Here is a 57,671-nt window from a genome sequence, read left to right on the forward strand (position 1 = left end):
GTTCGGGGTGGACGCGCAGTAATGTGTGGAGCTGACGAATACTAATCGGTCGAGGGCTTATCCTATTCACTCTTACCCGGAGTGACCAGTACACAAATGCGGCTCGTTACCGCTTTCGCATCTAGTTTTCAGGGAATAACAATAAAAACCAAGTCTCCTCTCGGAGTTCTTGGTTTTTTTGCTTTGTATAGTCCGTGTTGTGTTTAGCTCGGTTACTCCACATAGTAAGAAGTATCCTTCGGGTTAATCTTCAACAGTCCATAGCGATTAGCGGTACGGAAGCGGAGCAGCATCCAGAAGGTGGGCAGCAGAATCCAGATGTGGGTAACAAGCAGCTGGAGCAGCGCGTTAGAAGAAATCCAGGGGTAACTACCGATGATGCAAGCCGCACCGATTACTAACTGCATGGCCTGCAAGCGGCGAATGATACGAAGCGGTACAGGTTGATCAGGAAGCAGGCCCAGCCAAGGGAAGCGAATGAGCAGCTTCCAGCTGCGTGAGAGACGATCAGGACTGAACCTAAGATCGATCCAGGAGACGACACCGTGGAGCCACATCATCCCAATGAAGCCAGCAGGTGTCCAGAGTGCGTCAGTGAGCCCATACCGGATCGCTACGATTGAGAAGCTTAGGATGGGCAACAGGCTGTATAGCGCCATCCAATTCTGATTGTGTCGAATGCGCATAACAAGTTTATAATTATATATAGTTAGTTCCCGCTCTTGCTGGTTCACTTGAGGGCCGCCTCCGGTTCTATGCAATGGTTTTCAAAGATTCCGAGTCTCGAAGAAGCTCTCCTCATTATACATATCCCACATCATCTAGGGAAGGTGGTCCCAGTACAGACACCACATTCGCGATTTCGGCATACCCTGACTGTAGATCAAGAAAATAGTGAAAGTCTAGTTTACAAGACTAGAAGTTGTGGCATACTGATAGAAAAGGGCAGGTGAAGCCGCCATGGAAGAAGAAATCAAACTCCACAAATGTATCATTTGCGAGCAGGAGAAATCGCTTGGCATCATGATTTGCTCGGAATTTTTGTGTGAAGATTGTGAGACGGAAATGGTTCGCACAGACGTAGTGGATGCAAAATATCCTTTTTTCATTCATCAGATGAACAAAATATGGTACAAACAAGACGCTTAATAACCCCACAAGGTGAAGTGAGCCTTCGTAGCTTATTCCTAATACTTTGCGGGGACCCCAGGACGTTCAATAATTATAGGCATCATAGTGGAATCGTAATGGCCATCCGGAATTGGGAACAGGCCTTTTTTGCTTTTTAGTCTGAGGATGCGGTATTGTGGGTATAGCACCTTAACTAAGATGGTGTTGAAGGACGAGGCTATATGAACATCGAACGAGCCCCCCTATATGACAAGCTCGCAGAAACCGCGCGCAGGCAGTTTGCCCGTCTTCATGTCCCTGGGCATAAGTCGGGGAAAGCGCTGACGTCATATAGCAACAAGCATTTTCAATCCATAATGGACATAGATATGACTGAAATCTCCGGACTTGACGATTTGCATCATCCGGCGGGCGTTATCATGGAGGCCCAGATACTGGCGGCGTTGTGCTTCGGTGCAGAGGAAACGTTCTTTCTAGTCGGAGGCAGCACGGTGGGCAACATGGCTATGATTCTTGCTACTTGTGATCGTGGGGACCTCATCCTGATGCAGCGCAATGTGCATAAGTCAGCGATCCATGCCTGCATGCTGGCAGGTTGTCGTATAGCATTTGTGAATCCCCGCTGGTATGCGCACTCGCAACTGGCAACAGGAGTATCGGTGGCAAGTGTACGAGAAGCGTTGAAGCAATATCCGGAGGCGAAGGCGCTGTTCCTCACGAACCCGAATTACTACGGGATGGGTAGCGATCTAAGCAGCATTGCGGATGAGGTTCATGCAAGGGGAATTCCGCTGCTGGTTGATGAAGCACATGGTGCGCATTACGGGTTTCATCCCGGAGTGCCAGCTTCGGCGATGTCTTGTGGGGCGGATGCATCCGTGCAGTCGACCCATAAGATGCTGACGTCACTTACGATGGGTGCCATGCTTCATATACAAGGGAGCCGGATCAATCGGGACATTGTGCGTCAGCGATTGGCAATGCTTCAGAGCTCGAGTCCTTCTTATCCGATCATGGCTTCGCTCGATCTAAGTCGGCAACTGATTCACACCCAGGGTCATGATCTTATCGATCGTGCCTTAATACGCATTTCCAGCTTTCGTGAGAAGCTGATGAGCTCCTCGCCTGACTACGAGCTGCTGCACGATGCCCCGACGAGTGCCTATGAAACGCTCGACCCTTTTAAGATCGCTATACGTTCGTCCTCGCGGGCCTTGTCGGGATTCCAGTTACAAGAGCAGCTGGAGCTGAATGGGTGTGTAGCGGAGATGGCCGATCCGCTGTACGTGCTGCTTGCTCTGAGTTCACTCACGTCGGACGATGAGCTTGATCGGCTGTTTGAAGCGCTTCAAGCGATCAGCATGACTTCGTCATTGCGTGCAGGGGAAGACGGAGCAGCCCATGCGCAGCACATAAATGAAGACGAAGTAAATTCAGTAAGCGTAGGCCGCGGCTGGAACCTGGCTGACATGGCCATGGCTGTTTCCACACCTGTGACCATTGAACTTCCTGCAGCAATCAGAGTCGGCCGTGATGCTGTAGCCGTACGACTGGCAGAATCGATAGGTCGCACAGCAGCGGAGATGATCATTCCTTATCCGCCTGGAATTCCATTGCTGTACCCGGGGGAGCCCATTACGGAACAAACAGTTGCGTATTTGACTCAACTCGTACGGCTTGGGGCAAGATTTCAAGGGGCGCATGATAGTAAGCTGGAGACGGTGCTAGTCCGATAGGCAAACCGGATACACTTGCCTAAGCAGGAAAAGCGCATACGCGTCTAGAATGAAGTAAATAGCATAATATAATTCATATTGATTACAGATAACAGGTGGTAGTGAAGGCAGGAGAAGAGAACGTTGTATAATGGATACTTTATTAGTATAGAAGGCGGCGAAGGTTCAGGTAAAACGTCTGCGATCAACATGATGGTGCAGTATTTGCAGGAGAAGGGCTTTACCGTTCTTTCAACGCGGGAGCCGGGTGGGATTCCGATAGCCGAGCAAATTCGCGATATCGTACTAGATAAGCTGAATACGGCGATGGATGCTCGAACGGAAGCCTTGCTGTATGCGGCCGCTCGTAGGCAGCATCTGGTGGAGAAAGTGCTGCCCGCGCTTCAGGCAGGAGTCGTTGTCGTATGTGATCGGTATGTGGATAGCAGTCTGGCCTACCAGGGCTATGCGCGAGGGCTTGGAATGGATGAAGTGTGGAGTATCAATGAATTTGCCGTGGAAGGAACACTCCCGAATCTGACCTTGTGGCTGGATGTGCCACCGGATGTTGGGCTCTCCCGCATTCACGCGGATGCCAGTCGCGAAGTGAACCGATTGGACCTGGAGAAGAAGGAGTTCCATCAGAAGGTGAGAGAAGGTTATCTTCAAGTGCTTCATCGGTTTCCAGACCGAATCGTAACGATTCAGGCCGACCGTGATATACCGTCCATTCACAGCGAAATCAGGCGAGTCTTGGACGATAAAATGGAAGGTTTGTCCACCACGAAGGAACGAAACTTGTAGTATAATGGAATTAAGGTTCCAAAAAAAGATGTAAACGTTTTCGCCCGTTGTGCTATAGTAAAGTACACGACATCTTCTCACTGTGTTGAGAACAGCGGATGTTGATTATGATGAGGGAGGGAATCGAGATGAAATTAGTCATTGCTGTCGTGCAAGATAAAGATAGTAACCGGTTATCTAATGCGCTTGTTAAAGAAGGGTTTCGTGCTACGAAACTGGCCAGTACTGGTGGGTTTCTTAAAGCGGGCAACACTACGTTTATGATTGGGATCGAGAATGAACGTATCCAGGAAGTGCTGCAAGTTATTAAATCCAATTGTAAAGTCCGCGAGCAGCTTGTAACTCCCGTTTCCCCGATGGGTGGTACGACGGATTCCTACATTCCTTTCCCGGTGGAAGTTCAAGTTGGCGGAGCCGCGGTGTTTGTACTTCCAGTAGAGCGTTTCGAGCATTTTTGAGCTAAAGGTAGGGACCTGTAGTGAAAATTAACCCGGGCTGGCGCCCATCTGGCAAGATCATTCAACCGACAGACAACACCGTCCCCTCGCCGGCTCCTCCCAAGAACTTCTCGGATACCCTCCTGCACCAGGATGAGAAAGCGAACCTGGAGCAATTGAACCGCATGCTGAAGCAAATCCAAGTACAGGGAGAGCGCTTGTCCAAATCGATGACGGTTCGGGAGCTCTATCTATATAAGCATCTGGTAAAACAGTTCCTGGAAGAGACCGTGCGGCGTGGGGTGTCGATTAAGGATACGAAGGGCTGGGACCGCAGGGGCCGAGGTAAGCGATACAAGTTGTTGGATGAGATTGACCGTCACTTACTGGAGATGGCAGACGATATGCTCGACAACGAGCAGGGCAAGATCGACCTTCTTATTAAAGTAGGCGAAATTCGAGGGCTGCTCATCAATTTGTTTTTTTGAATAAAAATGGAGTAGACGATATGACTTTCGATAAAATTGCAGGGCAAGCAAGAGCAAAGCAGCTGCTTCAGAATGGCTTGCGGCACTCCAAGGTGTCGCATGCCTATATATTCGCTGGTCCTTCCGGAACCGGGCGCCGACAGATGGCCCGTACGTTCGCGCAAGCGTTATTCTGCGAGACGTTACAAGACGACGCCTGCGGGACGTGCCTAGCTTGTCGCAAGGTGGAGCATGGCAATCATCCGGAGCTGTTCTGGATTGAACCGGACGGAGCCAGCATTAAGATCGACCAAATTCGTGAGCTTCAGCAGCAGTTTGCTTACCGTTCAGCTGGGGCGGGCACTAAAATATATGTCATTCAAGAAGCGGACCGGATGACCGTTCAAGCTTCGAACAGCTTGCTGAAATTTCTGGAGGAGCCGCAGTCACCTGCGGTTGCTATCCTCATTACGGAGAATGGACAAGCCTTGCTGCCTACGATTCAGTCGAGGGCACAGTGGGTCACATTCACCCCGATGGCCCCATCGGATATGGAGAAAGTGCTAATGGACGAAGGGCTTTCCAGGGAGTTGGTCCGTTGCGCGGTACAGCTTACATCGGGTCTGGATTCAGCTCGGACCCTGTCCCAGTTAAATGAATTTGCAGAAACCAGAAATGCGGTGTTACAATTGATGAAGGATGCGGTTTCCAAGCTTCCTATCATTGGCGCGATTCAGCAGAAAGTGATCAAAACGGACGTCAGCGATCGTATGGATCTGCTGTTCGATATGATTATATTGTGGTTGAAGGACATGATTCATGTATGCAGTGGCCGCAAAGATAGGGTCGTCTATATCGATCAGGTCGATTGGATGGCGAGCCAGGCCTTTGCCCGAAGCGCCGGAACGTGGGTTGCTTACATGGAGAAGGCGATTGAATCGCGCAAGCGTGTTCGTTTTAATGCCAACGCCCAGTTGGTGCTGGAGCAATTTTTTCTTGCTGTCCAGCAGGCTTAATTAAGAGTAGTAGTAGAATGCTCAGATAGTTTTCAGGATGGGGCATTCTTAGGAGGGAAGACATGTACAATGTAGTTGGAGTCCGCTTCAAGAAAGCGGGGAAAATCTATTACTTCGATCCACTCGAGCTTCCCATAGAGAAAGACGATGCTGTAATTGTAGAGACTGCCCGAGGCGTTGAATACGGGAAAGTCGTTATCGGCAGACGTATCGTGAAGGATTCAGATGTAGTGCTTCCGCTCAAGCGAGTCATTCGGGTAGCTAATTCCTCCGATGCCCGACTGGTAGAAGAGAACAAGCAGGCCGCCCAAAACGCGCTGCATGTATGCCAGGACAAGATCCGGGAGCATCAGCTGAAGATGAAGCTGGTGGACGTTGAATATACGTTTGATCGCAACAAAATTATATTTTACTTTACAGCCGAGGGGCGGATCGATTTCCGCGAGCTTGTCAAAGATTTGGCCAGTGTATTCCGAACACGAATCGAGCTCAGGCAAATCGGGGTACGTGACGAAGCGAAGATGCTCGGCGGTATTGGACCGTGTGGACGAATCTTATGCTGTTCATCATTTCTAGGCGATTTCGAACCGGTTTCGATCAAGATGGCCAAGGATCAGAACTTGTCACTCAACCCGACCAAGATATCGGGCTTGTGCGGCAGATTGATGTGCTGCCTGAAGTACGAGCACGACCAGTACGAGAGTGTAAGAGAAGAGCTGCCGAAGATCGGAACCTATGTGGTTACCTCCCTTGGCAACGGGAAAGTAATTGGGTTGAAGGTAGATGAACGTGTAATTCGAGTACAATTGTCGGATAATGGGAAAGTAGAGACGTTTCCTTTCGAGGACGTCGTGGCACAAGGCTAGCGGATTTCGGCGCTGAGGTGGGACCGTGGAGAAAAAAGACGTTTTTATACAGATGAATGAGATGGAAGACCAACTGGGAAGTATGCATCAGCGAGCAGGCTTGCTGAAGAAAGAAGTGATGCGGCTGCTTGAGGAGAACAAGCGGCTTAGTATCGAGAACCAGCAGCTGCGCAAGCTGCTTCGTAAGGAAATCCCGGCTCCAGTGGTAGCAGATAACAATGGTGTTGCTGCCAATCCGCCCCTAGCAACAGGAGTTCCGGATGAAGTATCACCTGTCGGGGAAGGCTATGACAACCTGGCTCGGCTGTATCAGGAAGGGTTCCATATATGTAATGTGCATTATGGGCATTTGCGGACGGAGAAGGATTGCTTGTTCTGCTTATCCTTTTTGAATAAATAATCAAAGTGCCGTAGAGAGCCTGAGGGTCTCTACGGTTTTTTGAACTTGTAGAAAGTATAAGTCCCGGGGGCCCCGCAAAGTAATACCAATAGCTTTTATCGAAGAAATTCGAGGAAGTACATTCGTGTGTTAGAGGTTGCAATTGGTGCGAGCAGCAAGCTGCTCTAATGGAATAAGCTTCGAAGGCCCCACGTCACTTTGTGGGGTTATGGAGAAAATGTGAGGGTGGAAATGGTTAGAAAAGAGACGCAGTTATATCCAGACGAACGGATCGACGACTTATTGACCCAAGACATCGGGATTATTCAAAGTGATCAGGTATTTGCTTTCTCACTGGATGCGGTATTGTTGGCAAGGTTCTGCTCGGTACCGTTCCGGGGGAGCATAGCCGATCTGTGCACGGGCAATGGTGTGATTCCATTGCTGCTCAGCACCCGTACGAAATCTTCGATTGTGGGTGTCGAGATTCAGCCCCGATTGGCCGATATGGCGATGAGAAATGTACAATTGAATGCATTGGAGTCCCGTATTCGCATTGTAGAAGGCGATTTGAAGGAAGCGCACCTTACGTTAGGAAGAGGCGGATTCGACTTGGTAACCGTCAATCCTCCCTATATGCCGGTAACGGCAGGTGAACAGAACGACAATATACATATCGCGGCGGCTCGACATGAGCTATATTGCACGTTGGACGATGTGTTAGCGGCCTGCGCACGGCTCGTGAGAACCGGAGGTCGTGTCGCTATGGTACACCGTCCTTCTCGCCTTGTGGAGATCATAATGAGCATGCGGAAGTATAAGCTGGAACCGAAGCGTATACGGTTCGTCCATCCTCGTATAGGAGAAGAAGCGAATATGGTGCTCATTGAAGCACTTAGAGATGGCAAGCCGGAAGTGCGGTTGCTGCCGCCGCTAATCGTACACGAGGGTGAGGAGTACTGTCAGGAGCTCAAGGACATCTATTACGGACAAGTAGGCCAGTTAAGGTAGGAAAGGAGGGCAAGTATCTTGCATATACAGAAAAGTTTTGCGAATTCGACGGGAGCAGGCACATTGTATTTGGTTGCGACGCCAATCGGCAACCTCGAGGACATTACCTTTCGCGCGGTACGGATCTTGAAGGAAGTGGACTGGATAGCTGCTGAAGATACGAGGCAGACGCGCAAGCTGTTGACTCATTTCGAGATCGCGACCCGGCTCGTCAGCTACCATGAGCATAACAAACGGGCTAGCGGGCCTGAGCTCGTTCGGCACATGCTGGAAGGCAACTCCATCGCACTCGTAAGCGATGCGGGGATGCCAGCCATCTCAGACCCCGGCTACGATCTGGTTCAACTCGCTATCGAGCAGGGGATCGCAGTTGTACCTGTTCCCGGGGCCAATGCAGCCCTGTCGGCATTAATCGTCTCCGGCTTGCCGACGGATCGGTTCTTGTTCGTAGGATTCTTGCCGCGGGAGAAGAAGGCGGTCAGAAGCGAGCTTGAGCGATTGGCCTACGTAGAGGCGACGATTCTGATGTATGAGTCTCCGCATCGGGTTGTCAAAACGTTGGAGGCCATCTCAGAAGTATGGGGGGATCGTCCTGCAGCACTGATGCGGGAAATAAGTAAACGGTACGAAGAAGTCGTCCGCGGTTCCGTAGCGGAATGTTTGCAGCACGTGAAGGAGAATGAACCGGTCGGGGAATATGTGATCGTTGTGGGAGGGGCCGAAGGGTCACAGGAGGAGCTTGCGGAACGAGCAGGCACCAGCTGGTGGCAGCTATTGACCTTGGAAGCGCATGTCGCTCATTATGAGCAGCAGGGGGCGGACCGCAAGGAAGCGATGAAGCGGGCAGCTGCAGACCGAGGAGTATCCAAGCGGGATGTATATAACGAGTTATTGCCCCGGAAAGAAACGTAATTACCTTGTTCAACTCAATGGTTATGATGAGGAGGGTTCATATGAACGTCATATTACTTGGACTACCTGGGGCGGGAAAAGGTACTCAGGCCAAGCTGATCACCGAAAGTCAGCATATTCCGCATATTTCGACTGGGGATTTATTCAGGAAGGCTGTGCAAGATCAGACAGAGCTTGGTCTTCTGGCTAAGCAGTATATGAGCAAGGGAGAGTTAGTGCCTGACGAGGTGACGATTGGCTTAGCATTGGAGCGCTTAGAGCACGAAGACTGTACTAGTGGTTTTCTCATGGATGGATTTCCACGTAACATAGCGCAAGCGGATGCCTTAGAACAATATTTGAGTTCGCAAGCCAAATCTATCGACCACGTGATCTTTATAGATGTGGATGAGCGTATCTTGCTAGAACGATTGACGGGGAGAAGGGTGTGTTCGGGATGCGGGGCGTCGTTCCATATTACGAATAATCCCCCTAGGGTCACAGATCGATGTGATCATTGTAATGAACCCTTGATTCATCGTGAGGATGATCAAGAAGCTACAGTTCAAGAACGTCTGAGAATCAACAAGGAACTCACCAACACGTTGGTCGACTATTATAGAAGGAACGGAGTTTTACGCGTCATAGAGGGTACACAACATATAGCGACTGTTTCTAATGAAATACTTAGTATTTTTGCAAATTGAACATAAGAAAAACCGTCCGGAAGCACACCGGACGGTCCTTGGTCGTTGCGTTCAGTTTGGCGCGTGGGGAGGGAGTGAACAGGAGGTTCCACCCGCTGTTGAAATCGATTCCTTTGATTGAAATGTTGTGGTGGTAAGGAATCGATTTCAAAGGCGGACGCTTCGCTTCTCCACTCTCCTGCTCACTCCCTTTTTGTTCTGCTTTCCTTCAAGGAGTTTCCTTTGTCCGTACGCTCCGCGTCTGGGTTTTCCGAGTGGAATCTTCTGATACCAGTCCCAAGATGATCCCACGTAATCACAGGACATCCAATATGTTGTAATCAGAATCAATAATTTGAAATTGACATACACCTTCCCAGCCAAGATAATCGAACTCCCTGCTCCCAGGCCATATCAGTTGAAAAAGGATAACCCCCAAAAACTTATAAATTCTTATAAGTAAAAAAAAGTATCCCTAAGCATGATAGCAATGGCCACCATGACTTAGGGATATAGAGGAGATATATAAAAGGTTAGAATTAACAAATGATTATATTCCTATTATAACCTATTTTTTTGATTTTGTCTTTTAATTTTGACTATTAATTTGTCATAGATTTATAAATTTCTGATAGCTCGGCCAAACATTCTTTGCTGATCATTTTTCCTTTGAAATAAACGAGGTTGTCAGCATTTCCGGTAAAGATGCATGCTGGCTCGTATTTCTTAAGCATGATGCGTTCTCCATCCACATAGATCTCTAATGCATCTTTCTCGCCAATTCCTAGCGTACGCCGAAGTTCGATTGGAATAACTACGCGCCCCAATTCATCGACTTTTCTTACAATCCCTGTGGATTTCATCATAATCTATTTCCTCCTTCGTGGTTTCGTCATCATTCGACATAGTTCTCACTATTTATGATACCAACCATTCCCATAATAGTCAACCCTACTAACTTCCTTTTTACGGAATAAATCTACAAATTAATTTTTATAATCATAACATGAAAAATCAGGAAAAGCACGTCTGACAAGGTTTTCAATTCGTACAGACGCATGATGTCAATATTAGTCGAAGGTTGTGACAATTGGTTGAACGGAGAAAAATTCCGATTCTTGTAAACGAAAATGGAAGTGTTTTTCTAAGAGATTCGACATTAAATGTCGAATAATATGCTGAAAAAGAGCTAAAATGTCGAAAGAGTGTCGTGCAACTTTTTCATGCGGTTGTTTTGCAGCCTTTCGTATATACTTAGGGTATAGAGGAAGGGAGTGAGGTCCTGATGGGCGCTCCGTTGCAAGAAGAGAAAGTGTTCAAGGATCCGGTTCATAAATACATTTATGTGCAGGATCAGACGATATGGGATTTAATCAATACTCGGGAATTTCAGCGGCTTCGACGAATTCGACAATTGGGCACTTCCTTCATGACGTTTCATGGGGCGGAGCACAGTCGGTTCTCTCATTCGCTAGGCGTCTACGAGGTTGCCCGTAAAATTATATCACAGTTCGAACGCAATGATTATTCCGAGTGGCCGCGGGAAGAACGCTTGCTGGCCTTGAGTTCTGCCCTGCTTCATGATATCGGACACGGGCCGTTCTCCCATTCGATCGAGCAGGTATTCGGAACGAATCACGAAGAGTGGACGTGTCAGTTGGTGTTGGGTGATACTGAGGTGAACCGGGTGTTACGGGAAGCCGATTCCACATTGCCGCAGAGCGTATCGGATGTTATTTGCAAGTCGTACGGGAAATCGATTGTCGTCAGCTTAATATCGAGTCAGTTGGACGCAGATCGGATGGATTATTTGCTCCGGGATGCGTACTTCACGGGTGTCAACTATGGCACATTTGACTTGGAACGTATCCTTAGGGTCATTCGTCCGCACAAAGGGCATATCGTGGTCAAGGAAAGCGGCATGCATGCGGTCGAAGATTATTTGATGGCTCGCTACCAGATGTATTGGCAAGTTTACTTTCATCCGGTCACCCGAAGTTCTGAGATTGTGCTGCGCAAAATATTCGAGCGCGCGAAAAAATTGCATGGAGACGGCTATTCGTTTCAGTTCATGCCTCCTGCATTCCGCAGCTTGCTCCAAGGTACGTTGACACTGGATCATTATTTGGAATTGGACGAGTCTTATGTGCAGATGACGTTGACCCAATGGACACGCGAAGATGATCGAATCTTGGCGGATTTGAGCGACCGGTTCCTGAATAGACGGTTATTCAAGTATGCTGCACTCAACGAAACATCGGAGCCTTGGGAGGAAGATTTCAGGGACTGGATGTACCGGAAGGGCATTGATCCGGATTATTACATGGAGATCGACTTTTTGTCGGCGTTGCCTTACGATGTGTACCGGGCCGGGGATGAGGATGAGAGCTTGCCGATCATGCTGTTGAACGGGAAGGACGAGCTGATGGAAATATCGAGGAAATCGGAAATCGTTCGATCGATTAGCGAGATTCATCAAGGAGAGCGGCGGGTCTATTATCCGGAGGACATGCTGCAAGAGCTCGCGACCGAGATGCCGGAAGCTTGGAAAGCCCGATTCGGTTGGGTAGGTTGACGAGGGTAGGAAATAGACACAGGAGGGAGACGGGAAGATTACATGCTGACAGATACACATACGCATATGAACGACCACGCCTTCGATGAAGATCGGGAGGAAACGCTGCAACGCGCTCAGGAGAACGGTGTGAGTCGAATGATCAATATCGGGTTTAACCGGGAGACCATTCCGAGTTCCATCCAATTGGCGGAAGATTACGAGTGGATCTACTCAACGGTGGGTTGGCACCCACAGGATGCTATCAACATGAAGGCAGAGGACTTGGACTGGCTGGAGTCCTTATGTGCTCATCCCAAAGTGGTAGCTATCGGGGAGATCGGCCTCGACTATTATTGGGATACATCGCCTAAGGATGTACAGGAACGGGTATTTCGCGAGCAGATCCGGCTGGCCCGGCGGTTGAATATGCCGATCTCAATCCATAATCGCGATGCCAATCAAGATATTGTGCGAATGCTGCGGGAAGAGAAGGCTGAGGATGTCGGCGGGGTGATGCACTGCTTCTCCGGCAGTTGGGAGACCGCCAAGTTATGCCTGGACATGAACTTCTATATCTCCTTTGGCGGACCGGTCACCTTCAAGAATGCCAGGCAGCCAAAGGAAGTGCTCGCGAAAGTGCCGCTCGACCGTGTACTCATCGAGACAGACGCGCCCTACTTGACGCCGCATCCGCTGCGCGGCAAGCGCAACGAGACCGGCTACGTCCGGCTCGTCGCGGAAGCAGCGGCAGACATCGTCGGGCTGCCGCTCGAGCAGTTCGCCGCCGTCACGACGGACAACGCAAAACGGCTGTTCCATCTGCCTTAGGCAGACTGGAGCAGCCGTTTTGCTTGCCGTCGTGTTGGGGCTTGCGGCGGAGCGCCGGCTCGTCCGCGCCGGAGCGCTACGCGCGCGGCTTGCGCATGCGCCGGCGCACGACCGCGGCGACGCCGAGCACAGCTGGCGGCAGCAGCGCCATCCACGGCGCCAGCGCCGGGCTCACGGCGAGCGCCGCTGTCAGCAGCGCGATGACGGCGAGCTGCGCGCGAAAGGCGACGGCGGCTTGCGCATGCAGACGTGCTTCCGCCGGCAGCGGGTACAGCGCGGGCATGACGGCGTATGTGTGGAACTCGCGGAGCGCCGAGAGCTGCACGTTGATGACGAGGCAGAAGAACACATACAGGCCGGATGCCATCCAAGGGTCTGTGCTTGTGGCGATGAGGATAGCGGCAATCACAAGCAGGCGAATAATGATACCGGTCAATTCGGAGCGAAGCAGCGTTACCGCATACAAGTACACATACGAGCTCATCTGCCGGAATCGAACACCCGCAATGGAGAACGACAACCACTTTCGGCGCTTCACCTGGCTCTGAAGCTCCTCGACATCGGTGAACCAGCTGAAGAACAAGTGAAAATAAGCTTGGTGTATCTTTTCTCTGGTGAGCAGCTCGGTCCAATGGACTCGATACGCCGGCAATTGACGGTAGACGATACTGGCAAAGGTGAATAGCAGTAAGAATAACAAAGCGGCGAACAGGAAGCCGTTCAAGAAGAATACAACCAGTACAGCGGCATTGCCGACCCACTTGAACCCGGCCGAAGCGATCCGCTGCCCGCGTCTGGACAGGCTAGCTTCTTTCCATGTGCTCAGTAAACTGGCGAATTTCAAAGCGACCGTCAGAAATAGCAATACCCATAACGGAGTGGCATCCTTACCGAACCCATGGTAGTACAGTGGGCTTAGCGTCGTCACCACGACCACGATCAGAATAGCTTGTCCGATAAAGCTGTACCGGAACGCGGCCCGGAAGTAAGCACCCATCCTGGATTCCAACGGAAGCAAGAAGACGCTGTCTGCTTCGCGGAGCAAGGTGCGGACCGGACTGATGGCAAGGAGCGGCAGCAGCACGGCAGTCAGTAAGAGCGTGTAGGGAAAGTCCTCTGACAGCTTGGACAACGAAGTGTTGTAGAAATAAGCCAGTGCAATAAGCGCGAACAGCAGGAACATGAAAAAGCCGCTGCGGCCCATATCTCGGGTATATCGGGTGACGACAACGAAGTGCCGCTTGGACCTTTGTCGCCAAAGCTCTTCAGGTACACTCATTGGCTGCCCTCCCCGATCAGCGAGAAGAAGGTGTCCTCAAGCGTGGCCTCCCGACTGGTACCAGCCTGCTCCTTCAGCTCGGTCAACGTACCGGTGGCAATGGCGCGCCCTTTGTGAAGGACGATGTAGCGGTCACAATATCGCTCAATTGTCGACAATATATGCGAGCTGATCAGCAAGCTGGCTCCTTCCTGCTTGCGTGTAACCATGAGTTCGAGTAACGACCGCATGCTGAGCGGATCGAGTCCCAGGAACGGTTCATCAATAATATACAGGGGCGGCTCGACAAGAAAGGCGCACATGATCATCACCTTCTGCTTCATGCCTTTCGACAATTGTTGCGGAAAGCTGTGTAATTTGTCGCCCATTTGGAACTGAGTGCTAAGCGTGTCGATTCGCTGTTCGAATTGCGATTCTTCGAGCCCGTATACCATAGCCGTTAACTTCAGATGTTCGCGAATCGTTAGCTCCGCATACAGCTCCGGGGATTCCGGAACGTAGGCGAGCTTGGAACGGAATTGGTGTTCGTTTCTTAATGGCTGTTGCCCGCCGATTCGGATTTCTCCCTGTTGGGGTTGTAACAGCCCGAGCAGATGTTTGATCGTCGTACTTTTGCCAGCCCCGTTTAAACCGATCAAGCCGATCATTTCTCCAGGATTTACTGTAAAAGAGAGATCATGTAAAATTGGCTTATTGCTGAAGTAACCACCATATAGTTTTTCCACTTGCAAAATCGGTAACATAGCAAACCTCCGGTTCATCTGATACTTTTATCCTAACATTTTCAAAGATTGCAAGCACATTTTTACCTATTTTTGTGCCGATGTTACCCAACTTTTACGTAAACAAGCGTGTGGGGGAGTTTGAGAGAGCAATATTGGCAAAAAAGTGTGATTAATCACACAAAACTCGTGGATTTGTCTGTTTTTACATACTCCGCTCGCTTTACAGCTTTGGAGGAACATCGTAAACTAACCTTCATAATAACTTAACTTCATATTGCTATCAATTTCCAATCGCTGAGTTTTCAGAAATGAAAAACGGGGGAACCAAACAGGGTTACATTGGGGTGAATTTCGCTAGTGAGACTACAACTCTTACAGTAGCGAATAGGGCGACTCTCGCGTCCGAATCCGTCAGCTAACCTCGTAAGCGTGAAGAGAGAGGCACTTTGTCGGGGGCCTATGCTTGTTTTTGATGTAGCATGGTTCGTACAGCCGAGAAGAGTCCCTCTTCTGCGGCTTTTTTAATGCCATATTCCGGCAAAGCGTTAAAGCGCTAAAGAAAATTCTTTTCTTCACTAAGGGATATTGGGACCACGACCCTCATACACATTGGAGGGGGGCGGTTGCCCAAAATCAAACAAGTGGAGGAGAGACGGCACTAACAATAAACTATAGTCGCGTCAAATCCGATCATGCGTAACACTCGACGGCGGGGCTTAAGGAGGACCGAAGAAGTGGGAGGTATTCACCAAGGAGAACCCCATGTAAAACGATCATCCAGCATGACCTTCGCATTGCGATGGAAGCGTGAAAACTTGCGTTTGATTTCAGGTATCGCTTTGTTTTCAATCGCTATGACTTTCATGTTCACGGTGTTGTTGTACGGTACGGCTACCAAGAGCGTATCCGTAGTAGTGAATGGACAAGAAACCGTTGTGAGTACGAAGCAATGGGTCCTGCAACGCCTACTGGATGAACTGGCCATTCCGGTTGGAGAATATGACCGATTATCCCTGCCTTTAGAGGCGAAGTTGAAGAACGGGGATAAAGTCGTGGTCGATCATGCTCTACCGGTGCAATTGATGGCTGATGGGAAGACGGAATTAAAGTACACGACAGGAAGAACGGTTGCTGCAGTATTGCAGGACTTGGATGTATCCGTAGGAGAACTGGATAAAGTGTCTCCTGCGCAGGATACGGGCATTAGCGGGAATGATGTCATTCAAGTGGTCAGAGTGAATAAAGTATTAGAGGATCAGACGGAAGCCATACCATTTGACACCGTGAAACAAAACGATCCGAACTTGCTGAAAGGCAAGGAGCAAACCGTTACAGAAGGCCAAGATGGCGTTCTTGCCAAGAAGATCGAAAAAACGTTCGAGGATGGCGTCCTTGTGGCTGAGAATGTAGTCGATATGAAAGTATCTGCGGAAAGTGTCAATAAAGTCGTAGCACTGGGCACCAAAAACCCCGTAGTTGTGTTGTCTGCATCCACGCCTAATATCGAAGAAGTGACGAAGTCAGGCGTGACGTTCGGGTATAAGCAGATCTTGAACAACGTATCGCTGACTGCGTATACCATTGATGCTAGTTCTACAGGCAAAACCAGCGAGCATCCCCAATACGGATTAACCTTCTCCGGGACGCGTGTGACCGAAGGCCGTACGATTGCGGTAGATCCCAAAGTGATTCCAATTGGATGGTGGGTCTACATCGAGGGTATCGGCTTGCGACGTGCGGAAGACACCGGTAGCGGCATCAAGGGAAACATTATCGATGTATTCTTCGACAACCCGGATTATGCCAAACGATTTGGTGTGAAACGCGGTTACAAGGTTTACGTTATCGGCAAGGATAAACCGGCTTCGAGTTGATAGACATCTCCCTGAGCCAGAGCTGACCCCGCGAAAAATGCGTCAGCTCTGCTCTGGGATTGATCATTCCCTTCGAGTTCGGGTATAGTGTACAATAGAAGCTCATGCAGGAGAAGAAGAGGACAACCGCCCCTCTTCTTTTTGTTGCTGTCGGAAAGGGACGGGCCAAGGTGATCAAAGAAATCATTGTTGTTGAGGGTCGTGACGATACGATTGCGATCCAGCGAGCCGTGCAGGCTGAAACGATCGAGACAGGCGGATCGGCCATCGACGCGACGGTACTTCGCAAAATTGCTCTGGCGCAGGAACGTCGTGGTGTGATTGTGTTCACGGATCCTGATCATGCAGGTGAGCGTATCCGCAGGATTATTTCGGCGAAAGTACCTGGCTGCAAGCATGCGTTTCTAACGCAGCAGGAGGCGACCAAGAAGGGCGACATCGGGGTAGAGAATGCAACGGATGAAGCGATCCGTCAAGCACTTGCTCAAGTTAGGACAGACTATGAGGGAAGCGCGGCCGATCAGGAGCCGGAGGCGCAGATCACACAAGCGGATCTCATGGCTGCGGGGCTACTCGTCCATCCGGACGCCGCCCGGAGACGGCTTGCCATCGGCGACCGTCTGGGTATCGGCTGCTGCAACGGAAAGCAGTTCCTGAAGCGCTGCGCTATGTTCCGCATCACCCAGGCCGAGTTTAAGCGTGCGTATGATGATTTTATGGATAAAGGAATGTGACAGCTGCTATGACGGATATGGTGTCTACACCCAAACGAACGAAGGAATTGATCAAGAAATACGGTCTTGTGTTAAAGAAGAGCTTGGGGCAAAATTTCTTGACTGATCAAAATATATTGCATCACATCGTGAACGCTGCCGAGCTGGATGCATCCAAGGGAGCACTGGAGATTGGTCCGGGCATCGGAGCGCTGACACAGCACTTGGCTGAAGCCGCAGGTACGGTGGTGGCGGTAGAGATCGATCAGCGGTTGCTGCCGATTCTGGCGGAGACGATGAGGACGTACGAGAACGCTCATATTGTTCACGGAGACGTTCTCAAGCTGGATCTGCGCGAGCTGTGGCAGGAGCGATTCAGTGCTTGCTCGAAGGTTAGCGTTGTAGCTAACTTGCCTTACTACGTGACGACCCCGATTATTATGAAGCTGTTGGAAGAGAAGCTGCCGCTGGAGAATATCGTGGTTATGATTCAGCGGGAAGTGGCAGAGCGGATGTCCGCCAAGCCTGGCAGTAAAGCCTATGGCAGCCTAAGCATCGCCGTGCAATATTATTGCGTGCCGGAGATCGTCAAGATCGTCCCGCCGACCGTATTCGTGCCGCAGCCGAACGTGGACTCGGCGGTGATCCGCTTGAAGCTGCGCGATAAGCCCGCCGTTGAGACAGACGATGAAGCGTTTTTCTTCGAAGTCGTGCAGGCTTGCTTCGTGCAGCGGCGCAAGACGATCGCGAACAATCTGATGGCGGCCTTCTTCAGCAAAGACCGCAGGGCTGAGCTAGAGGCCGTATTGGCCTCCTGCGGCATCGATCCTGTGCGCCGAGGCGAAACGCTCAGTCTGGACGAATACGCGCGTCTGAGCCGCGCCATAGCCGCCGCTCGTCGCTGAGTCGTGTAGGATCGCCTCCGTGCGCTGCTGAATGGAACGTTGGCAGCCCCGGCCTCCCTCTGTAAGATGCAGAGCGGAGGTCGGGCTTATTTTTGTTGGGGCTCTTTGGAGACCGAGACTAACCCCTTTCTACTGCTTGGAACCGTGTTGGGAGTGACTTTGGGTGCCCCGCAAAAAAATATGGCACGAAATGCAACATTTTTACAGGAATATGCTCGATTTTTCTGAAATGTGGCACGAAATGCAACATTCTCCATCGAATTCATCGATCTGAACAAAAAATGTTGCATAAAGTGCCACATTCCCTTTTACCACCCCTTTTCACAACAATAATGTTGTACAAAGTGCCACATTTTCCGTTCTACTCTCTTGCACGGAGCCACGCATGGTTTATGGCGGAACACAGGATATGCGACCACGTTCCGCTAAATTGGTTAATTAACGGAAGGAGGAACTCCTTTATGGAATATAGAAATCTCTGGAGTAATCTGATCCAGAGGTTATCCAGAACGGTCGAAGACTCGTTCGGTCTGGCCCTTGCACGGTCTGGCCCTTGCACGGTCTGGCCCTTGCACGGTCTGGCCCTTGCACGGTCTGGCCCTTGCACGGTCTGGCCCTTGCACGGTCTGGCCCTTGCACGGTCTGGCTCTGGCTTTCGCTCTCGCTCTGTCCCTAGCCCTGACGCGCTCCAGCCACGCGAAGAGCGCCCTCCCTACTGCCCCTCCCACGAAGGTGGGGGAGGCGGTAGGGGCTGCGGGCAAAACCGAGCGGACGCGGCCAGAATGAGCTGGAGAGCGACCTTTATAGACGTGTTGCCACCATGCCGAAGGCCTTACAATCGAAGCAACACGTCTATAACCGAGCCGGAAGCCATTCTGGCCGCGGGAGCGCCCTTGTTTTGCCCCTCACTTTGCCCTCACTTTGCCCCTCTTCACCCACCTTAAAACCGCACCATTTGCCCAGCCTCGCCATAGGATAGTCGAGGAGGCGATTCGGAATGAAGCAAGGCGATTTGGTCGTACGAAAATCCTATGGCGGAGACGTCATTTTCAAAATTCAAAATATGGAGAGCAGGTGGGCGGTACTCACGGGTGAGGATTTTCGGCTAGTGGCTGATTCCCCCATTCATGATCTGATGCCCTTGAGAGAATCGAGACCGGGCCAGCAAATGCAGACGCAAGTGAAAGTCAACGAGTCACTGCGGGAATTAGCCCGCTACCGAGTGTGGCAGAGAGAACGGAACCAAGGGAATTGGTCGACGGCCCAGTCGGCGAACAGTCAGCACGCGTACTTCGAGATTCCGGGTAAAGTACTCCACCTGGACGGGGACGCCAACTATTTGCGCAAGAGCATGCTACTCTATAGTGAGTTTCGGGTTCCGGCGGAAGGGTTCTCCGTAGCCGAGAGCGACATGGCGCAGGCACTGCAACGACTGCTACCGAGAGTGAAGCCGAATATTGTGGTCGTAACGGGGCATGACGCGATTGTGAAAAACGTGAAAGAACAAGATATTGCCAACTTATCAAGCTACAAGCATTCCCATCACTTCGTGGATGCGGTGAAGCGAGCGAGAGACTACGAGCGCAATTTCGATACATTGACGATAATCGCCGGTGCATGCCAGTCGCATTTCGAAGCGCTGCTACAGGCAGGTGCCAACTTCGCCAGTTCGCCGGCGCGTGTGCTCATCCATGCGCTTGACCCGGCGTGCATTGCGATCAAGACGGCCTACACATCGGTGAAAGAAACCGTCAACATCATCGACGTCATAAATAATACAATCAGTGGTATTCAAGGTATGGGTGGAATCGAGACACGAGGCAGCTACCGAATCGGTCTCCCCAAAATGAAGCTAGTGGTGGAAGAGAAGCCGATGGCGGGGGCCGAAGTGCAGTTTAATAGTTAGCCTGCAACTTGGATCAAGATAGGCCGATTTATCGCGCAACATGGAGCAGGGATGAACAACAGATGGGATACTGAAACAGCACCTGAGGGTGCTGTTTTCTTGTTGGAAAGAAAAGAATCGGGGGACGCGCATATTATTTGAACATTTTGTGAATTCTAACGATAAAAATTGGGCTTGAATTCCTGTAAAACCTGATGCAAAAGGCGTTGACAACGAGTTTGGTTCATTGATATAATATTTAGTTTAACTTGACATAACTGGTCTGGATGAAGTATAATAATAAAGGAAAGAGGTGGTAGTACGCAATGGCTAAAAATGCGCTATTGGAAATCAAACGGAGCCTCGAGGCTCACGTTGGTCAGAAGATTATGCTGCGTGCGAACGGTGGTCGTCGTAAAACCATCGAAAGAACGGGTGTATTGGAAGAAACCTACCCTTCTGTTTTTATAGTCAAGCTTGATCAGGAGCAACACACATTTAAGCGCGTTTCGTACAGTTATGCGGATATTTTGACGGAATCGGTAGAAGTGATGGTCTGTCAAGATGAAGAACAAGTCCGCATCACCTATATACAACATTGAGATACTGGCTACAAGATCCTACGGCAAACTTAGTTTGTCGTTTTTCTTTTTTTTCTGTTGCATGGAGGGGACACGGAATTCAAATACTATTCCTAATCCCACGTAGCAGGAGGTTATACAATGAGTCGCAGAAGAGGTATGATGTCCGAGCAATTCAAGAACGAGCTTGCTAAGGATTTGGGGTTTTATGAAACGGTCCAGCGGGAAGGCTGGGGCGGGATCAAGGCCAAGGAAGCCGGGAACATGGTGAAGCGGGCCATTCAGTTGGCCGAGCAGCAGCTCTCCAACAGGCAATGATGGCAAGTGGATCAACTAGAGAAGCTAAGGCGGAAACGCTTTAGCTTTTCTTTTTGCCGTTTGATATAATGTGGGAAGTTAAGTTAACGGAATGCAGCACGGAATAGAAAAGAAGGTGGCTTATGAAGGTTTATGAAAAAGCTCCGGCTAAAATCAACTTGTTACTCGATGTGTTGCGCAAACGCGACGATGGGTACCATGAAGTTGAGATGATCATGACTATGGTCGACTTGGCAGATCGTCTGGAAATGATGGAGCTGCCCAGGGACACGATCATCATATCGAGCCAGGTGGGGTACATCCCGCTGGATGAGAAGAACTTGGCCTTTCAAGCCGCCAGGCTGATTAAGGAACGGTACGATGTGCGGACAGGTGTCTACATTCATCTGGATAAGCGGATCCCGGTAGCAGCAGGGCTAGCAGGGGGGAGCAGCGATGCTGCGGCCACGCTACGCGGTCTGAACCGGTTGTGGCGACTGAATATCCCGGTAGAAGAACTGCAAACGCTTGGCGCCGAGCTAGGCTCAGATGTGCCTTTCTGCGTAACAGGAGGGACTGCGCTTGCCACGGGTCGAGGAGAGAAGCTCGAGCCGATCGCAGCACCACCGCAATGTTGGGTCATTCTGGCGAAGCCTCCGATTCATGTATCCACACAGGAAATATACGGGAAGTTGAATGCCAAAGAAATTCCGCGGCACCCTTCGGTCCCTCAGATGCTCCGGGCTATAGAAGATCAGCAGTTCACGGATATGTGTCAAGCGATGGGGAACGTCCTGGAAGATGTAACGGTGAAGGTATATCCGGAAGTGAAGCAGATCAAGGAGTGTATGCTGCGTCTGGGCGCAGACGGTGTTCTCATGTCTGGCAGCGGCCCGACGGTATTCGGGCTAGTCTCCAAAGAAGCGAAGGTAGCCCGCATTTACAATGGCTTGCGCGGGTTCTGTAAAGATGTGTTTGCGGTTCGAATGTTAACATAGCTGACATAAATGGCTTACAATCATGCGCGCTCAGTTGATTGAACCCGTATATTCATGGTATATTTTCTATATAATATTCGGAATAATTGGGGGTAACGCCATGAAAAAGCTAAAGAGAAGCGCGAGATTGGTAGAAATGACGCAATACCTGCTATTCCGCCCCCATTGTTTAATACCTTTGACCACATTTGCGGAACGATACGGCTCGGCGAAGTCATCCATTAGTGAAGATCTTGCAATCATTAAGGAAGTTTTTGAAGAGGAAGGGCTTGGGGAACTGCATACCCTCGCAGGGGCTGCAGGCGGAGTGAAATTCACACCGAAAGTACCGAAATCCGCTTCGATGCACATACTAGAAGAAATCCGTCAAGTGTTGGAGCAGCCCGATCGTTTGCTGCCAGGCGGGTATTTGTATATGAGTGATATATTGGGACAGCCGCATTTGATTAATGAGGTAGGGAAGCTTTTTGCAACCGCATTCGCGGACAAGGATCTGGATGTGGTGATGACGGTCGAGACGAAGGGGATTCCGCTCGCCTATGCGACGGCATCTTTTCTCAATCTGCCTGTTGTGATCGTGCGCAGGGATAATCGGGTAACAGAAGGTTCCGCGGTCAGCATCAACTACGTGTCAGGCTCGACCAAGCGGATTCAGACGATGACACTCGGCCGTCGTGCACTAAAGGAGCAATCGAAGGTGCTCATTATCGACGACTTCATGCGTGCGGGTGGAACGATCCAAGGTATGATTGACTTGCTGCGTGAATTCAAAGCGTCTGTTCAAGGTGTCGGGGTGCTCATTGAATCGGCGGAAGTGGACGAGCATTTGATTGAGGATTACATTTCGGTAGCCAAATTAACCGCAGCTGATCCGAGAACGAAGCAAATATCGGTCGTTCCCGGCAACTATTTCGATGAAAGAGGGTCATCTAAATGACAATTTCGAAGCAATGGACCATACAACCGGTCTCAACGGAGGCCGCTCCTGCTGCAATAGGGCCTTATTCCCAGGCGATTCAATTCGGCAATCTCGTTCTGACCTCAGGACAAATTCCTCTGAATGCGGAGGGCCAACTTGTAGAGGGCGGCATAGAGGAGCAAACACACCAAGTTTTTCGCAACTTATCGGCAGTACTTGAAGCGGCAGGGGCATCGTTTCAGACGGTGTTGAAGGCGACTGTCTTTCTGAAAGATATGGGGCAATTCGCCATAGTTAATGAGATCTATGCAAGCTATTTCGGAGGGCACAAGCCAGCACGTTCAACTGTAGAGGTGGCAAGGCTTCCGAAGGATGTTTTTGTCGAAATAGAACTGATTGCAACGAATAATGTCGAAATAGTTCAAAAATAAAAAAAAGTTTATGAATTTGGTAATAAATCGGAAAAAAATAGAAGGAATTCGATTTGCAATGTGGAAGTATAAACCAAGTCTTGCATAAGATAAAGGTGGTGAACACATTGCAAATCACTGATGTACGACTTCGCCGGGTTAATTCCGAAGGCAGAATGAAAGCGATTGCTTCCATTACCATTGACAATGAATTCGTGGTGCACGACATCCGGGTCATTGACGGGAATAATGGTATGTTCGTCGCGATGCCAAGCAAGCGAACGCCGGACGGAGAATTCCGGGATATAGCTCATCCAATCTCTTCTACAACTCGCGAGAAGATTCAAGCTGCTGTATTGGCTGAATATGAGAAAGTTTCAAGCGAAGAAGAAATGATCGAAGAGGGAGCATAGATCTTCCGCAATTAAGAGAGCCGTGAGGCTCTCTTTTCTTTTCGGCAAAATTGGGATATAGTCAAAGATGACTCCCAGTTCGAACGCATCTTGTTAGGAGTATGTGCGGAACTGTTGGGGTGAATGGACTGGGAGAACTGAACACGCGGAGGGGAATGTAACTTGCGTATATTAGGAATTGTTCTCGCTGGAGGACAAGGCAAACGAATGAAATCGAAACTATATAAAGTCATGCATCCGGTTTGCGGCAAGCCGCTGGTGGGCCACGTAATGGACGTACTTGACGAGATCAACACTGACCGTAAAGTTGTAATCGTAGGCCATGGCGCCGAAGCCGTTAAAGCGTACTTGGGCGATCGAGCGGAATATGCTTTGCAGACTGAGCAATTGGGTACCGGGCATGCCGCGATGCAAGCCGAACACTTGCTGGAGGATGAGGAGGGTATAGCCCTTATTACGTTCGGTGACACGCCGCTCATTCAGGCCGAATCCTTATCTGAGATGATCCGTCTGCATCGTGAGAGCTCGGCTGCTGCAAGTGTGATGAGTGCTAGATTGGACCAGCCGTTCGGCTACGGACGCATTATTCGTAATGCAGAGGGGCATGTCACGGGTATTGTGGAACAGAAGGACTGCACGCCGGAGCAACGTGAAATTCAAGAGATTAATACTGGCATCTGCTGCTTCGATAAGCGCAAGCTGTTCCAGGCCTTGAAGCAGGTGACGAACGATAATGCCCAGAAGGAATATTACTTGACCGATGTGATCGGCATATTGAGCCGACAAGGTGAGAAGATTGTCGGCTATTGTGTTGCGGATGCTTCAGAAGGGATGGGGATTAACGACCGTGTGCAGCTCGCGGAAGCGGAGCAGGCGCTGCGTACGCGCATCAATCGCCGTCATATGCTGAATGGGGTCACCATGATCGATCCGAGCCATACGTATATCGAGAAGGATGTTCAGATCGGGTCCGATACGATCATCCAACCGGGTACAGTCATTCGCGGATGCACCGTGATCGGCGAGCAGTGCATCATCGGACCACATGCAGATATTACCGATTCCACCCTAGGTGACCAGGTTAGCATTCAACATTCGGTGCTGCTTGAAGCAGAAGTAGGCGCGGAGACGACCGTGGGGCCTTACGCGTACTTAAGACCGGGTGCAAGGCTCGGTCGGAACGTGAAGATCGGCGACTTCGTAGAGATCAAGAACGCTACACTCGGCGAGGGCACGAAAGTGTCGCACTTGAGCTATGTGGGAGACGCTTCTGTGGGGACGAATGTGAATATCGGCTGTGGCGCCATCACGGTCAATTATGACGGCTTCAACAAAAACTTGACTGAGATCGGCGATGATGCATTCGTAGGCAGCAATGTCAACTTGATTGCTCCGGTTAAGATTGGAGCCGGTGCCTATGTCGTAGCGGGCTCGACCATTACACATGAAGTGGAGCCGGGAGACGTGGCAATTGCAAGAGAGCGGCAAACGAACAAGCCTGGCTATGCCGATAAGCTTCGTCAGCGATTCAGCTCGATCAAGGCAAAAAAACAGTAAGTATGGTTCGAACCTCCTTCGATTGGGTAAAGTATCAGGGAAATGCCTAATGCTTGAAGGAGGATCAATCATGGATGCTAAGTTGAATGCAGAGATCAGGAGCAAGGACGCGACCAAATCGGAGCTCAAGGGGATGCGGTCAAGTGGACGCATTCCAGCTGTCGTATATGGCAAGACGATCGGCAGTATTCCTATTACGGTCGAGGAGAAACAATTGACAGGGTTACTGCGCAGCCATCACAACGCAGTCATCACGATGGAAGTGCCAGGACAAGGCGACTACCCTGTAATGGTCGGCGGATTGGACCGGGACAAGCTGAGCCGGAACGTCCTGCACATCGATTTCCATCAGATTAATATGAACGAGCCTGTCCATGCCAAGGTGGCGGTAGAGTTCCAAGGAGACTCTCCAGGTGTACGGGAGGGCGGGGTATTAACGGCTCTGCTCCATGAAGTGGAGATACGCTGTTTGCCAGACCGACTGCCATCCGAATTGAAGGTGGATATCAGCGGGCTTGGAACGGGTGAGAGCATCCTCGCAGGAGACTTAACCCTTCCGTCAGAAGTTGAGCTTAAGACGGATCCGCATGCCGTCGTGGTGACGATTCTCATACCGCAGAAATCGGGCGATGAGCGCGCGGACGAAGATGCAGACGGTTCAGAAGGACGAGCCGAGGCAGGACTACCGGAAGCCGCGGAAACGACTTAACGGCCATCCTATGGCAAAAGGGTTACGTTCCTCTTGGGATCGTAACCCTTTTGCCATGGAATCAAGCTGATTAATACCCCGGTCTGGAAATGAAAGTAAAGCAATTCCGGTGATAGTAAGTTTGATTGACTTTGATGAAGGTACTCGTATACCGTTCCACGATGCCGATATCCCTGTGGAGATTGGCCGAATAAATCTGAATGGGAACCCCGTGTTCGATATGGTCCTGAAAATGTCGGTCGTCGCAAATAATTTGACCGTTGGTATACATACATTCACCTACACTTAAGCGTAGAATATGATATGAGCTATGACAACGCACAGATGCATTTTGTTGCATGAATACAAAATTTTTGGGGGAAATGTGCATGAAGTGGATAGTCGGGTTAGGTAACCCGGGTACGCAATATGCCAAGACAAGGCACAATGTAGGGTTTATGGCGGTTGATGAGGCGGCCAAGGCATGGGGCATAACCGTTACGCCGCAAGCCAAATTCAAGGCACTAGTAGGCGAGGGTCACGTCAAGGGGCAGAAGGTATACCTCATCAAGCCTATGACGTATATGAATTTGTCCGGGGAGTCGATCCGGGCTTTTATGGATTTTTATAAAGCCGATTTGCAGGATGGCCTAGTGTTATATGATGATATGGATACAGCGTTCGGGGCGATCAGACTTCGCTTTCAAGGAAGCCCTGGTGGGCATAATGGCATCAAGTCGATTATTCAGCATACAGGAACACAAAGCTTCAACCGAATTCGTATTGGAGTATCGAGGCCGACACCTGGATCAGATATTGCGGACTATGTGCTATCTGACTTTCGGAAGGAAGAGGTGAAGGAGCTCCCTCACGTGTTGGCTGCAACCTTGGGTGCACTGGAATTCTCCCTTGAGAATTCATTTGAGCATACGATGGCGAAGTTCAACAAATAGTTGCAAGGCGGCTAAATTGTTCCATTCCTGTCCATACTAGAATCAAGTTTCAATCGGTATATGGAGAGGTGGAGGGGCATACGATGACTGTAAATTACATTTGTCGACATTGTGGATCACAGATGGGCCGGATTCTAGGCGAACAAGTCAGCGAATTCCAGCTGGGGTTCCATTTCTTGACCCCTGAGGAACGCAGCGATATAATTACTTATAATAATAGCAGCGGAGACGTTACGGTGAAGCTCACTTGCGATTACTGCAAGGAGGCGCTGGACGCGAATCCGGAGCTGAACCTGATAACCAATCCGCTGCAGTAGCGGTCTATGCTAAACGGTGCCGGCCCGATGCGGGTCGAAGCCGTTTATGCTTGTTGAGCAAGCAAGACCTTGGCAGGCTCGCCCAGGTCTTCTTTCTGGTGGTGTTTTGGAAGGGAGTAGCAATATGCAAACAATCGTTCGAAGTTTTTCGGAGGATCTGGATTTTCAGACCATCGTAGCCGGTGTTAGAACCGGTATGCGAGAGCAGTTGATATCCGGGCTATCTGGATCATCGCGTCAGGTTATGATTGCGGCGCTGGCCGGTCAGTTGGATCGTCCTTTATTTGTCGTGACCCATAATATGTTCTCCGCGCAAAAAATTACGGAGGATTTGCTCGAATGCTTACCAGCAGATCAGGTCATTCTGTACCCGGCAGGCGAATTGCTAGTGACAGAGGCGGCAGCTGCCAGCCCCGAGACGATGGCTCAGCGCATTGACGCACTCACTCGGCTGTCACAGAACTTCCGCGGTGTGCTTGTGGCACCCTTCGCTGGCGTACGCAAGCTAATCCCGCCTGGAAGTGTGTTTGCTGAAGGACGTCTGACTCTTAAGGTAGGCGACACCGTACAATTGGAAGAGTTGCTGCTCCGACTTGTAAGCTTGGGCTACGAACGTGTGGAGCGAGTCGATGCCAAGGGTCAAATGAGCTTACGCGGCGGGATTCTCGATTTCTTCCCCCTAACTTCGGATACGCCTTATCGGGTCGAATTGTTCGATGTAGAAGTGGATTCCATCCGTAGCTTCGATGTCGTGGATCAGCGTTCCATTGACAAATTCGAGTCAGTAGAGATTAGCCCATGCCAAGAGATTATCGCCGATAGTAAGCGTTTGCAAAGTGCGGCGCAATACGCGTATGAGCTGCTGCAAGATCAGCTGAATAAAATGTCCGATCGAACGGTCAAAGACAAGCTGAAGGCAGAGATTCAGCACGATATTGAATTAATGCGAGAAGGGCAGCATTTCCAAGGCATCTACAAGTACATTTCCTTGTTGTACCCGGAACGCCATACGCTCATGAATTACTTGGATAAGGATACCGTGCTTGTGATTGACGAGCCGGCCCGTCTACAGGAAACGGCTAAGCAGCTTGATCGGGACGAGGCGGAATGGATGACGAATCTGCTTCAGGAGGGCAAATCCTTACCTGGCTTCGCCCTGTCCAAACCATATGAGTCCCTCCTGCACCGGACGTCCCACCCGACCTTATACTTGTCCTTATTCCTTCGTCAAGTTCCTCAGACACAACCGCAAAATATCGTCAACTTCATGTGCCGGGGGATGCAAAACTTCCATGGCCAGATGAACGTGTTGAAGTCGGAGATGGAGCGGTGGAAGAAGACAGGGACGAAGGTTATTCTGCTTGCCAATGGAGAGGAACGGATCGAGCGGGTTCGCAGAGTGCTGCACGACTATGAAATCGAAGAACCTGTAATCGTAAATGGTAACTTGCAGCTTGGGTTCGAGCTTCCTTCTGTGCATCTTGTGGTCGTGACGGAAGGGGAGATGTTCACCCAGAAAAACCGCAAAGTCCGCAAGGTAGACAAGAAGATCGACAACGCGGAGCGGATCAAGAGCTACAGCGAGCTGAAGGTGGGCGACTATGTCGTCCATGTCAACCATGGGATTGGCAAATACATGGGCATCGGCACGTTGGAAATCAACGGACTGCATAAAGACTATATGCACGTTATGTATGCAGGCGGCGATAAGCTGTCCGTGCCGATCGAGCAGATCGACTTGATCCAGAAGTACGTCGGCTCCGAAGAGAAGGAACCGAAGGTATACAAGCTGGGTGGAGCCGATTGGGCAAAGGTGAAGAGCAAGGTTCGCAGCACCGTGCAGGATATCGCGGACGATCTGATCAAGCTGTACGCCGAACGCCAAGTGACCCAAGGCTACTCTTTCAATAAGGACACACCCTATCAGCAGGAATTCGAGGGGATGTTCCCCTATGACGAGACCATTGATCAGCTTCGTGCCATTGAAGAGATCAAGAAAGATATGGAAGAGCCCCAACCGATGGACCGACTGCTCTGCGGTGACGTCGGCTATGGCAAGACCGAGGTGGCGATCCGTGCCGCGTTCAAGGCCGCGATTGATGGCAAACAGGTAGCCGTTCTCGTGCCAACGACGATTCTCGCCCAGCAGCATTATGAGACATTCCGCGAGCGATTCTCGGGTTATCCGTTCCAGATTCAAGTGTTAAGCCGCTTCCGTTCCAAGAAGGAACAGACGGATACGATGAAGGGCATTAAGGCCGGTACGGTTGATGTCGTCATTGGTACCCATCGCCTGCTCTCCTCCGACATTACGTTCAAGGATCTGGGCTTGCTGATCGTCGATGAGGAGCAGCGGTTCGGGGTGTCGCATAAGGAGAAGCTGAAGCGGCTCAAGATGAATGTCGACGTGTTGACGTTGACGGCAACGCCGATTCCGCGAACGCTGCACATGTCGATGCTCGGAGTCCGGGATTTGTCTGTTATCGAGACGCCGCCAGAGAACCGCTTCCCTGTACAGACGTACGTCGTGGAGCATAGCAATGCGCTGACACGGGAGGCGATTGAGCGGGAATTGGCGCGGGAAGGCCAAGTGTACTACTTGTATAACCGGGTGCAAGGCATCAACCAGATGGCGGAGCAAATATCGATGCTTGTTCCTGACGCGAGGGTCGGTGTTGCGCACGGTCAAATGTCGGAGCAGGAGCTGGAGCGGACCATTCTTGACTTCCTCGACGGGGAGTACGACGTGCTGGTTAGCACAAGCATTATCGAGACCGGTGTCGATATCCCGAACGTCAACACGTTGATCGTTCATGACGCGGACAAGATGGGACTTTCCCAGCTGTACCAGCTTCGCGGGCGCGTGGGTCGATCGAATCGGATCGCTTATGCCTATTTCACGTATCAGCGCGATAAAGTGCTGACTGAGGTGGCGGAGAAGCGGCTGCAGGCAATAAAAGAGTTTACAGAACTAGGTTCGGGGTTTAAAATTGCCATGAGGGATTTGGCTATTCGAGGAGCGGGGAATTTGCTCGGAGCGGAGCAACACGGGTTTATCGCATCCGTCGGCTTCGATCTATATTCGCAAATGCTAGGGGAAGAGATCGCGAAGCGAAAGGCCGAGATGTCCGGCACGAAGGTGGAACAAGCCAAGCCGGTTAGCACGCAGATTGACCTGACGCTCGACGCCTACTTACCTTCTGACTATATTTATGATAGTATGCAGAAGATTGAACTGTACAAGAAAGTGGCTAATATCCGTACGCTGGAGGAAGCGGCGGATTTGAACGAGGAGATCGAGGATCGCTTCGGGAATTTGCCGGTTGCAGTGTCGAACCTGCTGACCGTAGCGAGACTGAAGGTGTTCGGAACAAGTTATGCCATTGAGTCCATTGTGCAAAAAGGAGAGGATATTCAGCTCAAGATCGATCCACGGGAGAACGGCAAGCTGAACGGACAAAAGCTGCATGCTTTGTCCACTCAATTCGATGGCCGGATCAAACTGGTTGCGGGCACACAAATTATGATTCAGGTAAAATGCCGTGGATTCAAACCAGAACAATCCGTGGAACTTGTGGAACGTTTTTTGGTACAATATAAAGATGCCATCAAATCGAAAGGGGAGTTGCAAGATGTTGCAAATCAATAGCACCTATGCGCGCAGACTTATTCTAGGCTTAATTGCGGTTGTCCTTACGATGACGGTATTGAGCGGTTGTGGTAAAAAAGGCAAGGAGGGCTCAACCGATAGCAAGACGGTTGTAGCTACCTATAAAGACGGAGGAAAAGTGACACGGGGCGAGTTCAACAAGTATGTGGGCGCGACCAAATTTTTTTATCCGATGTATGCGCAATATGAAGCCGATCCTGCGTTCCAAGAGCATATGATGAACCAGCTGATCGCCTTCCGTTTGTTGGCTTCTAAGGCCGACGATGCTGCGAAGAAAGATGCAGACACGAAGACGACGGAACAGATGGACCAAATCAAGAAGTACTTCGAGCAAACGGACAAGGGTGCGTTGGACAAGCAGTTGAAGGAATATGACATCACACAGGACGACCTGAAAGAATATGTCAAGACCAGCATGATCGTGCTGACATCCGCTGAGAAGCAAGTGACCGACGATCAAGTTAAGGCCAACTATGATGAGAAAGCCAAAGCCAAAGCGCTGGATGTGGCAACCGTTAGCCATATTCTCGTCATGCTGAAGGATCAGACCGGCAAAGACCTTCGCACCAAAGAGGAAGCGTTGAAACGCGCCTTGGAAGTGAAGGACAAGCTGGACAAGGGCGGCGACTTCGCGGCATTGGCCAAAGAATATTCCGAAGATGAAGGATCCAAGGAAAACGGCGGGAAATACACCGACGCTGATCCGAATCAATGGGTAGAGAACTTCAAGAATGCGGCGTTAACGCTGCCTCTGAACAAGATCAGCGATCCGATTGAAACGGAATACGGCTACCATGTCATGAAGGTCGAATCCCGCAAGACCAAGACATTGGACGAAATGAAGGCCGACATCAAATCGGAACTGGCCGAAACGATCATTACCGATTTCATGGACAAGGACTTGCCTAAGTACGAGATCAAGATCACTGGATTGACCCAGCCAACGCCAGCTCCATCGGCAACAACGGCACCATCGACAACGCCAGCTCCTTCTGCTTCGCCAACACCAGCGAAGTAAGGATTTGGATCATCCCGCAGACCCTGCTATAATAGCAGGGTCTGTTGTTTGTCCAGAAGCCCGCGGGAATGTATAAGAAATTGGGAGCAGAAACATACTATGGGCAGACAACAAAGTCAACTCCAGTTTCCATAAAAACGAACCGTCATATCCAAACCTTCATTGGAAAGAGAGGCATCAGAGAGATATGAAAGCTACTGGAATCGTACGTCGGATTGATGATTTAGGCAGGGTGGTTATTCCGAAGGAAATTCGTCGCACATTGCGAATTCGCGAGGGAGACCCGTTAGAAATATTCGTTGACCGGGACGGAGAAGTGATTCTGAAGAAGTATTCCCCGATCGGTGAGTTAGGGGATTTCGCCAAAGAATATGCGGAGTCCTTGTTCGAGAGCACGAATCACGTCACCATCATTTCCGACCGGGATACCTTCATCACGGTTGCAGGCGGCTCCAAGAAAGATTTTCTGGAGAAGCAGATCGGTCAAAGTGTAGAAACTTGCATGGAGAACCGTCGTTCGATGCTGGAGACGAACGGTGGCCAGTTCGACATCGCCAAAGACTTTAATGAAACCTACAGCTCCTTCGTGATAGCTCCAATCGTGGCGGGAGGCGATCCGATCGGATCCGTTATCCTTCTGTCGAAGGACGAATCGGTCAAGATGGGACAGATGGAGCTGAAGATGGCAGAGACGGCGGCTGGCTTCCTGGCCAAGCAGATGGAACAATAGGAACGTAAGCGGATCAGCAGGACAACTAGTATGAACTGGATCATGACGAGTAGAAGCTTCACGGCAGAAGATCATTTCTTCGCCGGGGAGCTTTTTTGTTTGTGATCCAAGCCCGAGGTTTGCTTCACTTTAGGCAGAACGCTTATAATAGGACGGGTATGGTGGTTGGTTTACGGGCTGGGGAGGATGACCGAATGAGCAGCCGGAGCACGTCAGGATCAGATGGAAAAGCTGCCGGTCGACTATGGCAAGGTGCTGCTATACTGGGGCTTGCCGCTGTTGTTTCCAAGGTGCTGGGGACGATTCAGAAGATTCCGTTGCAGAACCTGGCTGGAGACGCGGTTTTTGGTATTTACAATGCGGTTTATCCGCTATATACATTCATGCTTGTGTTGGCTACGGCCGGCATCCCGATTGCTGTATCGAAGTTCGTGTCAGAGGAGATGGCGGCTGGACGCGAGCCGGAAGCTCGTCGTGTGCTGCGATTGGCGAACGGGCTCATGTCCGCAACCGGGATCGTCGGGTTCCTTCTGCTGTATGCTGGAGCCGATGTGATGGCAGCGTGGATCGGCAATGCTCAGACAGCCATGGCGATTCGCAGCGTGTCCTTCGCGCTCTTGTTCATGCCTATAACAGCAGGGCTCAGAGGGTACTTCCAAGGGCTGCACAATATGGTGCCCACCGCCGTGTCTCAGGTGGCGGAGCAGTTCGTGCGCGTGGGCGTGATGATCACGCTGCTCTTGGTGCTCGTCGGACGCGGCCCGTCCGATGCAGCGATTGCCGCCGGCGCGACCTTCGGGTCGACGGCAGGCTCTGTCGCCGCGCTGGCGGCGGCGCTGTTGTTCTGGCGCGCGCATAGCCGCCAGCAGGTCGTCCTGCGCCGCGGAGATGGCGCAGCGGCCCGTGAGGCGGTTCGAACGCCTCTGCTGAGGCGATTCGTGGCGTTTGCCTTGCCGGTCTGCCTCGGAGCGGTGGTGCTGCCCATGCTTACGTTGGTGGATACGTTCACGATGCCGCGGCTGTTGCGGTATGAGGGCTTCGACGAGGGGGCGGCCATGGCCGCGTTCGGCCTCTACAATCACGGGCTGCCCCTCGTGCAGCTGATCGCGATGATCATGACCTCAATGTCGGTTGCGCTCATTCCGGTCATCTCGGAAGCTAAGCACCGAGGGGACTGGGAGTCGATCCGCCGCAGCGCGGGGCTGTTCCTGCGATTCGGCTGGCTCGTCGGGCTGGCGGCTTCGGTCGGATTGGCGGTGCTGGCCAAGCCGCTTAACATCATGCTGTTCGCTGACGCCGCCGGGTCCGACGTCATGGCGATTCTCGCCTGCACCGCCGTGTTCGGCGTCGTGCAGATCGTCTCCGGCACGCTACTGCAGGGCCTCGGGGCGGAGCGCGCCCCCGCGTACTACCTGCTCGCTGCCGTCGGCGTCAAGATCGGCCTCAACCTGCTGCTCATGCCCCATTGGGGCATTCACGGCGCCGCGGTTGCGGCTGTGGTGGCCTACGCGACGGCGGCCGCGCTGAACTGCCTGCGGCTGCGCCGGTTGCTCGGCGCCCGCCTCGCCTTCGGCCGCGACGCGGCCCGGCCCGCGGCTGCTGCCGCGGTCATGGCCGCGGGCCTCGCGGCCTGGCTCGGCGCCGCCGCGCTGGCGCTGGACGCGCTGCCCGTGGCGCCGCCGGAGCGGGCGGCGCAGACGGCAGTGGCGCTCAGCGCCGTAGCCGGAGGCGGCCTGCTGTATGCGGCCGCGCTGTTCCGCGTCCGCGCGATCTCGGCCGCGGAGCTTACGGCCCTGCCCGGCCTCGGGCCGAAGCTGGTCAAGCTGTTGCGGCGGCTCCGCATCAGCGCCTAATCAGCACCTTATGAAGAGAGGAAGCAAATCTATGCGTGCATCAATCGTTGTAGTGGGCTTAGGCTCCGGAGATGAGAACCAATTGACCTTGGGGGTCTGGAAACGACTGCAAGCCGCCAAGACCGTCTATTTGCGCACGGTGCATCACCCAGTGGCCGTATGGCTGACCGAGCAAGGGATAACCTACCATACGTTTGATGCGCTTTATGAAGAGCAGGCTTCGTTCTCGGCGGTGTATGAGGCGATTGCCGTGCATTTGTTGCAGGAAGCGTCACAATCGAACGGCGAGATCGTCTATGCCGTCCCGGGCCATCCCATGGTAGCGGAGTCTACCACGCAGTTGCTGATGGCGGCTTGTCCACACGGCGGGATCGAGCTGGACATTATCGGCGGCGAGAGCTTCCTCGATCAAGCGTTCACCCGTCTCGGGTTTGATCCAATCGACGGCTTCGTACTATTGGACGCCACGAATCTGGAAGCACACAAACCACAACCGCGGCTGCACACGCTCATCGGGCAAGTGTACGATGCCTTTACCGCGTCCGAGGTCAAGCTGCACCTGATGAGCGCATACCCGGACGATTACGAAGTCGTCGTGGGGCATAGCCTGGGCGTACAAGGCGAGGAGAGCATCGTGAAGGTGCCGCTGTATGAGCTGGACCGTATAGAGGGTTACGGCAATCTGTCCCTCATCTGGGTGCCCCAGAGCGACGAGGATGAGCTTCGCAAGCGTTCGTTCGACCGGTTGCATGAGATTGTGGCCATTCTTCGCAGTCCAGAGGGATGCCCTTGGGACCGCGAGCAGACGCATGCCAGCATTCGCAAAAACTTGATCGAGGAAACGTACGAAGTGCTGGAGACGATCGATGACGACGATCCGGATGCGATGTGCGAGGAGTTGGGCGACCTGCTGCTGCAAATCTTGCTTCATGCCCAGATGGAGGAAGAGGCGGGAGCATTTGATGTGTTCGACGTTCTGGAGGAGCTGCATGACAAGCTGATCCGCCGTCATCCGCATGTGTTCGGGGAACGGGCGGCTGAGGATGCCGAGGAAGCGTTGCAACACTGGAACGCCATGAAACTCGAAGAGAAGAAGAGCCGGGGCATGGATACCGAGCAGCAGTCTGCACTGGCGGGAGTACCACGGGACTTGCCAGGCCTCATGAAGGCCTACAAGCTACAGAAGAAAGCGGCTCAAGTAGGGTTCGATTGGGAGAAGGAGGAAGACGTGTATGCCAAGATCGAGGAAGAGCTGCTTGAGCTCCGGGAAGCATCGGCTGAAGAGCGGGCTGGCGAGCTGGGTGATCTGCTGTTCGCGGTCGTGAACTTGTCCCGGTTTCTGAAGGTTGATCCAGAGGAGGCTATTGCACGAACCAATCGTAAGTTTGTTACCCGATTCTCCTTCATCGAGGAGCAATTGCAGGTGCAAGGCAAATCCGTGGAGCAATCAAACTTGGAAGAAATGGAATATTTATGGCAAAAAGCAAAAAAACTTTCGAAATCTGAGCTTTCGTAGAAGGATTTTCCTTGCCAATAAAGAATACATACTACTTGTGCAGGCAAAAAAAGCGATAGCGCTTAATTATTTTAGGAGGAATATACAAATGAACAAAACAGACTTGGTAAACAACATCGCTACAAAAAGCGGATTGTCCAAAAAGGACGTAGAATCGGTATTGAACGGATTTCTGGGTGAAGTTACAGACGCTTTGTCCACTGGCGACAAAGTTCAACTGATCGGCTTCGGCACGTTCGAAACTCGCACTCGTTCCGGTCGTACAGGCCGCAACCCGCAAACCGGTCAAGAAATCAAAATCCCTTCTTCGAAAGTACCAGCATTCAAAGCAGGGAACAAGCTTAAAGAAGCGGTAAAATAATGCGTCTCGATAAATTCCTGAAAGTATCCCGATTGATCAAGCGCCGTACCGTCGCTAAAGATGTGTCCGACCAGGGTCGAATCTGGGTTAATGGAAGGGAAGCTAAGGCGAGTACAACCGTGAAGGTGGGGGACGAGCTGTTGATTCAGTTCGGACAGAAGCGGGTCACCGTCCGAGTAGACCGCATCGTGGAAACTACCCGCAAAGACGAAGCGGCCGAGATGTACACGGTGCTTCGCGAGGAATCGAATTCCTCGACTTAATTCGGACCAACAAAGAAGAGGCCTATCCTTCGGATAGTGCCTCTTCTTTGTTGACGATTCAGAATGATTAACTCCGCTGATTGTTCATCGTCTCGGCAAACGCACGGCGTCAAAGGACGCCGTTAGGTGTTTATCCTTGGTTCTAAAAGTGTACAGCCCCCCATACGTTAGTGGTAGGGGAGGGGTACAGGCCATGAATGAACACGGAAAAGTCAAACGACAAGAAGTGAAGATGCTGAACCGCAAGCTTCTTGAGATTTCGGGTGTCCTGAATGTAGAGAGCTTCGATAGTGAGGAGTTTCTACTTGAAACGGAATGCGGTTTCCTTGCCGTAAAGGGACAGAACTTGCACATTAAGAACTTAAGCCTGGATCAAGGGTTGGTCGCAATCGAGGGACTGGTGAACGGACTGACTTACTTGGAATCAAACTCCCATGAGAAATCGAAGGGATTACTAGGTAAATTGTTCAAGTGAGCCTGGAGACGCAATTCCTTACATTATTGACGATGATCGGGATTGGAGCGGGCATGGGTGCGATCTTCGATGTGTACCGCGTGCTGTCAGACCAGTTGCGTGTCCCTCGCTGGATGATTCCGCTGTTCGACATCGTGTATTGGATCGTATCGACCCTCCTCGTATTCAGAGGACTGTACGCCAGCAATAATGGACAAGTTCGAGTGTTCATCTTCATCGGATTACTTGCAGGGGGATGGCTGTATTTTCGCCTTATCAGTTGGCTTGTGGTCCGGTCTGTCCTATTTGCTGTCCGAGTCGTGAAGCTGTTGATTCGGTTCATAATCCGCACGCTAGAGTTGACTTTTATCAAACCGATCATCCTGCTGTATCGGCTTGTTATCGTAATTTTCGGATTTTTGTTTGCGATTGCTGTTTTCCTGTATAGAATTGTGTTACAATTACTGTACCCATTCTGGGTGTTATTCCGCAAGCTGTTCGGCTGGGCTCGGCCTTTGCTGATCGTGCCTCGATGGATGAAGCCGAATTGGCTGACCGGTTCTTGGAATAAGCTAACCCAGTTTGCCAAGCGATTGTTCGGCAGACATTGATGGGAGACAGCTTGTGCGCTCGAAGTAACTTCTTACAGGAAGTTTTAGGAGGTCCCTTTACGATATGCGTCCAATCGCAGCAACCGACACCAACCTCGAACAACCACATAAAGGCTCCCGAAGACGGGTACGGTTTTTAATGTTAACCCTTTTTGGTTTTTTGGCTTGGGCGGCGGTCATTGCTTGGAATCAGCAAGGGAGACTTGATGCCAAGTCAGCTCAAGCAAGTGAACTGGATATGAAGCGAACGGAAACCGTTAAGCTGAATGCCGACTATAAGAAAGAAGTCGAACGGTTGAACGACCCCGAATATATTTTGCAAAAAATTCGCAAAGAGTATCATTACACGAAGCCAGGTGAGACTTTGTTCTATACACCCAAGTCTTAGCTTGGCTCAAGCCCTATTGGCGTGTATTGACCTGATTTTGGCGATCTTGTATAATCTGCATAGCTGCTCTTTTCAGTAAGCGCTGGGGAAATGACCATTTTGTCCGACGGATGCGCAAGATCTGCTCCCGCTGCGTAAGCTAGATCAAGAGAACTACTCTTAACAATTCTTAGGGAGGAACGTTTCATTCTATGGCAATTGAAGTGGGCACCAAGTTAGAAGGCAAGGTGACAGGAATCACGCATTTCGGTGCATTCGTCGAACTGTCGGAAGGAGTCACCGGTCTCGTTCACATTTCCGAAATCGCCGACAACTACGTCAAAGATGTGAATGATCATCTGAAGCTTGAGGACAAAGTTTTGGTGAAAGTCATTAATGTGGACAAGGACGGCAAGATCGGTCTGTCCATCAAACAAGCGGTCGACAAGCCCCCCGGGGAGCAAAGACCTCCGCGTCCAGAAAGACCTTTCAATCGGGATCGCGGTGGAGAAGATCGTGGTGGTGGTGGCGGCGGTGGCCGTTTTGATCGTGGTGGTCGCCCATCGAAACCTCCTGTTAACAAACTTACGTTCGAAGACAAGATGTCTCGTTTCCTGAAGGACAGCGAAGAGAAGATTTCGTCCCTGAAGAAGAACACAGAAGGCAAGCGGGGCGGAAGAGGAGCAAGACGCGTATAGCTATAACATGAGATCCGCATCGGGGGGCATAGGCTGCCTGATGCGGTTTTGATTTGTTAATCGAGAGTGTCGCGCTACACTTCGCGGCTGCTCTGAGGGCTATTCTGGGAATTGACAAGCGATTTGTGCGTGGTATATACTTTCGGTGGATATGGCGGCGTAGCTCAGCTGGCTAGAGCGTACGGTTCATACCCGTGAGGTCGGGGGTTCGAGCCCCTCTGCCGCTATAAGCATGGAAAAGAACCGTCATTGCAGTATTTTCTGTGAAGACGGTTTTCTTTTTTTACAAACCTCGTCCGTCTGGACGAGGTTTGTTTTTGTAAATCGACACATTCCTGCGCAGTTCTGCTGTCATGTTACGCGATTCTTCCACGAAAAACAGACAATTGCCCCCGCAACATTACGACAAACAGGTAAGCAATCGCATAGCCAGCACCGCTTGAACGGGGGCGACACAGGTCTGGTTTTTTTGTCGGAAAATTCTTCTACTCTCTCAACGTATTGTGACAAACTTTATACTAGATTGTCCTTATAATAGGGAACACACCGAAACCGATGAAGGAGTGTTCCGATATGCAGAAGTGGAATTTGTTCAACCAGGCTTCGAACCCTTGGGCAGGAGCTGTACAACGGATGAAGAGCGGAAGCAAGCAGGTCATAGCGGAGAATCGTCTGGTTCAGTCTTTGGTTGCTAAGCGATGGGCCGCCCTGCTGGTCGTGATGGCCTTCTTACTGGGAAAAGCTATGATTCTGGAACAGCTGGCCCCGTTCGCTATTGCATATTTCGCCGTCATCTACTACACGCGGAAAGATCTGATTCGTTGGATCGCGCTAGCTCTTGTGGCAGGCAGCTTATTCTCAGTCGAGTTGCGAACCGGCTACGTAGTGACGGAGATGATTGTGTTCATCCTAATCCAGAAAGGACTGGAGAAATACGAGCACTCCGAAGTCTCCTACGCGCCATTCCTGGTGTTCATCTCGGCTTTCTCCGTTCAACTGTTCGGCTATATGGTCGATACGGAGCTGACCTGGTACACGCTAATGCTTACGACGGTAGAAGCGGCGCTTAGCTTCGTCCTTACGCTTATCTTCCTTCAAGCGATTCCGGTCTTCACCTTAACCCGCAAAAATTATAGTCTGAAAAATGAAGAAATCATCTGTCTCATCATATTACTCGCCTCGGTCATGACCGGTATGGTTGGGTGGGTGATCCAGAACATCTCGCTGGAGCACGTCATGTCCCGCTACCTAATCCTGCTGTTCGCATTCGTCGGCGGAGCGCCGCTCGGAGCTTCCGTAGGTGTGATTACAGGCTTGATTCTAAGCTTGGCTAACGTGAATGCGGTGTATCAAATGAGCTTGCTCGCTTTTGCCGGACTGTTGGCGGGGCTGCTGAAGGATGCGAATCGCATGGGGGTGGCATTAGGGATGCTGCTCGGCTCCTCCATCTTATCTGTATACATTGGCAATCAGACGGAAGTACTTCACTCCACATGGGAGTCCGTGGCTGCGGTGCTATTGTTCCTGCTGACTCCACGATCCGTACTCCGCATGCTGGCGAAATACGTGCCTGGCACTCAGGAGAACTTGAAGTCCCAGCATGAATACGCGAAGCGGGTGCGCGATATTACCGCCAGTCGGGTAGAACAGTTCTCAGAAGTATTCCGTAAGCTGTCCAGCAGCTTCAAACAAATAACCCAAGTGGATGAAAAGGAGCAAAAAGATGAGGAAATTGGACACTTCATGAATGCGGTTTCACACCAAGCTTGTTCGAATTGCTGGAAACGCAAGCAGTGCTGGGACAATCAATTTTATGACACATATGCCTATATGACGGAGATGATGAGCTCGATCGAGGCGAAGCCTACATTAAGTAAGAAGCAGATTCCTGCAGAATGGAAGAAGGTGTGCGTTAGAACGGATCAAGTGTTGGAGGTAATGAAGCATCAATATGAACGGTACAATACGGACCGGCATTGGAAGAAGCAGATTCAGGAGAGTCGTCTGCTCGTGGCGGAGCAATTGACGGGAGTCTCCCAAGTTATGGAGGACCTGGCTAAGGAAATTAAGCGCGAGGGACATGAATTGTTCTTGCAGGAGGAGCAAATCCGGGGGGCCCTGGAGGATCTGGGCTTGTCGATTCACAGTATTGATATTATTAGCCTGGAAGAAGGCAATGTGGATATCGAGATTGTCCACCGATACACGAAAGGATTCGATGAGTGCAGGAAAATTATTGCACCGCTGCTCTCCGATATATTGGGTGAACAAGTGGCGGTCCGCCATGAGGAGGTATCAGAACGTGGAGAAGGGTATTCGACCGTACAGTTCGGATCGGCGAAGGAGTTCGAGGTAGAGACGGGGATCGCAGGTGCGGCGAAGAATGGGGATCTGCTCTCTGGAGACAGCTTCAGCACAGTGGAGCTCGGCAATGGGAAGTTCGCCGTAGCGATTAGTGATGGCATGGGGAATGGAGAACGGGCGCGCGCGGAGAGTAGTACGGCGCTTGATATTTTGCAGCAGCTGTTGCAGTCGGGGATGGATGAGAGGCTGGCGATCAAGTCGGTCAATTCCGTACTGATGCTTCGTTCCTCGGATGAGATGTATGCCACAGTCGATGTAGCGTTAATCGATCTGTATAGCGCCAACACTACATTTATGAAGATCGGGTCGACCCCTAGCTTCATCAAGCGGGGAACGGAAGTCATCCCGATTAGCGCGAATAACTTGCCCATTGGGATTCTGAAGGACATCGATGTAGACTTAATCAGTATGCAGCTCCGGCCGGGCGACGTCCTGATTATGATGACAGACGGTATCTTCGATGCCCCTGGTCACGCCGTGAATAAAGAAATGTGGATGCGCCGAGTTATTCAAGAGATAGAGGCGGACGATCCACAGGAGATGGCCGATCGCTTGCTGGAGCGTGTAATTCGGCAGTATCGAGGCGATCTGATCGACGACATGACAGTTGTAGTGGCGCGTATCGACAAGTTCAGGCCGGAGTGGGCGACGTTCCGTCTTCCGGGACTGACCCGTATTGAGCGACCAAGAACCGTCAGCTAACATGATCCAACACCCTTCCAAGAATTTCGGCGGATTCGAGGTGAACTCCGCTTGATCCATAGTCCGTTCATATAGAAGGGCCGTCCCATTCGACGGTCCTTCATTTTGGTTGTGGAGGATTACTCCCTTCTCGGGATACCCCAAGTCCTTGGTGCCGATAACATCCGCGATGGAGTGGGGAATATACCTTCAGTGCGAGTTTTGGCTTGGATTCCTAACCATAAAATATAATCAAAAGGAAAACAAACAAGATGTCTGAGCTGACTGAAGGTGTATCCCCACGGTTGAGCGAAAGATGTTATCGGCACCACAGACTTTATGCGGTATCCCTTTCTCTCTTTTTGGACACAATATTACTAGAGTCAAGAGAGAGAGGTGCAGCACTTATGATGAAGCAAATTATTGTAATAACAGACGGTTGTTCCAATGTAGGATCAAGTCCCGTTGCTGCGGCAGCCCATGCACAGTTGGAAGGGATCGTCGTGAATGTGATCGGCGTCGTCGATACGGGTGAACAAGGTGAGCGTGGGATGGATGAGATTGCTGAGATTGCCCGGGCAGGAGGCGGAATGAGCCGGCTCGTCACCCCGGCCGGATTATCACAGACGGTGCAGATGATGACGCGTCAAACCGTTGTGCAGACGATGCATCAAGTCGTAGGTCGTGAATTGCGGCAAATTCTTGGACATGGCGAGTTGGACAAGCTTCCTCCTGATAAGCGTGGGGAAGTCGTGCAGGTCATTGAGGAGTGGAGCGAGAATGCCTCCCTTCGAGTAGCGCTGCTGATTGATACGAGCGCCAGCATGAAACATAAGTTGCGGGTGGTCGAAGAGGCTTGCCGGGATTTGCTGCTCAGTCTTCAGGCGCGGAATGGGTTAAGCGAGATGGCAGTGTTTCATTTTCCCGGCCATACCGATGCCGATTTGTTAGCGGATTGGAGCCGTGACCTTGCAAAAGTGAATCAAATGTTCTATAAATTAAACATAAAGGGAACTACCCCTACCGGACCGGCTATTCGCAAAGTCATTCAGCATTTCTCCGCCTCAGTGACAGAACGAGCGGAGAACAGCGAGCAGTCTCATTTCCCGCGATCGCGGTCCGATCAGAAGGACGGGATCTGGAGTGACTACGTCGTCTAAGCTTGTCTTGACTGAGGGCACATGGGTTAACGGCAAATGGAACAAGAACAAGTATGAGGTTGTCCGGCTGCTTGGAGAGGGCGCGAACGGTCAAGTGTATTTGGTGCTCGCAGGCAAGATTTCCTATGCCATGAAGATCGGCTTCGACTCTATAGATTTGCAGATGGAAATCAATGTACTGCGTTCGCTGGCCAAAAGTTTATATAACGGGGAATCTTATTTGCTGGATGCCGACAATGTATCCATATCGGATCGAGACTATCCGTTCTATGTGATGAAATACGTCAAGGGAATTCATCCGCAACTATTTCTTCAGAAGCGCGGGATGGATTGGTTTGGGGTGATCGGGCTTGATCTGCTCCAGAAGTTGGGGAACCTGCATCGCCGCGGATACATATTCGGGGATTTGAAGATGGACAACATCCTGGTTTCGGATTCGGGCAAGCTTGATCTGGTTGATTATGGAGGCGTTACGGCGAAAGGTCGTTCTATCAAGCAGTTTACGGAAGTGTACGACCGAGGCTTCTGGAAGGCAGGCTTGCGGACAGCAGACGAAGCTTACGATTTGTTTTCCTTTGCCGTGATCTGTCTGCATCTTGCCGATTCCCGCAATCGGTTCGCTGATTTCATCAAATCTCTGCCGCAGAATCGCAATCTGGATGATCTGATTGCGCTAACTCGTGAATACGAGCCCTGCAATCGGTTCAAGCCCGTCTTGGTCAAGGCGCTGACCGGCCAGTACAAGTCCTCCCATGAGGCTCAACAAGAATGGCGGGTACTTATGTTGAGGCGCTCACTTCGCACACCGGGTGGGAAGCGGAGCTTCTGGATTCAGGCAGCATTTGCGATATCGCTCCTATTATTCGCATCGAGCTTATACATCTATTTGCAATAAGGGATCATGATCTTACTCACACACGTGCCGGAGGGCCGACGCTATGCAACGTTCGGACACCGAATTCATTCGAACCATCGAGCGGTTTATCCGCGAGCATCACTTATTGAAGCAAGGCGATACGATTGTTGCAGCCGTATCCGGGGGGCCGGATTCTACGGCTCTTCTGCATATTCTCCACCGATTGTCGGAAGAGTGGGGGTGGACAGTCGCGGCAGCCCATCTGAATCATCAGTTTCGCGGGGCGGAATCGGAGCGGGAGGCTGATATGGTGCAAGCATTCGCAGCTAGTCTTGGACTTGCTTGCGTGATCGGTTCCGTTGATGTACCGGACATCATCCGAACGACCGGTATGAATGCGCAGACAGCGGCAAGAGAACAGCGATACGCATTCTTGACCTCAGCGGCAGCTCAGATGAATGCCAATCGACTGGCGATGGCCCATCATGCTGACGATCAATCGGAAACGATGCTGATGCGCATTTTGCGGGGGACAGGTCCTTCCGGATTAACAGGAATTCCTATGCGCCGGCAGTTGGAACATTTGGAACTTGTGCGCCCCTTGCTTCGTATATACAAGACAGAGCTGATACGGTACTGCCAGGATGGTAAGCTTCCTTATGCAGAGGACAGCAGCAACCGCTCACGCAAGTACACCCGCAACCGCCTTCGATTGGATGTGCTGCCGGCTTTATTGCCCTATAACCCACAGCTTCCCGAATCGTTGAATCGGCTAGCGGAAATGATGCAGGAGGAAGATGACTATATAGAAAAGGAAGCACGGCAGGCATGGCGGTCTCTGGTCACCGAGCAAGCAAACGGCTACACCTTCTCCAGAACGGCTTTTCTGGCCTTGCATATCGCTTTACAAAGGCGATTGATTCAACTAATATTGAGCTATGTGTGTGCCGGAGCGGATGCTTCGGATTATAACCGGATCGAACGAATTCGGGAAACCTTAGGTCATGACCGATCGCCTTCTTTAATGATTCATCTTCAAGGAGAAGCGGTTCTGCTTCGGGAGTATGACGTGATTACTGTTGTACGGGATGCACAGCCGGATCGGCTGCTGCAGACAGACACAGACTTGACAGGTACGATAGAGCGCTCAGATCCGTGGAGCGGCGCGGTGATGTGGGGAGGCGCGCTGTATAGCTCGCTACAATCTGTTGAGCGCGTGGTCCCATCCAGACCTACGGCAACACCTGACCAATGTGCAGACAACTCTGAACCTCGGAAGTGTCCCTCCCATCAGGAGGCTTTTTTTGACTTCGATCAAGTGATCTTTCCCTTGACGGTTCGCTGTCGCCGGGATGGAGATCGAATGGAACCGCTCGGTTTAAATGGAACGAAAAAAGTAAAAGATATGTTCATTGATCGAAAAGTGCCATTGCGTATGAGGGATAAGATCCCGGTGGTGGAGGATGCAGCAGGACATATCCTGTGGATTCCTGGTGTGGGCCGATCTCGATATGCGCTTCAAGGGCCGAACACCAAGCAAGTCTTGATCCTGCGTTTTAATCCGTTGGATGAGATGGAGTAGAATGAGCGCAATTATGTTCTCATAGTATAGGGTAAGCACTCATGTCCTTCTTTTATGAAGCAAGGATATGGGTTTAGAATAGGAGGGTCCTGCAGTTGCAGAACGACATACAAGAAATAATGTTCAGCGAGGAAGAAATACAGCGCAAGGTAGCCGAACTGGGCGAGTCGCTTAGTAAGGACTATGAGGGGCGCAACCCTCTGGTAATATGCGTGCTGAAGGGTGCTTTCATCTTTATGGCCGATTTGGTGAAACGGATGAATATCCCCCTGGAGTTGGATTTCATGGCGGTGTCCAGCTACGGACAGTCGACCAAATCATCCGGCGTAGTCAAGATTATTAAAGACCTCGATGTTCCTGTTGAGGGGCGCAACGTGCTGATCGTTGAAGATATTATAGACAGCGGGTTGACACTTAGTTATTTGATCGATGTGCTGGAGCGGCGCAATGCGCGTTCGATTGCAGTCGTTACCCTGTTCGATAAGCCGGCGCGCCGGACGGTTGAACTGGATCCCGATTACAAGGGATTCACGATTCCCGATGCATTCGTGGTCGGGTATGGACTCGATTATGCCGAGAAATACCGGAATTTACCATATATCGGCATATTGAAACCGGAAGTCTATGCAACCTAATGCGGGTGGAAAGCAATGGATACGCTTGTATTGTGATGCATACTCCGGCTGTGGTAAAATAAGTTACGTGTGTCATTGAGAGGAGGTAGGGGATGAATCGGATCATCCGCAACACCGGATTTTATTTACTCATTTTCCTCGTTACCGTAGGAATCGTTCACTTCATCAGCAATCAGAACGATACTAAGCAAACGATCGACTACACCCAGTTCCGTCAGGAGCTGAAGAACAATAATGTCGATGAAGTGACAGTTAAGTTTGATGGTTACACCTATCTGATACGGGGGAAATTGATAAAATCCACTACAGATACAGATAAGCTGCTCTTTGAAACCCACGCTCCTTTCGGTGAACGGGTCATTGAATTATTAGAGCAAAGCAAAGTGAACAAAGAAGTCCATGAAAAAATGGATGGCGATAACGTCTGGATTACGTTCCTGACTTCCATCATTCCGTTTGTCATTATCTTCATCCTGTTTTTCTTCTTATTAAACCAGGCTCAGGGCGGCGGCGGAAAAGTGATGAATTTCGGCAAGAGCCGAGCCCGCTTATACAATGAAGAGAAGAAGAGGGTCACGTTTGACGATGTGGCTGGCGCAGACGAAGAGAAGCAAGAGTTAGTTGAAGTCGTCGAGTTCCTGAAGGATCCACGAAGATTCGCCGCTCTGGGCGCACGGATACCGAAAGGTGTCTTGTTAGTAGGGCCTCCAGGTACAGGTAAGACGTTGTTGGCTCGCGCGGTTGCAGGAGAAGCGGGTGTACCGTTCTTCAGCATAAGCGGTTCCGACTTCGTGGAAATGTTCGTCGGTGTCGGGGCATCCCGTGTCCGCGACCTGTTCGAGAATGCCAAGAAGAATGCACCATGTATTATATTCATCGATGAGATCGATGCCGTCGGTCGCCAACGTGGCGCCGGGTTGGGCGGCGGTCACGATGAACGCGAGCAGACGTTGAACCAATTGCTCGTGGAGATGGATGGGTTCGGCGCGAACGAAGGGATTATTATCGTTGCTGCAACGAACCGTCCTGACATCTTGGATCCTGCGTTGCTCCGTCCAGGCCGGTTCGACCGTCAAATTACGGTTGACCGTCCAGATGTGAAAGGCCGTGAAGCGGTACTGAAAGTACATGCCCGCAACAAGCCGCTCGCCAAGGATGTTAAGCTTGATGTGCTGTCCAGATACACTACCGGGTTCACGGGTGCTGATCTGGAGAACTTGCTCAATGAAGCGGCGCTTATTGCCGCTCGCCGGAGCCGCAAAGATATATCGATGGACGAAATCGAAGAAGCGTTCGACCGTGTAATCGTAGGGACACAGAAGAAGAGCCGTGTCATCAGCGATCGCGAGAAACGTACGATTGCTTACCACGAAGCGGGTCATGCGATTATTGGGTATTACGAGAAGCATGCTGACGTCGTGCACAAGGTTACTATCGTTCCGCGCGGCCGCGCTGGAGGTTATGTTCTCAGCATACCGAAGGACGGTGAAGACCGATTGATGGCTACGAAGTCCGAGTTGTTAGATCGGATTACGGGTCTCCTCGGCGGACGGGTATCCGAAGAAATGTACATCGGCGAGATCGCAACAGGGGCTTATGACGATTTCCGTAAAGCAACTGGCATTGCTCGCAGCATGATTATGGAATACGGGATGAGCGATAAGCTCGGACCGATGCAGTTCGGCCAGACGCAAGGCCAAGTGTTCCTGGGTCGTGACATAGGACATGAACAGAACTACAGTGATACGATTGCTTACGAGATCGACAAGGAAATGCAAGCGATCATTGGCAGATGTTACAGCCGAGCACAAGATATATTAAGACAATACGCCGATCAAGTTCATCTCGTAGCCAACGCTTTGCTGGAGAAGGAAACACTCGACAAAGAGCAGATCGCTCAATTGCTTGAGAACGGCAAGGTGACGGACAAAGCGACCGATGAATGGTCCAGCTTTGACGAGCAACTGAAGGTGAATATCAATACCCAGGACGGAACGGGCGATGCTAACAAGCTTGATTTCGACCGGGATAAGAAAGACAACAAGGACGAATAACACGAATTAGACGAAATCCGGCAATCCTTCGTGGAGATGCCGGATTTTTGTTGTTTGATACAGCCAGATGTACGGAATTGCGGGTTTTTAGTCATTGACAAGTCGGTGACTGGTTGTGTAAATTAGTTGTAAAATGTAACCTTTCTAAAGAGCTGGTACTTTACCGGTTCGCCGTTCATACTAAGCGGTATAGGGCATCATGCAGCTGGTAACGTTTTTAGAATAGAGGAATGCGTGAACTTTTTCACGTACTCGACGAGGGGAAGGGGCCTGACGATGGAAGCACTGGCGTTAGAGCGGAAAGCGGAGCAGAACCGTGAGCTCAAGCAGCGCATTGCAGAATTGAAGAAGGAACGGAACGCGATTATTCTTGCTCACTATTACCAGAGAGACGAAGTGCAAGAGGTAGCGGATTTCCGCGGGGATTCGTTCTTGCTTGCCCAGAAGGCTGCTCAGACCGATGCAGAAGTGATTGTGTTCTGTGGTGTGCACTTCATGGGGGAGAGCGCGAAGATTCTAGCTCCTAACAAGACCGTAATCATTCCAGATGAACGGGCCGGTTGCCCGATGGCGGACATGGTCAATGTAGAAGGGCTCAAGGCCCTGAAGCGCCAGCACCCGAACGCTGCGGTCGTCACATACATTAACTCCTCTGCTGAGATTAAGGCCGAGACTGACATTTGCTGTACTTCGGCTAATGCGGTGAAGGTGATCCAGTCCGTCGATGCGGAGGAAATTATTTGGGTACCAGATAAGAACCTGGGCGATTATGTCTCCAAATACACCGACAAGAAAATGATCATCTGGGAAGGCTACTGCAACACGCATGACATGCTGACCGTCAAGGACGTCATCGAGATGAAGGCTCAGCATCCCGGTGCGCAGTTCGTTGTTCATCCTGAATGTCGGCCAGAAGTTGTAGCGCTTGGTGATTTTGTCGGGAGCACAACCGCGATTATCAAATATTGCAAAGAGTCCGACTGCCAACAATTTATTGTAGGTACAGAGGATGGAACGGGGTATCAACTGCGATTGGACAGTCCGAATAAGACGTTCCACTTCGCCACCAAGTTCCTCGTATGCCCGAATATGAAGGTGAACAACCTGAAGAAGATCGTCCGCTGTATGGAGACGATGCAGCCACAAATCTATGTACCGCCCCATGTGGCCGAACAAGCACGGTTATCCTTAGAGCGCATGTTACAAGTTAAGTAGCATGCGCTACTCTCTTGCCCATCGAAGGTGAATGGTATGATACCACGGTATTTGGTTGATTTTGAACTGGACAAGCTGCCACATGTGCAGACCGACGTGATCGTCATCGGAGCAGGCATAGCGGGCTTATTCACCGCTATTCGTGCTAGCGAGACGGACCAGGTTATTATGATCACGAAGAAGTCGTTGCTCGACAGCAACACCCGATATGCACAAGGCGGTATAGCAGCAGTCATCTCGGACGAGGACTCACCGGAGTATCATCGACAGGACACGTTGATCGCAGGTGCAGGCCTTTGCGATAATGAGGCCGTAGATGTTCTCGTACACGAGGGCCCGGAGGGTGTCAAGGATTTGATCCGCATGGGCACTCAATTCGATCTGGAGAATGGAGAATTCGCCTTAACGAAGGAAGGCGCGCACAGCCAGCGCCGCATACTACATGCCCAAGGGGACGCCACCGGCGCCGAGATCGTTCGGGCTTTGTCCGAGAAGACGAAGCAGAGTGAGAAGATTCAAGTCTGGGACGATCACTATGTGATCGACCTCATTACATATAACAATGAGTGCAAGGGTGTGCTCGTGCAGAAGCCGGATGGTCATCGCGTATTTGTGCAGGCTAAGGCTATCATTCTATGTTCAGGTGGAACCGGGCAATTGTATAGGTACACGACGAATCCGGAAATCGCAACAGGCGACGGGATTGCGATGGCTTACCGGGCGGGTGCGATCATTCGTGACATGGAGTTCATCCAGTTCCATCCTACATCGCTATGTTATCCAGGTGCGCCTCGCTTCTTGATTTCGGAAGCGTTGCGAGGCGAAGGGGCGGTATTGCGCAATATCAGAGGCGAACGGTTTATGGAGAATGTGCATCCGATGCTGGAGTTGGCACCACGGGATATCGTTGCACGGGCTATCGTTCAAGAAATGGAGAATACGAAGTCCACTTTCGTATATATTGATATTACGCATGAATCGGTCGAGAGGGTCAAACACAGGTTTCCTAACATCTATGAGTTCTGTTTGACGTACGGACTTGATCTGACCTCGGATTGGATCCCAGTTGCTCCAGCGGCTCATTATATGATGGGTGGGATTCGAACCGATCTGAACGGGCAAACTTCCATTAAGCGGCTGTATGCTTGCGGGGAAGTATCTTCAACGGGTGTACATGGAGCTAACCGTCTGGCGAGCAATTCCTTGTCGGAAGCGATCGTGTTCGGTCGGCGTATTATCGAACATATTCGAGGGTTAGGTGAACAAGATACGACGATTGATTTCACGGAACACAGCCACCGATCGGAAGGGCCGATGCAGGCCATTGTGGAGAAGCGGTTGAAGTTGCAGAAGATTATGCTCCGCTACACAGGGTTGGTTCGCAATGCGAAGGGGCTTGAGAAAGGGTTGGAAGAGCTCAAGCGGCAATTGTCTGTCTTCGAGTCGTGCCTCACGAAGCGGGAAGAGATTGAATTCGCCAACTTGCTTACATGCGCCCTGTTGACCACGCAATCAGCATTGAATCGGGAGGAAAGCCGGGGTGGGCATTCCCGAGAGGATTTCCCCGAGAAAGACGACCTGATCTGGAGAAAACATATCTTGATGCAGCGAGATAAAGGATTTACGGAGGAACGTATACATGACTAAAGAAATCATGCTCAATATGGAACTTTTATCGAGAAATATACGTCTATGGTTAGAAGAAGACATCGGGACCGGTGATATTACAGCTACGACCATACCTTTAGACCGCCGGTCTAAAGGTATTATTCATGTGAAGGAATCCGGCATCGTTGCAGGTCTTCCTATAGCAGCCAAAGTGTTCGAGATCGTTGACCCGGAATTGGTGTTCACTCCGTTAGCGGAAGAAGGTTCGTTCGTTCCGAAAGGGACCGTACTGGCAGAAGTCAGCGGACTGACCCGCAGTATTCTGCTTGGCGAGCGTATCGCACTGAATTTGCTGCAACGCCTCTCCGGCATCGCGACACGAACGAACCAATTCGTGCAGGCGCTAAGCGATCTGCCGGTCCGTTTGGTCGATACGCGCAAGACGACGCCAGGGCACCGTATGTTAGAGAAATACGCCGTAAGGATTGGCGGAGGCCACAACCATCGCTTCGGTCTGTACGACGCCGTCATGATCAAGGACAATCATATTAAAGGTGCAGGTGGTATTGAACAAGCTGTACGCGCAGCGCGAGCTAACATTCCGCACACCATGAAGATCGAAGTGGAAGTGGAATCATTCGAGCAATTGGAGCAGGCTCTTGCATCAGGTGCTGACATCATCATGCTGGATAACATGGACAATGCCCGGATGACGGAGGCGGTGAAGCGGATTCGAGGAGCGGCTCCCCACGTTATCATTGAGGCGTCTGGCTCGGTCACGCTAGAGACGGTGCAAGGGATTGCGCGCACTGGAGTGGACGTCATTTCCGTCGGTCGCCTCACCTATTCGGTTCAAGCGCTGGACATTAGCTTGGATCTGGATGCCAAGAAGGAGAGCGGCGCATGATTTTGGTCGTCGATGTAGGGAATACCAATATTGTACTCGGTCTATATGAAGGGAAGCAGTTGCTCCACCATTGGCGACTTAGCACGGATCGGTCTGCAACGGTCGATGAATACGGCTTGAAGATCTACAATCTGTTCCAGTATGCCGGTATTACGGCGAAACAGATTGAAGGCGTGATGATCTCCTCGGTCGTTCCTCCGATGATCCACATTCTGGAGAAGATGTGCACACAGTATTTGCACCGCAAGGCGATGTTTGTTGGCCCGGGTATCAAGACCGGCTTGAACATTCGCTATGAGAATCCGCGCGAGGTTGGAGCGGATCGTATCGTGAACGCAGTAGCCGCTATCGAGCTGTATGGCCCTCCGCTCATCGTCGTTGATTTCGGAACGGCTACTACATTCTGCTTCATTGATGATAAAGCACAATATATAGGCGGAGCGATTGCGCCTGGCATCCATATTTCCACAGAGGCACTATACCAGAGAGCTGCGAAGCTGCCGCGAATCGAGCTGGTGAAACCCAAGAGTACGGTAGGTCGTACTACTGTTACGTCCATGCAGGCTGGCATCATATTCGGCTTCGCCGGGCAAGTGGACGGCATTGTACAGCGGATGGAAGAAGAATTCGAGACGAAAGCAACAGTAGTTGCGACGGGAGGATTGGCCGAGCTGATCTCCGGTGAGTCCCGTACGATACAGATCGTGAATCCGTTGTTGACCTTGCAAGGGCTACAGCTGATTTACGAACGAAACAGCTAGAGTGGAGGACGAATATGCAGCAAGATTATTTAATACGCGCCACAGCGCTGGATGGCAAGATTAGAGCGTTCGCTGCGAATACAACGGGAATTGTGGAGGAACTTCGCTCCAGGCACCATACAAGTCCGGTAGCTACAGCAGCACTGGGCCGAACGCTGACGGCAGGGGCCATGATGGGGGCGATGCTGAAGGGTGAAGAGAAGCTCACGGTTCAAGTCAAGGGCGACGGCCCTATTGGGCAAGTGGTGGTCGATGCGAATGCACATGGAGATCTTCGCGGGTATGTCGATGATCCCGAAGTGGACCTTCCGCTCAACGCGGTAGGCAAGCTGGATGTCGCCGGGGCGGTCGGTACGGAAGGGTTTATTTATATTATCAAAGATTTGGGATTGAAGGAGCCCTATCGCGGCAGCACGCCTATCGTATCGGGTGAACTTGGAGAAGACTTCACTTATTATTTTGCCAAGTCCGAACAGACCCCTTCCGCAGTAGCATTGGGCGTCCTTGTAGACACAGATCGGACTGTTAAAGCAGCTGGAGGGTTCATCCTTCAAGTAATGCCAGGAATGACCGATGAAGAGGTAGAGGAGCTAGATAAACGACTCGCGAAGCTCCCGCCTATATCGTCCATGCTGGATGAGGGCAAGTCGTTGGAGCATATATTGGGTGAACTGGTGGAAGGTGTAGAAATTAGGGAACGGATGGACCTCCGATTCAAGTGCAAATGTTCCCAGCAACGTGTTGAACAGACACTGATCAGCTTAGGCCGTCAAGAGCTCGAGGGAATGATTGAAGAGCAGGGGCAAGCTGAGATTGTATGCCATTTCTGTAATGAGACCTATACGTTCGACGATAAAGAGCTACAGGCTTTAGTTGACCGGACATTTTAGAGTACCGGGATAAGGATAGAGGAGAAAACAAGATGAGGAGTGTTAGGCTGCTTTGGGGCGCAATTGGACTGCTGCTAGTCTGTGTATTGGCCTTGACGATCTTGCTGACCGACGCGAAACGCGCGACAACAGGATCACCGCATCCGTCGGTACCTCCCGACAAGGAGGCAACCGACCAGAAGGTTGTTGCGATTGTAGGCGGGAAGACGATCCGGTACGGTGAGCTAATGACCCGGCTGGCGGACAAACATGGTGCGGAATTGTTAAATCAGCTGATGGACAGAGAGGCGATTCGCCAGGAGGCGGAAGAGGTACAAGTTACAGTGAGCCGGGGGGAAATCGAGAACGAATTGTCGCGGATGCAGCAAGGGTACGAGAGCGAGAATGACTTTTACAAATCGATGAAGGACCAGCTAGGGCTTTCGAAATCGGAGCTCAGCGAAGACGTGTACTACAAGCTATTGCTGGAACGGCTTGCAACGCGGAAGGTTACCGTAACCGATGCGGAAGTTCAGACGTATATCAAGGAGCATCCGGAGGAATTCAAGAGCTTCGTCCAATACCATCTGCTCAAGGCCGAGTTGAAGACGAAGGAAGAAGCGAACCAGTTTATTGTTGATTTGAACAAAGGATTTGACTTYGGTGTATTGGCGAAGGAACGTTCTCTTGATACAGGGACGGCCAAATCGGGAGGAGATCTTGGATTCGTGGAAGAGACCGACCCCTTCATCGCTCCCTTCCTTATCCAAGCGGCGCGAACGATGAAGCCGAATGAAGTTAGTAAGCCGATCCCGGTCAAGAACGGCTATGCCGTCATTCAATTACTGTCTAAGAAAGAAACGAACAAGACGATCGATGCTGAGACGAAGGAGAATGTTCGTCACAATCTGGCGCTGCAAAAAGCAACCCCGTTGAACGAGCTGGTCCGTACTATTCGTGAGCGTCACAAATCGTCGGTGCTCGATCCTCGATTCCAATAATTTGGGGATTGTTACTCAAAATGTAGTTGACAATCCCTAGGGCCATTGATAAGATGAAAGTAATAAAACCGACGGTTTTACTCGGAATAATATTAGAACCTTGGGAGGGTTTACGATGGCTAGATTGGTACAAAGCATCACTGAATTAATTGGAGATACACCACTTGTTAGATTGAACCGGGTCGTACCTGAAGACAGCGCTGAAGTCTACGTGAAGTTGGAATATCAGAATCCAGGTGCCAGTGTGAAGGATCGGATTGCCATCAGCATGATCGAGACCGCCGAGAAGGAAGGCAAGCTTAAACCAGGCGACACCATTATCGAACCTACCAGCGGTAACACGGGTATTGGCCTGGCTATGGTTGCAGCAGCCAAAGGGTACAAAGCCATTCTGGTTATGCCAGAGACGATGAGTATGGAACGTCGCAATCTACTACGTGCTTATGGTGCTCAACTCATCTTGACACCAGGTCCGGAAGGCATGAAGGGCGCGATTAAGCGTGCGGAAGATTTGGCCGCTGAGAATGAATCCTACTTCATCCCGCAGCAATTCAAGAACCAAGCAAATGTAAAGGTTCATACCGAGACGACAGGACCCGAGATCGTTGAAGCGATTAAAGGCCACGATGGGAAGCTGGATGCATTCATCGCCGGGATCGGAACAGGTGGTACGATTACGGGCGCGGGTTCCGTGCTTCGCGAGAGCTTCCCAGACATTAAGATCTATGCAATTGAACCGTCGGCTTCGCCAGTTCTGTCTGGTGGTAAGCCAGGTCCACATAAGATTCAAGGGATCGGGGCCGGCTTCGTGCCTGATATTCTGAATACGAGTATCTACGATGAGATTATCGCGGTTGACAACGAAGACGCATTCGAAACTTCGCGCCGTGTTGCGAAGGAAGAAGGTATCCTGGGCGGAATTTCTTCCGGAGCTGCGATCTATGCGGCACTTAAAGTTGCCAAGCAGTTGGGCAAGGGCAAGCGTGTAGTTGCAATTATCCCGAGCAATGGCGAGCGCTACTTAAGCACGCCGCTATATCAATTCGACGAATAACCTGAATTTGGGTTATACTTAATAACAGCAGGAACAGCGCCCCTCGCGCATTGAGGGGCGTGTTTCGTTTGGTACAGCCGTCAGGAGGATGCTTCGTGATCATAACCACACTGGAACAGTGGCAGCAATGGGCTTCGGAATATCGCCACCTGCCCTTCATTCGTCGAATACCGCTCGAAGCCGATCGGATGGCTACATGGGAACAAGCGTGGAAGCATGCTGATCCTTGTTCCTTCGTCTTGGAAAGTGGGAAGGGTGGGCGGTATACGATGCTAGGGTTGCGCACGCCCTCCACCATTCAAGGGAAGGGGAGTCGCGGTTGGGTAACCGATTTCCGTTCGGATGACCACGGGGGCAAGGTGACCGAGGTGGAAGGTTCGCCTCTTGAGGCGGTTCGCGCATGGTTGGCTCCTTATCGATCCCCGCGTGTTCCGGACGCACCTAAGTTTGTTGGCGGGTGTGTGGGCTTCTGGGGCTATGATGTGGCTAGATTTATCGAGAAGTTACCCATCACTGCCCATGACAATGGGAAGCTGCCGGATTATTACTGGATGCGTACGGACGAGCTTTGGGTGGTCGACCATGAAGAACAGATCCTTTATTGCGCTGTCCATGTTGGGACACCGGCGGCAAGCGATGAAGATAGCTCGTCGACATACGTCACGCAGCTGAAGTTATTATATGATCAGGCCGCGGTTCACACGAACCGGATGGTGGAGCTGTGGAATGAGCTTGGGGTTGCAGCAGCACACGATGTGACCCAGAGCAAACGTAGCACGCGAATGGCTGAAGCGACTGCCGATTCGAGCTTGCTGCAGGTCGATGTCGATGCGATGACCGGGAACCGCAGAGTGTTCAGCAAAGAGGCATATACTGAAGCTGTTCAGCAAGTCCAACGGTTCATCAGTCAAGGGGATGTATTCCAGGTTAACCTGTCTGTCCGTCAGGAGCGGAATCTGCGATCCACCCCGGAAGACTTGTACGAATGGCTTCGCTTAGTGAATCCTTCCCCCTACATGGGGTTGCTGCGCTTTCCGGAGCTGGCGCTCGTCTCAGGCTCGCCGGAGCTGCTTGTCCGTCTTGTAGATGGGGTGTTGGAGACGCGCCCGATTGCAGGCACCCGTCCGAGAGGCGGCAGTCCGCAGGAGGATATGCGCCTGGCGGATGAACTGATCAGTAATGAGAAGGAGCGGGCGGAGCATATTATGCTTGTCGATCTGCTGCGCAATGACCTCGGCCGTATTGCCAAGTACGGCACGGTGAAAGTAGATGAATTCATGGCCATTGAGTATTACTCACATGTCATGCATATCGTCTCGAACGTGCGCGGCCAATTGGCAGATGGCAAGCATACATTTGATTGTATCGCGGCCATCTTCCCGGGTGGAACAATCACCGGTGCTCCCAAGGTACGGACCATGGAGATTATTGAACAATTGGAGCCTGTCAGACGTGGGCCCTATACGGGGTCTTTCGGATGGATTGACTATAATGGCAATATGGAATTAAATATAATTATACGTACGCTTGTGGTTCAAGATGGAGTTGGACAAGTTCAGGTAGGTGCCGGTATCGTCATCGACTCGGTGCCCGAACGGGAATACATCGAATCGCTGAACAAAGCCAAGGCGATATGGAGAGCGATTCAGTTTAGCGAGAGCATGAGGAGCTGAGATGAGATGATACTAGTTATCGATAATTACGATTCATTTACTTACAATTTGGTGCAATATCTCGGAGAACTCGGTGAAGAAGTGGTCGTTCACCGCAACGATCAGATTGATTTGGCAGGAATTGAGGCTTTGAATCCTTCCCATATTCTCATTTCACCGGGACCGTGTACACCGAATGAGGCTGGGATCAGCCTTCAATTAATTGAGCATTTCAAGGGAGTTATTCCGATACTAGGCGTTTGCCTGGGCCATCAATCGATCGGTCAAGTGTTCGGCGGAGAAGTTGTACGTGCGGACAAGCTGATGCACGGGAAGACGTCAGAAATTTATCACGATGGCCGCGGTATCTTCGATGGCATCCCATCACCGTATACGGCTACCCGCTATCATTCCCTGATCGTTCGCCGC

Annotated in this window: 57 protein-coding genes, 1 tRNA gene and 1 riboswitch (1 of these 59 running past the window's edge); of the genes, 54 read left to right on the top strand and 4 right to left on the bottom strand. The window is 51.1% G+C overall.

Annotated elements, in window-relative coordinates:
* Positions 1-212 precede the first annotated feature (212 nt).
* Complete coding sequence (locus tag AC1DWB_RS13950; RefSeq protein ID WP_477541682.1) at positions 213-734, bottom strand: hypothetical protein; 522 nt, start codon at positions 732-734, stop codon at positions 213-215.
* Between the two features lie 226 nt (positions 735-960).
* Between AC1DWB_RS13950 and AC1DWB_RS13955 the strand changes: the two genes are divergently transcribed.
* The 11 genes from AC1DWB_RS13955 to AC1DWB_RS14005 all read left to right on the top strand — a co-directional run bounded on the left by AC1DWB_RS13955 (position 961) and on the right by AC1DWB_RS14005 (position 9,424).
* Positions 961-1,149, top strand: coding sequence for a sigma factor G inhibitor Gin (locus AC1DWB_RS13955; protein WP_477541683.1), 189 nt, complete (start codon positions 961-963; stop codon positions 1,147-1,149).
* Between the two features lie 203 nt (positions 1,150-1,352).
* Positions 1,353-2,867, top strand: a complete 1,515-nt coding sequence (locus AC1DWB_RS13960; protein WP_477541684.1) for an aminotransferase class I/II-fold pyridoxal phosphate-dependent enzyme — start codon at positions 1,353-1,355, stop codon at positions 2,865-2,867.
* 123 nt (positions 2,868-2,990) lie between these two features.
* Complete coding sequence (tmk, locus tag AC1DWB_RS13965; RefSeq protein WP_477541685.1) at positions 2,991-3,650, top strand: dTMP kinase; 660 nt, start codon at positions 2,991-2,993, stop codon at positions 3,648-3,650.
* 128 nt (positions 3,651-3,778) lie between these two features.
* Positions 3,779-4,108, top strand: a complete 330-nt coding sequence (locus tag AC1DWB_RS13970; RefSeq protein WP_477541686.1) for a cyclic-di-AMP receptor — start codon at positions 3,779-3,781, stop codon at positions 4,106-4,108.
* A gap of 20 nt (positions 4,109-4,128) precedes the next feature.
* Positions 4,129-4,575 carry a YaaR family protein gene (locus AC1DWB_RS13975; RefSeq protein WP_477541687.1) on the top strand — a complete coding sequence of 149 codons (447 nt, stop codon included), beginning with the start codon at positions 4,129-4,131 and terminating at the stop codon, positions 4,573-4,575.
* A gap of 20 nt (positions 4,576-4,595) precedes the next feature.
* Positions 4,596-5,570: a DNA polymerase III subunit delta' gene (holB, locus tag AC1DWB_RS13980; protein WP_477541688.1), complete on the top strand. Its 975-nt coding sequence runs from the start codon at positions 4,596-4,598 to the stop codon at positions 5,568-5,570.
* Between the two features lie 62 nt (positions 5,571-5,632).
* Positions 5,633-6,436 carry a PSP1 domain-containing protein gene (locus tag AC1DWB_RS13985; protein WP_477541689.1) on the top strand — a complete coding sequence of 268 codons (804 nt, stop codon included), beginning with the start codon at positions 5,633-5,635 and terminating at the stop codon, positions 6,434-6,436.
* 25 nt (positions 6,437-6,461) lie between these two features.
* Entirely contained in the window at positions 6,462-6,836 is a 375-nt protein-coding gene (yabA, locus tag AC1DWB_RS13990; protein ID WP_477541690.1) for a DNA replication initiation control protein YabA, read from the top strand.
* Between the two features lie 231 nt (positions 6,837-7,067).
* Positions 7,068-7,826, top strand: coding sequence for a tRNA1(Val) (adenine(37)-N6)-methyltransferase (locus AC1DWB_RS13995; protein WP_477541741.1), 759 nt, complete (start codon positions 7,068-7,070; stop codon positions 7,824-7,826).
* Between the two features lie 18 nt (positions 7,827-7,844).
* A complete protein-coding gene (gene rsmI / locus AC1DWB_RS14000) occupies positions 7,845-8,738 on the top strand; it encodes a 16S rRNA (cytidine(1402)-2'-O)-methyltransferase (protein ID WP_477541691.1) in 894 nt (297 codons plus the stop codon).
* Between the two features lie 41 nt (positions 8,739-8,779).
* Positions 8,780-9,424: an adenylate kinase gene (locus AC1DWB_RS14005; RefSeq protein ID WP_477541692.1), complete on the top strand. Its 645-nt coding sequence runs from the start codon at positions 8,780-8,782 to the stop codon at positions 9,422-9,424.
* 581 nt (positions 9,425-10,005) lie between these two features.
* Here the strand turns inward: AC1DWB_RS14005 and AC1DWB_RS14010 are convergent.
* Positions 10,006-10,269 carry an AbrB/MazE/SpoVT family DNA-binding domain-containing protein gene (locus AC1DWB_RS14010; protein ID WP_405460931.1) on the bottom strand — a complete coding sequence of 88 codons (264 nt, stop codon included), beginning with the start codon at positions 10,267-10,269 and terminating at the stop codon, positions 10,006-10,008.
* Positions 10,270-10,688: 419 nt separating this feature from the next.
* Here AC1DWB_RS14010 and AC1DWB_RS14015 point away from each other — a divergent pair, with 419 nt between their 5' ends.
* Both AC1DWB_RS14015 and AC1DWB_RS14020 read left to right on the top strand, forming a co-directional pair.
* Positions 10,689-11,978: an HD domain-containing protein gene (locus AC1DWB_RS14015; RefSeq protein ID WP_477541693.1), complete on the top strand. Its 1,290-nt coding sequence runs from the start codon at positions 10,689-10,691 to the stop codon at positions 11,976-11,978.
* 42 nt (positions 11,979-12,020) lie between these two features.
* A complete protein-coding gene (locus AC1DWB_RS14020; protein WP_477541694.1) occupies positions 12,021-12,788 on the top strand; it encodes a TatD family hydrolase in 768 nt (255 codons plus the stop codon).
* Positions 12,789-12,864: 76 nt separating this feature from the next.
* Here the strand turns inward: AC1DWB_RS14020 and AC1DWB_RS14025 are convergent, their stop codons facing one another.
* Together AC1DWB_RS14025 and AC1DWB_RS14030 are read right to left on the bottom strand one after the other, a co-directional pair.
* Positions 12,865-14,067 (bottom strand): ABC transporter permease, encoded by a 1,203-nt coding sequence (locus tag AC1DWB_RS14025; RefSeq protein WP_477541695.1) that lies wholly within the window; start codon positions 14,065-14,067, stop codon positions 12,865-12,867.
* On the bottom strand, positions 14,064-14,810 hold the full coding sequence (locus AC1DWB_RS14030) for an ABC transporter ATP-binding protein (RefSeq protein WP_477541696.1): 747 nt from the start codon (positions 14,808-14,810) through the stop codon (positions 14,064-14,066). Before AC1DWB_RS14030 ends, AC1DWB_RS14025 begins: the two co-directional genes overlap by 4 nt.
* 264 nt (positions 14,811-15,074) lie before the next feature.
* A riboswitch (cyclic di-AMP (ydaO/yuaA leader) is annotated at positions 15,075-15,238 on the top strand.
* Positions 15,239-15,526: 288 nt separating this feature from the next.
* Here AC1DWB_RS14030 and AC1DWB_RS14035 point away from each other — a divergent pair.
* The 41 genes from AC1DWB_RS14035 to pabA form a co-directional block, all read left to right on the top strand.
* Positions 15,527-16,666, top strand: a complete 1,140-nt coding sequence (locus AC1DWB_RS14035) for a G5 domain-containing protein (protein WP_477541697.1) — start codon at positions 15,527-15,529, stop codon at positions 16,664-16,666.
* A gap of 170 nt (positions 16,667-16,836) precedes the next feature.
* On the top strand, positions 16,837-17,400 hold the full coding sequence (gene rnmV, locus AC1DWB_RS14040; RefSeq protein WP_477541698.1) for a ribonuclease M5: 564 nt from the start codon (positions 16,837-16,839) through the stop codon (positions 17,398-17,400).
* A gap of 8 nt (positions 17,401-17,408) precedes the next feature.
* Entirely contained in the window at positions 17,409-18,284 is an 876-nt protein-coding gene (rsmA, locus tag AC1DWB_RS14045; RefSeq protein ID WP_477541742.1) for a 16S rRNA (adenine(1518)-N(6)/adenine(1519)-N(6))-dimethyltransferase RsmA, read from the top strand.
* A 997-nt stretch (positions 18,285-19,281) separates the two neighbouring features.
* Positions 19,282-20,190: a sporulation peptidase YabG gene (gene yabG, locus AC1DWB_RS14050; RefSeq protein WP_477541699.1), complete on the top strand. Its 909-nt coding sequence runs from the start codon at positions 19,282-19,284 to the stop codon at positions 20,188-20,190.
* Positions 20,191-20,495: 305 nt separating this feature from the next.
* Positions 20,496-20,771, top strand: coding sequence for a biofilm formation stimulator Veg (gene veg / locus AC1DWB_RS14055; RefSeq protein WP_477541700.1), 276 nt, complete (start codon positions 20,496-20,498; stop codon positions 20,769-20,771).
* Positions 20,772-20,891: 120 nt separating this feature from the next.
* On the top strand, positions 20,892-21,068 hold the full coding sequence (locus AC1DWB_RS14060; RefSeq protein ID WP_477541701.1) for a small, acid-soluble spore protein, alpha/beta type: 177 nt from the start codon (positions 20,892-20,894) through the stop codon (positions 21,066-21,068).
* 122 nt (positions 21,069-21,190) lie between these two features.
* Entirely contained in the window at positions 21,191-22,045 is an 855-nt protein-coding gene (ispE, locus tag AC1DWB_RS14065) for a 4-(cytidine 5'-diphospho)-2-C-methyl-D-erythritol kinase (RefSeq protein WP_477541702.1), read from the top strand.
* Between the two features lie 100 nt (positions 22,046-22,145).
* Positions 22,146-22,982, top strand: coding sequence for a pur operon repressor (gene purR / locus AC1DWB_RS14070; protein WP_477541703.1), 837 nt, complete (start codon positions 22,146-22,148; stop codon positions 22,980-22,982).
* The gene (locus AC1DWB_RS14075; protein WP_477541704.1) at positions 22,979-23,395 is read left to right on the top strand and encodes a RidA family protein; all 417 of its coding nucleotides are present in this window, start codon (positions 22,979-22,981) and stop codon (positions 23,393-23,395) included. Before purR ends, AC1DWB_RS14075 begins: the two co-directional genes overlap by 4 nt.
* A gap of 107 nt (positions 23,396-23,502) precedes the next feature.
* Positions 23,503-23,787: a septation regulator SpoVG gene (gene spoVG / locus AC1DWB_RS14080; RefSeq protein WP_405460949.1), complete on the top strand. Its 285-nt coding sequence runs from the start codon at positions 23,503-23,505 to the stop codon at positions 23,785-23,787.
* Positions 23,788-23,949: 162 nt separating this feature from the next.
* Positions 23,950-25,344, top strand: coding sequence for a bifunctional UDP-N-acetylglucosamine diphosphorylase/glucosamine-1-phosphate N-acetyltransferase GlmU (gene glmU / locus AC1DWB_RS14085; RefSeq protein WP_477541705.1), 1,395 nt, complete (start codon positions 23,950-23,952; stop codon positions 25,342-25,344).
* A gap of 70 nt (positions 25,345-25,414) precedes the next feature.
* Positions 25,415-26,053 carry a 50S ribosomal protein L25 gene (locus AC1DWB_RS14090; protein ID WP_477541706.1) on the top strand — a complete coding sequence of 213 codons (639 nt, stop codon included), beginning with the start codon at positions 25,415-25,417 and terminating at the stop codon, positions 26,051-26,053.
* Positions 26,054-26,421: 368 nt separating this feature from the next.
* The gene (pth, locus tag AC1DWB_RS14095) at positions 26,422-26,985 is read left to right on the top strand and encodes an aminoacyl-tRNA hydrolase (protein WP_477541707.1); all 564 of its coding nucleotides are present in this window, start codon (positions 26,422-26,424) and stop codon (positions 26,983-26,985) included.
* 83 nt (positions 26,986-27,068) lie between these two features.
* Positions 27,069-27,302, top strand: a complete 234-nt coding sequence (locus tag AC1DWB_RS14100; RefSeq protein ID WP_477541708.1) for an anti-sigma-F factor Fin — start codon at positions 27,069-27,071, stop codon at positions 27,300-27,302.
* A gap of 124 nt (positions 27,303-27,426) precedes the next feature.
* Positions 27,427-30,951 (top strand): transcription-repair coupling factor, encoded by a 3,525-nt coding sequence (mfd, locus tag AC1DWB_RS14105; RefSeq protein WP_477541709.1) that lies wholly within the window; start codon positions 27,427-27,429, stop codon positions 30,949-30,951.
* Complete coding sequence (locus AC1DWB_RS14110) at positions 30,935-31,990, top strand: peptidylprolyl isomerase (RefSeq protein WP_477541710.1); 1,056 nt, start codon at positions 30,935-30,937, stop codon at positions 31,988-31,990. The genes mfd and AC1DWB_RS14110 overlap by 17 nt, the downstream gene beginning before the upstream one ends.
* Before the next feature lie 187 nt (positions 31,991-32,177).
* Positions 32,178-32,720: a stage V sporulation protein T gene (gene spoVT, locus AC1DWB_RS14115; RefSeq protein ID WP_477541711.1), complete on the top strand. Its 543-nt coding sequence runs from the start codon at positions 32,178-32,180 to the stop codon at positions 32,718-32,720.
* Positions 32,721-32,914: 194 nt separating this feature from the next.
* Positions 32,915-34,573, top strand: coding sequence for a putative polysaccharide biosynthesis protein (locus AC1DWB_RS14120; RefSeq protein WP_477541712.1), 1,659 nt, complete (start codon positions 32,915-32,917; stop codon positions 34,571-34,573).
* 31 nt (positions 34,574-34,604) lie between these two features.
* Positions 34,605-36,089 carry a bifunctional methyltransferase/pyrophosphohydrolase YabN gene (gene yabN, locus AC1DWB_RS14125; protein WP_477541713.1) on the top strand — a complete coding sequence of 495 codons (1,485 nt, stop codon included), beginning with the start codon at positions 34,605-34,607 and terminating at the stop codon, positions 36,087-36,089.
* An 88-nt stretch (positions 36,090-36,177) separates the two neighbouring features.
* Positions 36,178-36,450, top strand: coding sequence for an HU family DNA-binding protein (locus AC1DWB_RS14130; protein WP_477541714.1), 273 nt, complete (start codon positions 36,178-36,180; stop codon positions 36,448-36,450).
* Positions 36,450-36,713 carry an RNA-binding S4 domain-containing protein gene (locus tag AC1DWB_RS14135; RefSeq protein ID WP_477541715.1) on the top strand — a complete coding sequence of 88 codons (264 nt, stop codon included), beginning with the start codon at positions 36,450-36,452 and terminating at the stop codon, positions 36,711-36,713. Before AC1DWB_RS14130 ends, AC1DWB_RS14135 begins: the two co-directional genes overlap by 1 nt.
* Positions 36,714-36,906: 193 nt before the next feature.
* Positions 36,907-37,188 (top strand): sporulation protein YabP, encoded by a 282-nt coding sequence (yabP, locus tag AC1DWB_RS14140; protein WP_477541716.1) that lies wholly within the window; start codon positions 36,907-36,909, stop codon positions 37,186-37,188.
* Entirely contained in the window at positions 37,185-37,778 is a 594-nt protein-coding gene (gene yabQ / locus AC1DWB_RS14145) for a spore cortex biosynthesis protein YabQ (RefSeq protein WP_477541717.1), read from the top strand. Before yabP ends, yabQ begins: the two co-directional genes overlap by 4 nt.
* 64 nt (positions 37,779-37,842) lie before the next feature.
* Positions 37,843-38,166, top strand: coding sequence for an FtsB family cell division protein (locus AC1DWB_RS14150; RefSeq protein WP_477541718.1), 324 nt, complete (start codon positions 37,843-37,845; stop codon positions 38,164-38,166).
* Positions 38,167-38,357: 191 nt separating this feature from the next.
* Positions 38,358-38,843, top strand: coding sequence for a S1 domain-containing RNA-binding protein (locus tag AC1DWB_RS14155; protein ID WP_477541719.1), 486 nt, complete (start codon positions 38,358-38,360; stop codon positions 38,841-38,843).
* 153 nt (positions 38,844-38,996) lie between these two features.
* A tRNA-Met gene (locus AC1DWB_RS14160) sits at positions 38,997-39,070 on the top strand.
* Positions 39,071-39,416: 346 nt separating this feature from the next.
* Positions 39,417-41,909 (top strand): stage II sporulation protein E, encoded by a 2,493-nt coding sequence (spoIIE, locus tag AC1DWB_RS14165; RefSeq protein ID WP_477541720.1) that lies wholly within the window; start codon positions 39,417-39,419, stop codon positions 41,907-41,909.
* 389 nt (positions 41,910-42,298) lie between these two features.
* Positions 42,299-43,048 carry a vWA domain-containing protein gene (locus tag AC1DWB_RS14170; protein ID WP_477541743.1) on the top strand — a complete coding sequence of 250 codons (750 nt, stop codon included), beginning with the start codon at positions 42,299-42,301 and terminating at the stop codon, positions 43,046-43,048.
* Positions 43,032-43,943, top strand: a complete 912-nt coding sequence (locus AC1DWB_RS14175) for a protein kinase domain-containing protein (RefSeq protein ID WP_477541721.1) — start codon at positions 43,032-43,034, stop codon at positions 43,941-43,943. The genes AC1DWB_RS14170 and AC1DWB_RS14175 overlap by 17 nt, the downstream gene beginning before the upstream one ends.
* 43 nt (positions 43,944-43,986) lie before the next feature.
* Positions 43,987-45,486: a tRNA lysidine(34) synthetase TilS gene (gene tilS / locus AC1DWB_RS14180; RefSeq protein ID WP_477541722.1), complete on the top strand. Its 1,500-nt coding sequence runs from the start codon at positions 43,987-43,989 to the stop codon at positions 45,484-45,486.
* A gap of 95 nt (positions 45,487-45,581) precedes the next feature.
* The gene (hpt, locus tag AC1DWB_RS14185; protein ID WP_477541723.1) at positions 45,582-46,121 is read left to right on the top strand and encodes a hypoxanthine phosphoribosyltransferase; all 540 of its coding nucleotides are present in this window, start codon (positions 45,582-45,584) and stop codon (positions 46,119-46,121) included.
* 92 nt (positions 46,122-46,213) lie between these two features.
* Positions 46,214-48,175 (top strand): ATP-dependent zinc metalloprotease FtsH, encoded by a 1,962-nt coding sequence (gene ftsH / locus AC1DWB_RS14190; protein ID WP_477541724.1) that lies wholly within the window; start codon positions 46,214-46,216, stop codon positions 48,173-48,175.
* Positions 48,176-48,451: 276 nt separating this feature from the next.
* On the top strand, positions 48,452-49,390 hold the full coding sequence (nadA, locus tag AC1DWB_RS14195) for a quinolinate synthase NadA (protein WP_477541725.1): 939 nt from the start codon (positions 48,452-48,454) through the stop codon (positions 49,388-49,390).
* A gap of 36 nt (positions 49,391-49,426) precedes the next feature.
* Positions 49,427-51,037, top strand: a complete 1,611-nt coding sequence (gene nadB / locus AC1DWB_RS14200; protein WP_477541726.1) for an L-aspartate oxidase — start codon at positions 49,427-49,429, stop codon at positions 51,035-51,037.
* A complete protein-coding gene (gene nadC, locus AC1DWB_RS14205) occupies positions 51,030-51,905 on the top strand; it encodes a carboxylating nicotinate-nucleotide diphosphorylase (protein WP_477541727.1) in 876 nt (291 codons plus the stop codon). Before nadB ends, nadC begins: the two co-directional genes overlap by 8 nt.
* Positions 51,902-52,666, top strand: coding sequence for a type III pantothenate kinase (locus tag AC1DWB_RS14210; protein WP_477541728.1), 765 nt, complete (start codon positions 51,902-51,904; stop codon positions 52,664-52,666). The genes nadC and AC1DWB_RS14210 overlap by 4 nt, the downstream gene beginning before the upstream one ends.
* A gap of 14 nt (positions 52,667-52,680) precedes the next feature.
* Positions 52,681-53,556 carry an Hsp33 family molecular chaperone HslO gene (gene hslO / locus AC1DWB_RS14215; RefSeq protein WP_477541729.1) on the top strand — a complete coding sequence of 292 codons (876 nt, stop codon included), beginning with the start codon at positions 52,681-52,683 and terminating at the stop codon, positions 53,554-53,556.
* Positions 53,557-53,588: 32 nt separating this feature from the next.
* Positions 53,589-54,536 (top strand): peptidylprolyl isomerase, encoded by a 948-nt coding sequence (locus tag AC1DWB_RS14220; protein WP_477541730.1) that lies wholly within the window; start codon positions 53,589-53,591, stop codon positions 54,534-54,536.
* 115 nt (positions 54,537-54,651) lie between these two features.
* Positions 54,652-55,590 carry a cysteine synthase A gene (cysK, locus tag AC1DWB_RS14225; RefSeq protein ID WP_477541731.1) on the top strand — a complete coding sequence of 313 codons (939 nt, stop codon included), beginning with the start codon at positions 54,652-54,654 and terminating at the stop codon, positions 55,588-55,590.
* A gap of 95 nt (positions 55,591-55,685) precedes the next feature.
* The gene (locus AC1DWB_RS14230; RefSeq protein ID WP_477541732.1) at positions 55,686-57,263 is read left to right on the top strand and encodes an anthranilate synthase component I family protein; all 1,578 of its coding nucleotides are present in this window, start codon (positions 55,686-55,688) and stop codon (positions 57,261-57,263) included.
* A gap of 6 nt (positions 57,264-57,269) precedes the next feature.
* Positions 57,270-57,671, top strand: partial view of an aminodeoxychorismate/anthranilate synthase component II gene (pabA, locus tag AC1DWB_RS14235; RefSeq protein WP_477541733.1) — the 5' portion only. 168 nt of this gene lie beyond the right edge of the window; only the first 402 of its 570 coding nucleotides appear in the window; the start codon lies at positions 57,270-57,272; its stop codon lies beyond the right edge, outside the window.

Source organism: Paenibacillus sp. P4_E11 (assembly GCF_056401635.1).

Bases quoted from the DNA above. Each gene is read 5' to 3' on its own strand.
- AC1DWB_RS13955 (WP_477541683.1), top strand. From the start codon at position 961: ATGGAAGAAGAAATCAAACTCCACAAATGTATCATTTGCGAGCAGGAG.
- AC1DWB_RS13960 (WP_477541684.1), top strand. From the start codon at position 1,353: ATGAACATCGAACGAGCCCCCCTATATGACAAGCTCGCAGAAACCGCG.
- AC1DWB_RS13970 (WP_477541686.1), top strand. From the start codon at position 3,779: ATGAAATTAGTCATTGCTGTCGTGCAAGATAAAGATAGTAACCGGTTA.
- holB (WP_477541688.1), top strand. From the start codon at position 4,596: ATGACTTTCGATAAAATTGCAGGGCAAGCAAGAGCAAAGCAGCTGCTT.
- AC1DWB_RS13985 (WP_477541689.1), top strand. From the start codon at position 5,633: ATGTACAATGTAGTTGGAGTCCGCTTCAAGAAAGCGGGGAAAATCTAT.
- AC1DWB_RS13995 (WP_477541741.1), top strand. From the start codon at position 7,068: ATGGTTAGAAAAGAGACGCAGTTATATCCAGACGAACGGATCGACGAC.
- AC1DWB_RS14005 (WP_477541692.1), top strand. From the start codon at position 8,780: ATGAACGTCATATTACTTGGACTACCTGGGGCGGGAAAAGGTACTCAG.
- AC1DWB_RS14010 (WP_405460931.1), bottom strand. From the start codon at position 10,269: ATGATGAAATCCACAGGGATTGTAAGAAAAGTCGATGAATTGGGGCGC.
- AC1DWB_RS14015 (WP_477541693.1), top strand. From the start codon at position 10,689: ATGGGCGCTCCGTTGCAAGAAGAGAAAGTGTTCAAGGATCCGGTTCAT.
- AC1DWB_RS14020 (WP_477541694.1), top strand. From the start codon at position 12,021: ATGCTGACAGATACACATACGCATATGAACGACCACGCCTTCGATGAA.
- AC1DWB_RS14025 (WP_477541695.1), bottom strand. From the start codon at position 14,067: ATGAGTGTACCTGAAGAGCTTTGGCGACAAAGGTCCAAGCGGCACTTC.
- AC1DWB_RS14030 (WP_477541696.1), bottom strand. From the start codon at position 14,810: ATGTTACCGATTTTGCAAGTGGAAAAACTATATGGTGGTTACTTCAGC.
- rsmA (WP_477541742.1), top strand. From the start codon at position 17,409: ATGACGGATATGGTGTCTACACCCAAACGAACGAAGGAATTGATCAAG.
- yabG (WP_477541699.1), top strand. From the start codon at position 19,282: ATGAAGCAAGGCGATTTGGTCGTACGAAAATCCTATGGCGGAGACGTC.
- veg (WP_477541700.1), top strand. From the start codon at position 20,496: ATGGCTAAAAATGCGCTATTGGAAATCAAACGGAGCCTCGAGGCTCAC.
- AC1DWB_RS14060 (WP_477541701.1), top strand. From the start codon at position 20,892: ATGAGTCGCAGAAGAGGTATGATGTCCGAGCAATTCAAGAACGAGCTT.
- ispE (WP_477541702.1), top strand. From the start codon at position 21,191: ATGAAGGTTTATGAAAAAGCTCCGGCTAAAATCAACTTGTTACTCGAT.
- purR (WP_477541703.1), top strand. From the start codon at position 22,146: ATGAAAAAGCTAAAGAGAAGCGCGAGATTGGTAGAAATGACGCAATAC.
- AC1DWB_RS14075 (WP_477541704.1), top strand. From the start codon at position 22,979: ATGACAATTTCGAAGCAATGGACCATACAACCGGTCTCAACGGAGGCC.
- AC1DWB_RS14090 (WP_477541706.1), top strand. From the start codon at position 25,415: ATGGATGCTAAGTTGAATGCAGAGATCAGGAGCAAGGACGCGACCAAA.
- pth (WP_477541707.1), top strand. From the start codon at position 26,422: ATGAAGTGGATAGTCGGGTTAGGTAACCCGGGTACGCAATATGCCAAG.
- AC1DWB_RS14100 (WP_477541708.1), top strand. From the start codon at position 27,069: ATGACTGTAAATTACATTTGTCGACATTGTGGATCACAGATGGGCCGG.
- mfd (WP_477541709.1), top strand. From the start codon at position 27,427: ATGCAAACAATCGTTCGAAGTTTTTCGGAGGATCTGGATTTTCAGACC.
- AC1DWB_RS14110 (WP_477541710.1), top strand. From the start codon at position 30,935: ATGTTGCAAATCAATAGCACCTATGCGCGCAGACTTATTCTAGGCTTA.
- spoVT (WP_477541711.1), top strand. From the start codon at position 32,178: ATGAAAGCTACTGGAATCGTACGTCGGATTGATGATTTAGGCAGGGTG.
- AC1DWB_RS14120 (WP_477541712.1), top strand. From the start codon at position 32,915: ATGAGCAGCCGGAGCACGTCAGGATCAGATGGAAAAGCTGCCGGTCGA.
- yabN (WP_477541713.1), top strand. From the start codon at position 34,605: ATGCGTGCATCAATCGTTGTAGTGGGCTTAGGCTCCGGAGATGAGAAC.
- AC1DWB_RS14130 (WP_477541714.1), top strand. From the start codon at position 36,178: ATGAACAAAACAGACTTGGTAAACAACATCGCTACAAAAAGCGGATTG.
- AC1DWB_RS14135 (WP_477541715.1), top strand. From the start codon at position 36,450: ATGCGTCTCGATAAATTCCTGAAAGTATCCCGATTGATCAAGCGCCGT.
- yabP (WP_477541716.1), top strand. From the start codon at position 36,907: ATGAATGAACACGGAAAAGTCAAACGACAAGAAGTGAAGATGCTGAAC.
- AC1DWB_RS14150 (WP_477541718.1), top strand. From the start codon at position 37,843: ATGCGTCCAATCGCAGCAACCGACACCAACCTCGAACAACCACATAAA.
- AC1DWB_RS14155 (WP_477541719.1), top strand. From the start codon at position 38,358: ATGGCAATTGAAGTGGGCACCAAGTTAGAAGGCAAGGTGACAGGAATC.
- spoIIE (WP_477541720.1), top strand. From the start codon at position 39,417: ATGCAGAAGTGGAATTTGTTCAACCAGGCTTCGAACCCTTGGGCAGGA.
- AC1DWB_RS14170 (WP_477541743.1), top strand. From the start codon at position 42,299: ATGAAGCAAATTATTGTAATAACAGACGGTTGTTCCAATGTAGGATCA.
- tilS (WP_477541722.1), top strand. From the start codon at position 43,987: ATGCAACGTTCGGACACCGAATTCATTCGAACCATCGAGCGGTTTATC.
- ftsH (WP_477541724.1), top strand. From the start codon at position 46,214: ATGAATCGGATCATCCGCAACACCGGATTTTATTTACTCATTTTCCTC.
- nadA (WP_477541725.1), top strand. From the start codon at position 48,452: ATGGAAGCACTGGCGTTAGAGCGGAAAGCGGAGCAGAACCGTGAGCTC.
- nadB (WP_477541726.1), top strand. From the start codon at position 49,427: ATGATACCACGGTATTTGGTTGATTTTGAACTGGACAAGCTGCCACAT.
- nadC (WP_477541727.1), top strand. From the start codon at position 51,030: ATGACTAAAGAAATCATGCTCAATATGGAACTTTTATCGAGAAATATA.
- AC1DWB_RS14210 (WP_477541728.1), top strand. From the start codon at position 51,902: ATGATTTTGGTCGTCGATGTAGGGAATACCAATATTGTACTCGGTCTA.
- hslO (WP_477541729.1), top strand. From the start codon at position 52,681: ATGCAGCAAGATTATTTAATACGCGCCACAGCGCTGGATGGCAAGATT.
- cysK (WP_477541731.1), top strand. From the start codon at position 54,652: ATGGCTAGATTGGTACAAAGCATCACTGAATTAATTGGAGATACACCA.